50 protein-coding genes and 1 tRNA gene are annotated in these 57,591 nt (G+C 68.1%); 14 read left to right on the forward strand and 37 right to left on the reverse strand.

Annotated elements, in window-relative coordinates; genetic code table 11:
• Positions 1–439 precede the first annotated feature (439 nt).
• From AB0M65_RS15730 to AB0M65_RS15740, 3 genes are all read right to left on the reverse strand, one after another.
• Positions 440–2,620, reverse strand: a complete 2,181-nt coding sequence (locus AB0M65_RS15730; protein WP_364027495.1) for an RICIN domain-containing protein — start codon at positions 2,618–2,620, stop codon at positions 440–442.
• Between the two features lie 191 nt (positions 2,621–2,811).
• Entirely contained in the window at positions 2,812–3,693 is an 882-nt protein-coding gene (locus AB0M65_RS15735; RefSeq protein ID WP_364027497.1) for an AraC family transcriptional regulator, read from the reverse strand.
• A 27-nt stretch (positions 3,694–3,720) separates the two neighbouring features.
• A complete protein-coding gene (locus AB0M65_RS15740; protein WP_364027499.1) occupies positions 3,721–4,638 on the reverse strand; it encodes an NmrA/HSCARG family protein in 918 nt (305 codons plus the stop codon).
• Positions 4,639–4,792: 154 nt separating this feature from the next.
• On the opposite strand from AB0M65_RS15740, the gene AB0M65_RS15745 reads away from it, so the two are divergent.
• Entirely contained in the window at positions 4,793–5,296 is a 504-nt protein-coding gene (locus AB0M65_RS15745) for a TetR/AcrR family transcriptional regulator (protein ID WP_364027501.1), read from the forward strand.
• Between the two features lie 61 nt (positions 5,297–5,357).
• Here the strand turns inward: AB0M65_RS15745 and AB0M65_RS15750 are convergent, their stop codons facing one another.
• The 3 genes from AB0M65_RS15750 to AB0M65_RS15760 form a co-directional block, all read right to left on the reverse strand.
• Positions 5,358–5,738, reverse strand: a complete 381-nt coding sequence (locus AB0M65_RS15750) for a hypothetical protein (RefSeq protein ID WP_364027504.1) — start codon at positions 5,736–5,738, stop codon at positions 5,358–5,360.
• Between the two features lie 3 nt (positions 5,739–5,741).
• Positions 5,742–6,386, reverse strand: coding sequence for a TetR/AcrR family transcriptional regulator (locus AB0M65_RS15755; protein ID WP_364027507.1), 645 nt, complete (start codon positions 6,384–6,386; stop codon positions 5,742–5,744).
• A gap of 84 nt (positions 6,387–6,470) precedes the next feature.
• Positions 6,471–7,052, reverse strand: coding sequence for a hypothetical protein (locus AB0M65_RS15760; RefSeq protein WP_364027509.1), 582 nt, complete (start codon positions 7,050–7,052; stop codon positions 6,471–6,473).
• Between the two features lie 28 nt (positions 7,053–7,080).
• On the opposite strand from AB0M65_RS15760, the gene AB0M65_RS15765 reads away from it, so the two are divergent.
• From AB0M65_RS15765 to AB0M65_RS15775, 3 genes are all read left to right on the forward strand, one after another.
• A complete protein-coding gene (locus tag AB0M65_RS15765; protein WP_364027512.1) occupies positions 7,081–7,500 on the forward strand; it encodes a helix-turn-helix domain-containing protein in 420 nt (139 codons plus the stop codon).
• A gap of 58 nt (positions 7,501–7,558) precedes the next feature.
• Positions 7,559–8,950: an amino acid permease gene (locus AB0M65_RS15770; RefSeq protein ID WP_364027515.1), complete on the forward strand. Its 1,392-nt coding sequence runs from the start codon at positions 7,559–7,561 to the stop codon at positions 8,948–8,950.
• Positions 8,951–9,355: 405 nt separating this feature from the next.
• On the forward strand, positions 9,356–9,976 hold the full coding sequence (locus AB0M65_RS15775) for a response regulator transcription factor (RefSeq protein WP_364027518.1): 621 nt from the start codon (positions 9,356–9,358) through the stop codon (positions 9,974–9,976).
• A gap of 331 nt (positions 9,977–10,307) precedes the next feature.
• Here the strand turns inward: AB0M65_RS15775 and AB0M65_RS15780 are convergent, their stop codons facing one another.
• The 7 genes from AB0M65_RS15780 to AB0M65_RS15810 all read right to left on the reverse strand — a co-directional run bounded on the left by AB0M65_RS15780 (position 10,308) and on the right by AB0M65_RS15810 (position 18,456).
• Positions 10,308–10,703 (reverse strand): beta/gamma crystallin domain-containing protein, encoded by a 396-nt coding sequence (locus AB0M65_RS15780; protein ID WP_364027521.1) that lies wholly within the window; start codon positions 10,701–10,703, stop codon positions 10,308–10,310.
• A 407-nt stretch (positions 10,704–11,110) separates the two neighbouring features.
• Positions 11,111–12,130 carry a methyltransferase gene (locus tag AB0M65_RS15785; protein WP_364027524.1) on the reverse strand — a complete coding sequence of 340 codons (1,020 nt, stop codon included), beginning with the start codon at positions 12,128–12,130 and terminating at the stop codon, positions 11,111–11,113.
• A gap of 33 nt (positions 12,131–12,163) precedes the next feature.
• The gene (locus AB0M65_RS15790) at positions 12,164–13,270 is read right to left on the reverse strand and encodes a cytochrome P450 (RefSeq protein WP_364027527.1); all 1,107 of its coding nucleotides are present in this window, start codon (positions 13,268–13,270) and stop codon (positions 12,164–12,166) included.
• 130 nt (positions 13,271–13,400) lie between these two features.
• Entirely contained in the window at positions 13,401–14,447 is a 1,047-nt protein-coding gene (locus tag AB0M65_RS15795) for a polyprenyl synthetase family protein (RefSeq protein ID WP_364027530.1), read from the reverse strand.
• Positions 14,444–16,417 (reverse strand): KedN5 family methylcobalamin-dependent radical SAM C-methyltransferase, encoded by a 1,974-nt coding sequence (locus AB0M65_RS15800; protein ID WP_364027533.1) that lies wholly within the window; start codon positions 16,415–16,417, stop codon positions 14,444–14,446. Before AB0M65_RS15800 ends, AB0M65_RS15795 begins: the two co-directional genes overlap by 4 nt.
• A gap of 35 nt (positions 16,418–16,452) precedes the next feature.
• Positions 16,453–17,205, reverse strand: a complete 753-nt coding sequence (locus tag AB0M65_RS15805) for a methyltransferase (RefSeq protein ID WP_364027536.1) — start codon at positions 17,203–17,205, stop codon at positions 16,453–16,455.
• Positions 17,206–17,301: 96 nt separating this feature from the next.
• Complete coding sequence (locus AB0M65_RS15810) at positions 17,302–18,456, reverse strand: FAD-dependent oxidoreductase (RefSeq protein WP_364027539.1); 1,155 nt, start codon at positions 18,454–18,456, stop codon at positions 17,302–17,304.
• An 80-nt stretch (positions 18,457–18,536) separates the two neighbouring features.
• Here AB0M65_RS15810 and AB0M65_RS15815 point away from each other — a divergent pair, with 80 nt between their 5' ends.
• The gene (locus tag AB0M65_RS15815) at positions 18,537–19,511 is read left to right on the forward strand and encodes a UbiA family prenyltransferase (protein WP_364027542.1); all 975 of its coding nucleotides are present in this window, start codon (positions 18,537–18,539) and stop codon (positions 19,509–19,511) included.
• Between the two features lie 451 nt (positions 19,512–19,962).
• Here the strand turns inward: AB0M65_RS15815 and AB0M65_RS15820 are convergent, their stop codons facing one another.
• The 9 genes from AB0M65_RS15820 to AB0M65_RS15860 form a co-directional block, all read right to left on the reverse strand.
• Positions 19,963–20,790, reverse strand: coding sequence for a phytanoyl-CoA dioxygenase family protein (locus tag AB0M65_RS15820; RefSeq protein ID WP_364027545.1), 828 nt, complete (start codon positions 20,788–20,790; stop codon positions 19,963–19,965).
• A 43-nt stretch (positions 20,791–20,833) separates the two neighbouring features.
• Positions 20,834–22,015, reverse strand: a complete 1,182-nt coding sequence (locus AB0M65_RS15825) for a cytochrome P450 (RefSeq protein WP_364027548.1) — start codon at positions 22,013–22,015, stop codon at positions 20,834–20,836.
• On the reverse strand, positions 22,012–23,178 hold the full coding sequence (locus AB0M65_RS15830; protein WP_364027551.1) for a macrolide family glycosyltransferase: 1,167 nt from the start codon (positions 23,176–23,178) through the stop codon (positions 22,012–22,014). The genes AB0M65_RS15825 and AB0M65_RS15830 overlap by 4 nt, the downstream gene beginning before the upstream one ends.
• Positions 23,178–24,449 (reverse strand): cytochrome P450, encoded by a 1,272-nt coding sequence (locus tag AB0M65_RS15835; RefSeq protein ID WP_364027554.1) that lies wholly within the window; start codon positions 24,447–24,449, stop codon positions 23,178–23,180. The genes AB0M65_RS15830 and AB0M65_RS15835 overlap by 1 nt, the downstream gene beginning before the upstream one ends.
• 25 nt (positions 24,450–24,474) lie before the next feature.
• Positions 24,475–25,662: a cytochrome P450 gene (locus AB0M65_RS15840; protein ID WP_364027557.1), complete on the reverse strand. Its 1,188-nt coding sequence runs from the start codon at positions 25,660–25,662 to the stop codon at positions 24,475–24,477.
• An 8-nt stretch (positions 25,663–25,670) separates the two neighbouring features.
• Positions 25,671–27,041 (reverse strand): cytochrome P450, encoded by a 1,371-nt coding sequence (locus tag AB0M65_RS15845; RefSeq protein ID WP_364027560.1) that lies wholly within the window; start codon positions 27,039–27,041, stop codon positions 25,671–25,673.
• Positions 27,038–28,744 (reverse strand): prenyltransferase/squalene oxidase repeat-containing protein, encoded by a 1,707-nt coding sequence (locus tag AB0M65_RS15850; protein ID WP_364027563.1) that lies wholly within the window; start codon positions 28,742–28,744, stop codon positions 27,038–27,040. Before AB0M65_RS15850 ends, AB0M65_RS15845 begins: the two co-directional genes overlap by 4 nt.
• Before the next feature lie 105 nt (positions 28,745–28,849).
• A complete protein-coding gene (locus AB0M65_RS15855) occupies positions 28,850–29,848 on the reverse strand; it encodes an NAD(P)-dependent oxidoreductase (protein WP_364027566.1) in 999 nt (332 codons plus the stop codon).
• 6 nt (positions 29,849–29,854) lie between these two features.
• On the reverse strand, positions 29,855–30,901 hold the full coding sequence (locus AB0M65_RS15860) for a streptomycin biosynthesis protein (RefSeq protein WP_364027569.1): 1,047 nt from the start codon (positions 30,899–30,901) through the stop codon (positions 29,855–29,857).
• 398 nt (positions 30,902–31,299) lie between these two features.
• Here AB0M65_RS15860 and AB0M65_RS15865 point away from each other — a divergent pair, with 398 nt between their 5' ends.
• A complete protein-coding gene (locus AB0M65_RS15865) occupies positions 31,300–32,493 on the forward strand; it encodes a cytochrome P450 (RefSeq protein WP_364027572.1) in 1,194 nt (397 codons plus the stop codon).
• 181 nt (positions 32,494–32,674) lie between these two features.
• On the opposite strand, the gene AB0M65_RS15870 is transcribed toward AB0M65_RS15865, so the two are convergent.
• The 3 genes from AB0M65_RS15870 to AB0M65_RS15880 all read right to left on the reverse strand — a co-directional run bounded on the left by AB0M65_RS15870 (position 32,675) and on the right by AB0M65_RS15880 (position 35,455).
• Entirely contained in the window at positions 32,675–33,160 is a 486-nt protein-coding gene (locus tag AB0M65_RS15870) for an EF-hand domain-containing protein (RefSeq protein ID WP_364027575.1), read from the reverse strand.
• Between the two features lie 265 nt (positions 33,161–33,425).
• A complete protein-coding gene (locus tag AB0M65_RS15875) occupies positions 33,426–33,926 on the reverse strand; it encodes a DUF1772 domain-containing protein (RefSeq protein ID WP_364027578.1) in 501 nt (166 codons plus the stop codon).
• Between the two features lie 44 nt (positions 33,927–33,970).
• Complete coding sequence (locus tag AB0M65_RS15880) at positions 33,971–35,455, reverse strand: amidohydrolase family protein (protein WP_364027581.1); 1,485 nt, start codon at positions 35,453–35,455, stop codon at positions 33,971–33,973.
• 234 nt (positions 35,456–35,689) lie between these two features.
• On the opposite strand from AB0M65_RS15880, the gene AB0M65_RS15885 reads away from it, so the two are divergent.
• From AB0M65_RS15885 to AB0M65_RS15900, 4 genes are all read left to right on the forward strand, one after another.
• Complete coding sequence (locus tag AB0M65_RS15885) at positions 35,690–35,953, forward strand: hypothetical protein (RefSeq protein ID WP_364027584.1); 264 nt, start codon at positions 35,690–35,692, stop codon at positions 35,951–35,953.
• A gap of 15 nt (positions 35,954–35,968) precedes the next feature.
• The gene (locus AB0M65_RS15890; RefSeq protein ID WP_364027587.1) at positions 35,969–36,175 is read left to right on the forward strand and encodes a hypothetical protein; all 207 of its coding nucleotides are present in this window, start codon (positions 35,969–35,971) and stop codon (positions 36,173–36,175) included.
• Between the two features lie 316 nt (positions 36,176–36,491).
• Positions 36,492–36,893 (forward strand): nuclear transport factor 2 family protein, encoded by a 402-nt coding sequence (locus AB0M65_RS15895; protein ID WP_364027590.1) that lies wholly within the window; start codon positions 36,492–36,494, stop codon positions 36,891–36,893.
• A gap of 778 nt (positions 36,894–37,671) precedes the next feature.
• A complete protein-coding gene (locus tag AB0M65_RS15900; RefSeq protein WP_364027592.1) occupies positions 37,672–38,031 on the forward strand; it encodes an ankyrin repeat domain-containing protein in 360 nt (119 codons plus the stop codon).
• Between the two features lie 64 nt (positions 38,032–38,095).
• Here AB0M65_RS15900 and AB0M65_RS15905 read toward each other — a convergent pair whose 3' ends face one another.
• The 5 genes from AB0M65_RS15905 to AB0M65_RS15925 all read right to left on the reverse strand — a co-directional run bounded on the left by AB0M65_RS15905 (position 38,096) and on the right by AB0M65_RS15925 (position 43,599).
• Positions 38,096–38,977, reverse strand: a complete 882-nt coding sequence (locus AB0M65_RS15905; protein WP_364027595.1) for a sigma-70 family RNA polymerase sigma factor — start codon at positions 38,975–38,977, stop codon at positions 38,096–38,098.
• A 398-nt stretch (positions 38,978–39,375) separates the two neighbouring features.
• On the reverse strand, positions 39,376–39,819 hold the full coding sequence (locus AB0M65_RS15910) for a helix-turn-helix domain-containing protein (RefSeq protein ID WP_364027598.1): 444 nt from the start codon (positions 39,817–39,819) through the stop codon (positions 39,376–39,378).
• 572 nt (positions 39,820–40,391) lie between these two features.
• Entirely contained in the window at positions 40,392–40,814 is a 423-nt protein-coding gene (locus AB0M65_RS15915) for a VOC family protein (RefSeq protein ID WP_364027601.1), read from the reverse strand.
• Between the two features lie 54 nt (positions 40,815–40,868).
• Positions 40,869–41,621, reverse strand: a complete 753-nt coding sequence (locus AB0M65_RS15920; RefSeq protein ID WP_364027604.1) for a helix-turn-helix domain-containing protein — start codon at positions 41,619–41,621, stop codon at positions 40,869–40,871.
• A 340-nt stretch (positions 41,622–41,961) separates the two neighbouring features.
• Positions 41,962–43,599 carry an FAD-dependent monooxygenase gene (locus AB0M65_RS15925; RefSeq protein WP_364027607.1) on the reverse strand — a complete coding sequence of 546 codons (1,638 nt, stop codon included), beginning with the start codon at positions 43,597–43,599 and terminating at the stop codon, positions 41,962–41,964.
• Between the two features lie 325 nt (positions 43,600–43,924).
• Here AB0M65_RS15925 and AB0M65_RS15930 point away from each other — a divergent pair, with 325 nt between their 5' ends.
• Both AB0M65_RS15930 and AB0M65_RS15935 read left to right on the forward strand, forming a co-directional pair.
• The gene (locus tag AB0M65_RS15930) at positions 43,925–45,469 is read left to right on the forward strand and encodes an NAD(P)/FAD-dependent oxidoreductase (protein ID WP_364027610.1); all 1,545 of its coding nucleotides are present in this window, start codon (positions 43,925–43,927) and stop codon (positions 45,467–45,469) included.
• On the forward strand, positions 45,466–46,650 hold the full coding sequence (locus AB0M65_RS15935; protein ID WP_364027613.1) for a cytochrome P450: 1,185 nt from the start codon (positions 45,466–45,468) through the stop codon (positions 46,648–46,650). The genes AB0M65_RS15930 and AB0M65_RS15935 overlap by 4 nt, the downstream gene beginning before the upstream one ends.
• A 60-nt stretch (positions 46,651–46,710) precedes the next feature.
• Here AB0M65_RS15935 and AB0M65_RS15940 read toward each other — a convergent pair whose 3' ends face one another.
• From AB0M65_RS15940 to AB0M65_RS15950, 3 genes are all read right to left on the reverse strand, one after another.
• A complete protein-coding gene (locus AB0M65_RS15940) occupies positions 46,711–47,865 on the reverse strand; it encodes a cytochrome P450 (protein WP_364027616.1) in 1,155 nt (384 codons plus the stop codon).
• Positions 47,866–47,902: 37 nt separating this feature from the next.
• A complete protein-coding gene (locus AB0M65_RS15945; protein ID WP_364027619.1) occupies positions 47,903–50,833 on the reverse strand; it encodes a ferritin-like domain-containing protein in 2,931 nt (976 codons plus the stop codon).
• A 684-nt stretch (positions 50,834–51,517) separates the two neighbouring features.
• Positions 51,518–51,590: transfer RNA gene (locus tag AB0M65_RS15950), tRNA-Asn, on the reverse strand.
• A gap of 163 nt (positions 51,591–51,753) precedes the next feature.
• Here AB0M65_RS15950 and AB0M65_RS15955 point away from each other — a divergent pair.
• Complete coding sequence (locus AB0M65_RS15955; protein WP_364027636.1) at positions 51,754–51,933, forward strand: hypothetical protein; 180 nt, start codon at positions 51,754–51,756, stop codon at positions 51,931–51,933.
• Between the two features lie 79 nt (positions 51,934–52,012).
• On the opposite strand, the gene AB0M65_RS15960 is transcribed toward AB0M65_RS15955, so the two are convergent.
• Genes AB0M65_RS15960 through dnaG form a run of 3 tightly spaced genes read right to left on the reverse strand, consistent with a single transcriptional unit; the run spans position 52,013 to position 55,235 of the window.
• Positions 52,013–52,777, reverse strand: a complete 765-nt coding sequence (locus AB0M65_RS15960; protein ID WP_364027622.1) for a trans-aconitate 2-methyltransferase — start codon at positions 52,775–52,777, stop codon at positions 52,013–52,015.
• Positions 52,778–52,810: 33 nt separating this feature from the next.
• Positions 52,811–53,332 carry a hypothetical protein gene (locus AB0M65_RS15965; protein WP_364027625.1) on the reverse strand — a complete coding sequence of 174 codons (522 nt, stop codon included), beginning with the start codon at positions 53,330–53,332 and terminating at the stop codon, positions 52,811–52,813.
• Positions 53,333–53,336: 4 nt separating this feature from the next.
• Positions 53,337–55,235, reverse strand: coding sequence for a DNA primase (dnaG, locus tag AB0M65_RS15970; RefSeq protein WP_364027627.1), 1,899 nt, complete (start codon positions 55,233–55,235; stop codon positions 53,337–53,339).
• A 50-nt stretch (positions 55,236–55,285) separates the two neighbouring features.
• On the opposite strand from dnaG, the gene AB0M65_RS15975 reads away from it, so the two are divergent.
• Positions 55,286–56,224: a sigma-70 family RNA polymerase sigma factor gene (locus AB0M65_RS15975; RefSeq protein WP_364027630.1), complete on the forward strand. Its 939-nt coding sequence runs from the start codon at positions 55,286–55,288 to the stop codon at positions 56,222–56,224.
• A 144-nt stretch (positions 56,225–56,368) separates the two neighbouring features.
• Here the strand turns inward: AB0M65_RS15975 and AB0M65_RS15980 are convergent, their stop codons facing one another.
• The gene (locus AB0M65_RS15980; RefSeq protein WP_364027633.1) at positions 56,369–56,935 is read right to left on the reverse strand and encodes a carboxymuconolactone decarboxylase family protein; all 567 of its coding nucleotides are present in this window, start codon (positions 56,933–56,935) and stop codon (positions 56,369–56,371) included.
• Positions 56,936–57,591 lie beyond the last annotated feature (656 nt).

Consider the following 57,591-nt stretch of genomic DNA (forward strand, 5'->3'; position numbering starts at 1 on the left):
TGAGTGTTTTGGGTCGCTAGAACGACCCAAAACACTCACGACCCCCGCACCAGGTACTCACCGCCACCCGGCACTGAAAGGCCGTCGTCGCGTGCAGCGGGGTCGCGAGTGGCGATTCGGGATATAGAGGGGCAGGTCAAATGCGGCGTAGTGCCTGGGCTCGCCGTGACCAGCCTGTTCGCTGGGTTGGTGGCCAGGGCGAAGGCGTGACTCGCGTGCTTGAACACGTAACTCGCGTGCTCAGGGACGTAACTCGCGTGCTCAGAGGCGTAACTCGCGTGCTCAAGGACGGAACTCGCGTGCCTGGAGGCCGAACTCGCGTGTGCGGGCTTTAAGCACGCGAGTGCGGTACGCACCAACCAGCCACCACCCAGTCCGAAGGCGCCACCTTCGCCTTATCCCTCAAGAGAACCCAACACTCACGACCACCGCACCCGGCCTACCCCGCGTTGATCGCCCACCGCTGGAGCGCGGAACCGGTGTCCGGCCGCTGCGTGACGGCCGCACCGTCCGAAGTGGACGTGGTCGTCAGCGAAAGCCCGGATCGGACACTGGCGAGCTTGTAGGTGCCGTCGGCCTGTTTCGCCGCCGTCCAGCGCTGGTTGGTTCCGCCGGTGCATGTCCACTGGACGACCCGCGCGCCCGCGGCGGTGGAGCCGCCCTCGACGTCGGCGCACAGCTTCGAATGCGCGTTGGTCAGGGTGTACGAACCGTCGGTTTGCCGGGCGAACAGCCATTTCTGGTTGCCGCCCTGGTTTGGCGCCCAGGTGACCAGCGGGGTACCGGCGGTGGTGGACGAGTCCGGATCGTCGAGGTTCTTGCCGGACGCGGTGAGGGTATGGACCCCGTCGAGGGTGCCCGCGCCGGCGTCGGTGAACTTCAGCGTCTGCTCGGCCGCGGTCCGGCCGCCGCCGACGGTGCTGCCGCTGGTGTCGGTCCACGACCGCGGTGGCGTGGTCTCGGCCTGGCGCGAGGCGGCACCGGAAAGCCCGAGCACGAGCCCGCTGTAGCGGTTGACCAACCGGAAAGTGCCGTTCTTGCCGGGAATGACGAACCATTGCTGCCCGACGGTGGCCGCGGCGGTCACCGTGGGTTTCGCACCCCACGCCCGGCCCGCCTGGACAGCGTCGACGCCGAGTGACTGACCCGTGGCGGCGTTGGCGATCCGGTACGAGCCGTCACCGTTGGACGAGAACTGCCACGCTTCGCGGTCGGATCCGGTTGTCGCCGCGACCGATGTCGTCGCGTTTCCGGTTCCTTGCGCGAGTACGCGGCCGTCGCCGAGGCCAATGCGGTACTTGCGTGAAGTGTCCACAGGGGACGGTGCGGGCGCGGACGAGGTGATGGTCTGGGTGGTGTACTCCCCACCCGCGTCGTTCGAGCACGCCACCGCACAATAGGACCGGAACTGTTTGCCGATGATGGTGGAGTTCGTCTTGTTCGCGGCGTCGACGAACCAGCGGTACCAGGACTGGTTGGTGTAGCCGCCGGTGTCGCCGATCAGCCGCCACTTTTGCGTCGTCAGGTCGTCGGTCGCGTAGTAACGTTGCGGTACAACACTGTCGACGGCTTCCGGTGCGCCGATGTAGAGCCCGAGGTGGGCGTTGTAGGCGATGTTCATGACGAACAGGTCGGATTTACGCGGCAGTTGACCCGCCGCGATCTGCTGGCTGACGTTGCCGGTGTTGGCGGGGTCGTAATCGTCCGCGACGGGCGTGTAGCCGGTGTCCCCGGCCTTCGACACGGGCACCATGTTGCTTTCACGGCCGCCGACGCCTGCCTCGCTCCAGCCGCCGTTGAACCATTTCTGCCAAGAGCCTGTCGCCATTTTGCCCGAGATCGGCGCGCGGGCGACATGCGCCAGTCCCGTCATCGGGCCGCCCGCGCCCGCCTTCGGCACGATGCGTGAACCGTAGTAGACATAGAAATAGCCGGACGCCGTGTCCACGAACAGGCGCGGATCGCCGTCACCGTAGTCGAAGGTCTGATTGGGGAAGGCCGACGTGTCGCCGCGTTTCGTGCTGTGGTGCGAGGTGATCGCGTGGTCCTTGATGGCCCAGGTCCGGCCCTGGTCCTTCGAGACGGCCCAGTCGATCGCGTCGTAGTGGGAGAATGAGTAGGCGCCGAACGGTTCCGGCGTGAACTCGTTGTGGATCAGGCCATACCAGTCCCCGGTGTCCGGATCCACCCAGACGCCGACGAGATCGCAGAAGTTGCGCTGCGAATAGCCCGATCCGGCAGGCGGGTCAGTGGACTCCTTGCCGGTGGGGCTGTTGTTGCAGCGCCACGTCGTGTCGTTATTGCGGTCGGCGGGATTGGCCGGGTTCACCGCGTCGCTGATCGGATTCTTGGTGAAACTGTCGAAGTCGCGTCCGCTGTAGAACTCCCACTCGCGCGGCTGGTCTGCGCCGTAGAGCGCGGCCGCCTGCTGAAAGTAGAAAGTGCCGTCCTTGTCGAGGTAGGAACTGGCGGGGGTGTCGGTGGTCGGGCTGAAGGACTTCTTCGCGTCGACGGTGACGGTATACGTCGCGTCCGGTGGCGCGGCGCCGGACGACGCCGGTACCACCAGGGTCGCCGCCGTGGCCAGCAACGCGGCGCCGAGAAGAGGCAGGGTCCGCATGACTCTCTCCCAAAGGTGACCCGCACCACAGGTTGGCGGGGCGGTCGCCGATGCTATGAACGTAACTGCACGTAAGTCAACGTGTCCGCTCAACTTCGAGCGTTGTTCATGCACTTATTGCAAGGTAGCGGCCGTGCGTGCCGGATCCCGGCGTACGGAAAGTCCAAGCGCGGCCGTGCGGAAGTCCAACGTCACTCCGGCACGAGGGGCGGGTCGTCGGGAGCGGGGATCCGGGAACTCCAGCCGCCCGGGACGGCTTGGACGCGGGACTCACGGAAGCGGCCGGGCGTGAGGCCCACCCGGCGGGTGAAGAGGCGGCTGAAGTAGGCGGCGTCCTCGTAGCCGACGGCCTGCGCCACGCCGTGGACCGGCATCCGCGTGGTGGCCAGGAGTTCCTTCGCGCGGTTGAGACGAAGAGTCAGCAAATGCTCTTTCAGTCCCGACTCGGTGCTGCGGCGCACCGCGGCACGCAGTTCGGGCAGGGTCATGCCGCGCCGGGCCGCGATCTCCGCGACGCTGATCGGCAGCAGCGCGTCGCGTGCCAGCGCGTCCAGCAGCGAGCCGCCACTGGGCGTGCTGTCGGCACGGGAACGGCGCAACGCCACCAGCAAATGGTGCACCGCCGCCGACGCGTCGACTTGCGCCAACGGGCTGCCACCTCGCGCGCAGCGCACGATCCGGCTCACGATGTCGCGTACGACCGTCACGTCGCCCAACGGCACCACCGGCGAGCCGGGCGTGACGTAGCCGAGCTCCACATAGGCTTCTACCGCGCCGCCGTCGAAGTCGACGAAGCACTCTTCCCAGCCCTGCGCCTGATCGGGTGCGTAATGATGCCCGACGCCGGGAACCAGCCACAGCAGAGCCGGCGCGACGATCTCCTGCCGTTCCCCGCCCGCGACGGCGAACCATCCGCGCCCCTTCGACACCACGACGGCGACGTAGTGATCGAGGACGCGGGGCCCCACGACGGGCAGGATCCCGTGCTGCAGCCCCACCCCCAGACAGACCAAGCCCAGCCGCCGGTGAAGGGCGGACGGCGTGAAGTACCGCATCCAGGTCCGGTAAGCCATGGTCCGCCCAGTGTGCCCGGTCCCGCCTCAGCGGGCCCCTTCGGCGGGCAGGTGCTCCCGCGCCCAGGTGCCGAAGTCGGTGAGCGGGATGCCGAGTTGCCTCGCGTACTCCGGGCGACCCGGCTGACCTGCCACGTTCATGAACTCGTGGGTGGCGCCCATCGGCGGCATCCCGGCGGCGAAAGCCTCCCTTTCGGTCAGTTCCGGCGCGGACAACGGCGTGTCCAAAGCCTGCGAGAGGACCTCGGCGATCTCCGTCATCGACAGGTAGTCGCTCGCGAGTTCCAGTTCGACCCGGTCGAACCGCTCCGGTGCGACGATGGCCGCCGCGGCCGCGCGGCCGATGTCCTCCACCGCGACCAGCGACAGCCGGGTCTCCGGCTTCAGGACGCTCACCAGACCACCCTCGACGCCGCGCGGGAACAGGAATCCCATGGAGGGCAGGAAGTTCTCCATGAAGAACCCCGGCTTCAGCAACGTCCACCGCGGGAAACCCGCCGCGCGGACCGCGTCCTGGATCGCGCTTTTGGCGCCGAAAGGAGCTTCCATCAACGCCCAGCGGCCTTCGGCCCAGCCGGGGATTTCCGTATGCTGCCCGGCGCCGGTGACGGAAGTGTGCACGAACTGCGTGACTCCGGCGGCTTTCGCGGCTTCGACGAGGTTGACGCCCTGAGTCACTTCTCCGGCGAAGTCGAATCCTTCCGCTGTCAAGGCGGGCATCTGGACGGAGAAAACGGCGCGGACGCCCTCGGCGGCGCTGGTCACGGAATCGCGGTCACGCAGATCACCGGTGACCAGCTCGGCGCCGAGTGCCTCGACGGCTCGGGCGCGATCGGTGTCCGGATCACGCACCAGGGCGCGGACGGGAACGCCCGCCGCGAGCAGGGCGCGGGTGGTGGCACCACCCTGCCTGCCGGTGGCACCGGTGACGAGAACTGGGGACATGGCACTCCTCCGTGAACCGCGAGACTAAGTGGCGGGGCCCGCCACTTAGTCTCCGCTACGATACGGCGGGGCCCGCCACTTAGCAAACCCCGGAGGTGAAGCCATCGAGCAGCAACGTGCGGACGCGCGGCGCAACTACGCCCACATCCTCGCCGTGGCCGAGGAAGAGGTCGCGACCCAAGGCGCGGGGGCCTCACTGGAGCAGATCGCGCGCACCGCCGGCGTGGGCTCGGCGACCGTGCGACGGCACTTCCCCACCCGCCGCGCACTACTGGAAGCCGTCTCCCGGAAGCAAATCGAGGCGCTGGCCGCCCGCGCCCACGCACTGACCGGCGAGCAGGACAGCCGGAAGGCACTGCTGGACTGGCTGACCGACGTCGTCGCCTACTGCGTCACCGCCCGCGGGCTGGCGGTCGCACTGGCCTATGACAGCACGGAGTCCGTCTACGAAAACAGTTGCTCGGCCACACTGGAAGAAGCGGGCGAACCTCTGCTGAACCGGGCCGCGCGAGACGGCGCGGTGGCAGGCGACGTCACCGTCGCGGACCTGATCACGCTGGCCGTCGGCGTTGTACTGGCCACGGAACACCACGCCGACCCGGCGGCACGGGCCGATCGGTTGTTCCGGCTCGCCGTCGCGGGACTCAGCCCGTCGTGAGTGATAAAGAGGGTCAGAGCGCGCTGTGCCACTCACGACCCTGGACCGCCCCCCGGGAGAATCAGCGCACCCGAAGGAAGTCCACCGCCTCTCGCCACACGGCGGACAGTTCGGGATCGTCCGCGGTCCAGGTGGTGGCCCGGATCGTGCCCCGCTTTCGGTACGTGCGCATGATGTCGACGTGGACGGGCAGGCCGATGAAAGCCCGCATGGCTCCCGCGTCCCGCCACAGGGAGACCGACCCGGACCGGCTTCCCCGGATGTCCACCCAGAGCCAGTGCCCGACGGCGCCGTCGAGGTCCGGCCAAAGTGCCGCGAGGCGGCGGCCCGCGCGATAGATGCCGGGCAGGTCGAGCCGCCGGTCCGACGCGAAGTCCGTGACGCTGACGAGCACACTCCCGCGCGCCTCGGCCGGGCCGGGTTTCCAGGTGGTTTTGAGCATGGTTCACGCCTCCGGGAGCAGGGTGGGATCGGTCGCGCGGGCACGCAGCCGGTCGAGGACGGCGTGGCGCGCGTAGGTGAAGGCCGTCTCCCGGTCGGACAGCCGGGAATGGATCACCGCGGATTCGCCGAGGGCGTCGATTTCGTAGGCGAGCTGACCGGCGCCGACCTGGTCGGCGAGTTCTCCGAGGGAGATCGCCTCTGCGATCAGTGAGCGGATGAACCGCAGCCAGACCTCGAGGGATTCCGCGGTTTTGGTGCGAACCGGACCGGGCCTGTCGTCGAATTCGGTCTGCGCGGCCAGGAAGAAGCAACCACCGGGCAGGACACCGTCCGCGTAGAACCGCAGCCTCGCCTCGTGGAGCGCGAACACCCGGCGCACACCGGCAGGCGCGTGCGACGCCGGCGCCATGACCTCGCGGGTCCACTGTTCGCGGGCCCGGTCGATCGTGTCGAGTTGCAGCTGCTCCTTGTCCTTCCAGTGGGCGAACAGCCCGGATTTGCTGGTGCCGAGATGTTCGGCGAGCAGCCCGAACGACAATCCGTGCAGGCCGTGCACCGAGGCCAGCGCCACCGCGGCGTCGAGCACCGCTTCCCTCGTGCGCTGCCCACGCATCCGGCGGCCGTCCAGCCGCTCTTCGTTCGTCACCCGGCCGACCATACTATAAACGCGACCGATCGGTTTTAAAGTTCGCGGCAGGACCTTGTGGAGGCTCGGCCCTGCCGCGAGGACTCATCGGCGGATGCGGCGATCCACCGCCGTCCAGTTCGTCTCCCACGTCGTCCCGCCGTCGGCCGAGAACGCCTGCTCGAACCGCGCCTCGTCCGCGCTCGGGCGGAGGATGAAAAAGCGCACCTTGATCGGACGGCCGCCGAGCTGGTCGTCGCCGTAGAACTTGCCCACCCCGTTCTGGAAACCGCCGTACACGGCCGGGCTGAGCAGGCCGTCGCGGATGTTGATGAAGGTCAGGCTCCACCGCTGCGCCCGCGGTTCGTACAGCCGCATGTTGAGGGCGTCGATGCGGCCGTTCGGCCCCGAGACCTCGAACTCGAGGATGTTCGCCCGCCGGTCCAGTAGCGGCCGCACGGTACTGGTGCCCGAGAACTGAAGCCACTGGTCCGCGGTTTCCGAGAGCGGCTCGGCGAGGACCCGCACCGAGGAACGCCAGGTTCCGGCTTCCCAGTCGAAGTCCCGTTGGCCATCGGCGACCGCCGACGACGCGAGACGTGTCGAAGCGTCACCGGATGCCGCCGTCGCGATCAGGAACAGGGCCGAAATGCTTGCGATCAGTATTCGTCTGTATGGCACGGTCATGGTCCGACTATCCGAGCGGAGCCCGGCCATGGACAAGAAGGCACCTGCAGGTAACCCCTCGCGCCCCAACCCGCTGCCCGGTTGCCCGATGGCCGCGGCGTTCGCCGCGATCGGCGGGAAATGGAAGCTGACCCTGATCTACTGGCTCGCCCACGGGGAGTCCCACTTCGCCGGCCTTCGCCGCCGGGGTACGCCGATCACGCCCAAGGTGCTGGCCGAACAGCTGCGTGAGCTGGAGGCCGACGGACTCGTCGAACGCGTGGAGACTGGACCGGTCCCGGCACGTGTCATCTACCGGCTCACGCCCTACGGGACCACCGTGCTGCCCGTCGTCGAAGGAGTCAGGATCTGGGGCGAGGCCCATCTTCAGCTCACGCACAGCGGGGCAGGACCGGACGCGGCGATGAGCTGCGCCACCGCGATCGCACCCGCCGTCCTGTCGTCCTGATCCGGGCCGCGATGAACACCTGTTCTGGGCGCTGAAGGCGGCAGATACGGTCTTCGGCATGACTTTGCGAGCCGCGACGACACGACGGAAACCGGTCGCCGACCTGATCGCCGAAAGTGATCAGGGCACGTTGAAGCGCTCCCTCGGCCTCGGCCAGCTGACCACGCTCAGCATCGGCGCGACCCTGGGCAGCGGGATCTTCGTCGTACTCGGCGAAGCGGTGCCCGTGGCGGGTCCCGCGGTCGTATTGTCGTTCGTGCTCGCCGGTATCACCGCGTTGTTCTCGGCACTCTCCTACGCCGAACTCGCCGGCATGATCCCGCTGTCTGGTTCGTCCTATTCCTATACCTACGCCACACTCGGCGAACTGGTCGCCTGGGTGTGCGGCTGGTGCCTGGTCCTCGAATACGGCGTCTCGGTGGCGTCGGTGGCCGTCGGGTGGGGGCAGTACCTCAACGAACTGCTGCGGCTCGTTTTCGGGTTCGCCATCCCGGACGCGCTGAGCCAGCCGCCGGGTTCGGGCGGGATCGTCAACGTCCCGGCCATCGCCGTCGTGCTGCTCGCCATGTTCCTCCTGTTGTCCGGCGCGAAGGAGAGCGCGCGAGCGAACACGATCATGGTCGTGATCAAGATCGGCACCCTGGTGCTGTTCTGCGCGATCGCGTTCACCGCCGTGCGGGCGGCGAACTTCACGCCGTTCCTGCCGCTCGGCCTGGCCGGTTTGAGTGCGGGTGGCGCCAAACTCTTCTTCTCCTACATCGGCTTCGACGCGGCGTCGACGGCGGGCGAGGAGGCGAAGAACCCGCAGCGGGACCTGCCGCGCGCGATCCTGCTCTCGCTCGCCATCGTCACCGTCCTGTACTGCCTCGTCGCCGTGGCCGCGGTCGGCGCACTGCCGTGGCAGCAGTTCGATGGCCAGGAAGCCGCGCTCTCGCATGTACTCGGTGCCGTGTCCGGCAACCCGCTGTGGGCCGCGCTCCTCGCCGTCGGCGCGATCGTGGCGATCTCCAGCGTCGTGCTTACCGTCCTTTACGGACAGACACGGATCCTGTTCTCGATGTCCCGCGACGGACTGGTACCGGCCTCGCTGTCCAAAGTGGATCCCAAAACCGGCACCCCGCGGATCAACACCATGGTGGTCTCCGGCTTCGTCGCGGCGCTGGCCGCGTTCATCCCGCTCGGGAAGCTGGCCGACGCCACCAGCATCGGCACCCTCTTCGCCTTCGGCCTGGTGAACATCGCCGTCCTGCTGCTGCGGCGACGGCAACCGGAGGCACCGCGCTCGTTCCGCGTGCCGTTCTCCCCTGTCACGCCCATCCTCGGGGTTCTGTGCTGCGGCTACATGATGCTCAGCCTCGACGTCGCCACCTGGGCCGTGTTCGGTGGCTGGATGGCACTCGGTGTGGCGATCTACTTCAGCTACGGTATCCGCCGGTCCCGGCTGGCGTGAGCGACTTTCGCGACACCAGAAGATGGCGCACTTCTTGCCCGATCGTTTGCCCTTGTCTGGCCGAACGGGCAACAACCTTTTCAGCCTCTGACCGCGACCAGCGGTTTCGGCGGAAAAGAGCGGAACGCGCCATGTTGGTGTGTTTCCGGCCATTACCGGCCCGCCTTCCGGTCGACGTAGCCTGACAACGCCCTCCTTCCCCGGACGCGGCATCACCCGCGTCACGACGGCCGCCACCGGCATCACGGAGACATCGTTGACAGCGAAATCGACATACCAGGCCCACGCCACCGATCCCCTCACCCTGAACGGAATCGCGACCGGTCTCCGGCCCCACGCCGCGGCCTGCGCGATGCGCGCCCGCCTCGTCTAGATCGCGTCCTGGAACCGGTGCTGGAGAACGACATGGAGACAGTCCGGGTGAGCGTCCGCGCTCTCGACCCCGTGACCAAGGCCGGAATGGTGACCTGTCTGGAAGAACAGGCGATGAAGGTCGTCGACGGACGTCCCCCCGACAATCCCGATGTGGTCGTCGTGGTCTTCGAACGGCTTTCCGCCGACGCGGTTTCCATGCTACGCGAAGCCGCCGCCGACCTGGGCAAACCAATCGTGGTGGTGACCGACCGGCTCCAGGTGAGCGAACTGGCGGTCGCGGTGGAGTGCCGGGTGGTCGCCATCCTGCCGCGTGCGGCGGTGACCGACATCCGGCTTTCCGAAACCGTCCGGATCGCCGCGGCCGGCGGGGCGAACCTGCCCTCGAACCTGCTCGGCAAGCTGATCGAACATACCGAGCGGCTCTGCCGGGAGGAGCTCGGACCGGGCGGGCTGCCCAGGGCCGGCCTTTCCCCCAGGGAGGTCGAGGTCCTGCGCATGATGGCCGAGGGGCTCGACACCCGCGAGATCGCGACCGAACTGTCCTATTCGGAACGGACGGTGAAGAACATCGTCTACGCCATCACCGATCGCCTGGGGCTGCGGAACCGCTCGCACGCGGTGGCCTACGCGATGCGGGCTGGAGTCATCTGACCGCGAGTCGTGAGTGTTTTGCGTCGTTCTAACGAAGGGTGTTTTAGGTACCTACGGCGGTGAGCCGGGTAGCGGCCGGTCCTTAGGACTCCTCAGACTCCTTGAAGGACTCCTTGAGCACCACCAGTCACCACGGCGGCGCGTGAAGGACCCCTTCCCTCGGCTCAGCCGAAAAAACTCGACCTTCACACCTTCCCCAGTACATGAAGGCCCCCTTCCTGTACCTAGGCGCAAGGAAGGGGGCCTTCATGTACTTCACGCGAGCAACACCACAGATGCCGCGTAAGTGCTCAAGAGCGGGTTCGCCTAACGACCCAAAACACTCACGACTTCACCAGATGCGCACTTCGTACACCCGGACGGTCCCGGAGAAGCCGACACCCTGACAGTATCCGAGGGTCGTCGTGTGGTAGCGGCCGTTTTGTTCCCAGTTGATCGTCGCCTTGTTGTTGCCCGAGAAGACGTTGTAGACGCTGCCGATGTTCGTGCCCGTGACGCCGGAGTTGGCGAAGCACTTGCTGGTGCCCATCCCATTGCCGAACGAGATGTCCAGCTTCACGAAGTCGTCCCGGTTGCCGCAAGCGACCTCACCGATGGCGAAGGCGGGGCTCGCCGGAACGGCGACGAGCAAACCGAGTGCGGACGCGCCGACGACCGCAAGCCTCCTGCTGGCCCAAGCGTTGTTCCACGCCGACCACGTCGATCGCGATCTTCCCGCCGATTCCACCGCACCACACCTGCGGGTTTAGTGAGGGTAAGGCAAAGGTGGCGTGGCGGATTCGGCGGCGGGAGCGGACTCGCCAGTGTCCCGGTGCTCCTGGACCATCCACAAAGGACGCTTGTTGGCTGCGGCCAGAGCGAAGGCGTGACTCGCGTGCTTGAGCACGTAACTCGCGTGCTTAAAGACGTAACTCGCGTGCTTGAAGGCGTAAGTCGCGTGCTTGAGCACGTAAGTGCGGTGTCGGGGCCCTCTGAAGAGTCCGCTCGCGGTGGTGGCGACTTCGCGGAACTGCCCCGGTGGGTCGGGGGCGCGGGGCTGCTGCGCCGACGATACGGAAGCGATCCTGCTCGCCGTACACCTGGTGGGTTATCCGGGCGGGTTGAACTACCGGATCCGGGCACTCGCGGCGAGGCTCAGCTCTTGACGGCACGCAGGATGTTCGTAGGATTTCCGGGCTTCCCTCCGCTGATCTCCACCAGTCGCAGCCCGGCCGCGGCGAACAAGGCGCCGAACTCGTTCTCGGTGCGGATGGCACCGCCGCAGGCGAGCGTGCACAAGTCGCTCATCAGGGCCACTGGATCGGGCGTGGTGTCTCCCTCCGGAAGGACCATGTCGATCACGAACAACGTGCTGTCAGCGCACATCGCCTGACGACAGGCGCGCAAAATACGCAGGACGTCGTCGTCGCCCCAGTCGCAGAGCACGCTCTTGACCACGTAAGCACCGCGCCCGGAAGGCAGCGGATCGGCGAGGAAGTCTCCGGCGATCAGCGTGCAACGATCGGCTACCCCGGCCTCCTTCAATGTGGCCTGAGTGTTCTCCAGGCCCGCCGTCTGATCGAAGATGGTGCCGCTGAGCCCGGGGTTGCCGGACAGCAGTCCGGCCATCAGAACACCGTTGCCGCCGCCTACGTCCACGATGTCCTGGACACCCGCCAGATCCAACGCCCCGACAAGCCCCGACACATCCTGCCGCGCCACCTCCGTACAACTCTGGTAGAACTGCGCCTGACTGGCCGGATCGTCCGTCATCCACCCATAACCCGACTGGCCGAAGACGTGCTGCACAGCCGGTTGACCGGTGCGCACGGTGTGCTCGATGCTCCCGCAGGCACTCCACGTCGGCTCACCGGTCAACTGCATGGCCAGATACTTCACCGAGCCCGGTGCGTCCGCGCGTAGCACCTGTCCGGCCGGGGTGAGCGCGTAAGCGCCCTCCTCGTTCCTGACCAGTAGTCCCACGAAGACGGCGCCACGGAGCAAGCGCCGCAGCGACGGCTCGTGGCAGTCGGTCAGCTTCACCAGTTCTTCCAGTGAGACCGGTCCCACGGCGAGCCGGTCGGCCAGGTCGAGGGTCGCCATGGTGCGCACGATCTGTGCCGGGACGAAACCGAACACCATGTCCAACACCTTGGCCGTATCCTGGTGCGTCATCTTCCGTACCTCTCGAACAGGCCAGGGCATGGGTCACCACGCCACCGGCAGCTCACACAGACCGCCGACAATCGGGTTGTCATGCGGCCGCAACTGGTTCACGGGTATCGCGAGGCGCAACGTCGGGAACCTCTCGAAGAGCTTGCCGAACACCGCCCGCAGCTCGCCGCGGGCCAGGCTCCGGCCGACGCACAGATGCCTGCCGTACCCGAAAGCCAGGTGCGGGTTGGGTTTCCGGGTGATGTCGAACCGGTCCGGCCGGGAGAACACGCGGGGGTCGTGGTTGGCCCCGACGAAGTTGATCACTACGGCGTCCCCGGTCCGGATGGTCACGTCACCGATCTCGATATCCGCGCCGGCGTAGTGCGCGAGCGTGTCCCCACCGGTCATCCGGCGGCGGAGTATCTCTTCGACGGCGGACTCGAGCAGCGAGGGATCCCGTCGCAGGGCCTCGCGTTGATCCGGGTTGGTCAGAAGGTGCAGGGCGCCCCACTGGATGACGTCGACCGTGGTCCCGTTCCCGGCGAACAACAGGCCGCTCGCCATCGTGCTCGCCTCGAACATCGTCAGCGCACCGGACGTACACGCCGCGGCGAGATCCGACAGCACGTCCTGCGCCGGTTCGGTTCGCTTGCGTTCCAGCAACTCCCCCATTCCAGCGAAGAGGTTTTCCATCGCCGCGCGGGAACCCCGCGCGTCAGCCGCGTCGGCACCCCGCACCGACCATTTCCTGAATCGCTCGCGCTCGGCTCGCGGCACGCCGAGCAATTCGAAGATGACCAGTGTCGGCAGCGGACCCGCCAGTGCTTCGATCAGATCCACCGGCGGTCCGTGCTCGGCCATCGCCGTCAACAGCTCGTCCGTCAGTCCTTCGATCCATGGCTTCAGCGCGGCCATGCGCTTGGCCGAGAAGGACTTCGACAACAGCACTCGCATCGCGGCCTCGTTGTGCAATTCGGACTGATAGTCCTCGTACTCCCAGTCCGAACCATCGACAAGGGCGGAGTTGGTGACCTTCGCGGCCTTCTCTGGATCAGGGTGGGACCGAGTCAGCCGCGAGTCGGTGAAGAGCCGCTTCGCCTCGTCGAAGCGGGTGACCATCCACGCCTCGTCACCGACCATGGTTCTGAACCGGGACACCGGGCACCTGTTCTGCATCTCCCGCACCGCAGGGGAGAGGTCGAGGACGTCCGGCTGGGAGAAGGGCCCTGTCGGCAGGTCAGGCGCCTGGCTCGTGACTTCTCCCGGCGAGGAGTGCGTGGCCACGAGTTCACCGGTCTCGGTCGATGGCCGCCTGTGCGAAGCCGCACAACCGGCCGCGGCTGGCGGTGACCGGCAGCCCGTTCAACGTGGTGATGGCGTTCTCCGAATACTCCCTGGCCAGGCCACTGGCGGCGGCCAGTGCGCCGGTACGGTCCAAAAGGGTCACGAGCATGTCCCGTCTGATGGCCGGATCCCCGTCGCCGACGAGCATTTCCGTGATGACCGCGCGGTCGCCAGGCGTGGAAGCCTGATAGGCCAGGATCACCGGCAACGTCAACCGGCCGTTGCGGATGTCGCTGGTATCGGGTTTGCCCATCACGCCGGTTTCCCGCGTGTAGGACATCAGATCGTCGTGGATCTGGAAGGCGCACCCCAGGTTCTCGGCATAGGCGCCCAACGTCCGCACCATCGTCTCGTCCCCACCGGCCAGCAGCGCACCGCACTCGCACGCGCTCTTGAACAGCGTGGCCGTCTTCAGTTTCACCACGGTCAGGTAGGTGTCGAGATCGAAGTCCATCCGTTCACACAGTTCCGCCTCGAGGCTCTGGCCGCGGCACAGGTCGATACCGCACCGGGCGACCACGTCGAGTGCCGCCACGATCCGGTCGGCACGAGCGCCCGTGCCGCGGCATTCGGCCAGCCCGGCGAACAGGTCGAAGATCAGCGCGTCCCCGGCGACGATCGCGTTGTCCGCACCGAACTTGTACTGCACTGAAGGACGGCCGCGGCGCAGGTCGTCGTTGTCGATGATGTCGTCGTGCACCAGGCTCGCCACATGCCCGCATTCCGCGCCGATCGCCGCGGGCAGGACGACTTCGGCGTCACCGCCGACGGCCAGCGCCGATTCCAGCAGCAGGATCGGCCGGAAAAGCTTGCCGGACGGCACGAGCGCGTGTACGCACATCTCGCCAAGCAGACTTGTCTCGGCCTGCCAGCGCTTCGCCAGCCGGTCACTGATCCTTTCGACCAGCACGGCGGGCGTGCCCGCGTCCGGTGACCAGTGAGGCGATTCCGCGCCGCTCGCCGTCGCGTCCACCGTCACATAACCAGTCATGGTTTCCCTCCCTGCTGGGCACGACCGGCCGGCTGTCCGCGTCGCGGCCGTACCAGCTGTGTTTCGAGCCTGCCCATGTAGTAAATGATTTCCTCGTGATTGGTGGATGGGAGGAAACGGTCGGCGCCGACCTTGTAATAGACGGAGCTGACCGTCTCGGTGAGCAGCTGTCCGTAGGGCTCCTCACGGAGCAACGCCAGCGTGAACGCCGGCACGTCGAAGCCGTTCCAGATGTCACGCCACACGTAATAGCCGTCGCCGTCGATCTGGACTTCGGGCAGCGTCTCGTTGGCATAACGGGTTGAGGGGCCGTGGCCCGGAATGGTGTAAGCGGGCAGGGTGAGCAGGTCGAACTCGAAGACGGTGTCCACAATAGACCGTGCGTTCCCTGGCACGAGCGGCATCACCGACTCGTGCCACCAGCGACGCAGCATGTCCTTGGCCTCGTCGCTGCCGTAAAGCCGGGTCATCACGGGAGCCAGCACATCCGCGTCGGTGAACGAGTTGACCATTCCGGCGCGGAACGGTTCCGTGCTCGGCTGCGGATCGTTCTCGAAGAAGTCCATCAGTGACCGGATCAGGTCGGACTGGGTGATCCCGCCAAGGGTGCGCATCGGGCCCCAGAGATAGCGGAAAACCGGGTTCTCGGCGATCAGCCGCGACACGAAGATGAACCGGTGCATGTACTGGTTGTCCCGCGGCGACATCGTGTCGTGCGAAAGCAGGTACTCGAAGTCGTCGGTGTTGCCGCGTACGGTCACCAGCCCGAACCGCTCGCGATCGGTATGGTAGGTGGTGTTCGGCAAGATCAGCATCGGATACACCGCGACCCGCGATACGTGGGTGGCCAGCCGGTCGTAACCCTTCATGAAGGTCTCGACCGTCTCGCCGGGAGCACCCCAGATCAGCTCGGCGTAACAGTCGAGTCCTTCTTTGCCGAGCCATTCCGCCAGGCTCTCCCAGTCGTTGACCTTCATATTGCGCCGAGCCATCAGGTCCAGCGTGTCGTCGTCGAGGGTCTGCAGCGCGAGGGTGAACGAGCTGTGCAAGCCCGCGTCCTTCATCACCTTGACGATCTTGTAGAACGTCGCGGACTTGTTCTTCGCCCAGGAAGCCTCGATGCTCCGGGGATAGCCATACTTCTCCCGCGTCGCGATGACGTCCTCGACGAACTCGAGGTCGAGCGGCATCATCCCGAAGTTCGCGTCGCACAACACCAGCGTGTGCACCTTGTGCTGAGCGAAGAGTTCGATCTCCCGGCGCAACCGCTCACGGGAGAACGCGCGTACCTGCTGGCCCACATAACCGCCCCAGTAACAGAAGGAGCATTTGTACGGACAGCCGCGGTTGGTCTCCAGCAGCGCGACGTCGTAGGGGAACCTGCCCTCCTTGTCTGTCAAGGGGATCGCGCCGGTGAGGAACGGCGACGGGATCTCGTCGAGGTTCTCGATCCTCGGCCGGTCCTTTGTGGTCACCACCTCGCCCGCCTCGTCCTGGAACGAGATGCCGTCGATGCCGTGCAGTGACCGCACCGATTCCTGATCAAGGCGGGCCAGCAGCAAATCCCGGAAAGTGAACTCGCCCTCGCCGTTGACCACGACATCCACCGAGGGATGCATCCGGAACACGCGCCCGGCCTGCTGGGAGACGTGGTTGCCACCGAATACCGCCCAGCCGTCCGGGTTGATCTGCTTGAACGTCTCCGTCAGCGCGGCGAACTCCTGATAGTTCCAGCCGAGCACGGAGAACGCCAGCACGTCCGGCGCGCCGGTGGCGAACAACTCGTTGGCCATACCGAACAACGTGGCGCCGCCGTCGAAGTTGCGGATCTCGATCTCCATGGCGGCCGCGATGCGCTCGTCCCGCAGCGCGGTCGCCTTCAAATAGCCGGAGGCCAGCGGCATCGATTCGAGCGACATCGCCCAGACGCCCTGCTGCACCAGCCAGACCCGAAGCGGCCGATCCCTCATTGGTGATTCCCCTTGTGCTGGTCCATGTTCGGCGGTTACCGGGGGCTCAGCTCCAGCAAGTGCAAGTGCCATGCCGCGTACTGTTCGCCGTCTCCGCCGACCAGGTCCGCGGGGAACGCGTCGGTCAGCGCATCGGGGATCTCCGACATCTCGATCTTCTTGAGGACGTCGAGTTCGTAGCCGGTCTCCTCGGCGAGGTCGCTGATCAGCGTCGGGTTGCCCAGTGCCTCACCGAACCACAGGTAGGCCCGGCCCCGCGCGGTCAGCAGCCCGCGACCTTCGGCGAGGAAGCGGCGTATCTTGGCGTACTCCGGGTCGAACATCGTCTCGTGCCAGATCGAGGTGTCCACCCGGTCATCCGGCGCGTTCAAGAACGGGGGATTCCAGTAGATCCCATCGAATTGCTCGCCCGGCCCGATCGCCGAATACAAGTTGCTTTCCCTGGCGATGACGCGGTCGGCGACACCATGCCGTTCGGCGTTCATCTCGGTATTCCGCACAGCCGCCGGGTTGATGTCCAGACCGATCACCCGCTCGACACCCGCTCGCGCCGCGAGCACCGACATGACCCCGGTTCCGCAGCCCATCTCCAGAAAGGAGGACATGCTCGCGAACGGAATCATATCGGCGAACAGCTCACCACCCGGGGAATAGGACGGCGGCCACACGTCATCGAGCAGATCCCATTCCAGGCCGACCAATTCGAATACATCCGGCCTGCTCGAGTCCGAATGATACTTGTCGATGATGTTCTGGCCGATGAGCAGCTCGAACTCTCGCGTTTCCATACTGTCCCGTCTTCGCATCGGACTTTTCCGACCGGCACGGCGATTCAAACAGCCCCGCGGAAAAGGCGCAATATTCCGGGCGCGAACGCTGACCGGTCAGCCGGCAGGCGGCACCCACCGGACCATGGCGTCCATCGAGCGCCGGGAAACCGCCTCCGGCAAGAACCCACCGAGCCATACGCCGCTGTTACGGGCCGCGATCGCCACCGGTGAGGACAGCTCGGCGAACCGCCCCATCCAGCGCGACATCCGGCTCAGCCGGGACGTGCGCGGCCGCCTGCTCGCGTCGTAGGCGGTGAGACCGGCACGCAGTCCGTCCCACGACCGGGCCGGACCAAGGACGTATGCGAGTTCGACAGCGTCCTCCAACGCGAGATTCGCCGAACCCACGTTGGGTGTCATCGGGTGCGCCGCGTCGCCTGCCAAGACCACGCGGCCGGTGAAGAAGCAGTCCACCGGACACACCAGTTCCTCGATCCGGTCGAAGAACAGCACCTCGCGCGCCGAGCGTTCCAGCAGGTGCGGGATCGGGTCGTGCCAGCCCCCGAAGAGCGGTGCCGGGCCGCCCTCGGCGCCCACCACCCGGCGGCGGCCGGTCATCCTTGCCAGCGCGGAGAAGTGCACACGGCCGCCGGGCAGCGGCAGGATCGAGAACCGCAGGCCCTGGCCCCAGGTCTCCGCCGCCGCCACGGTCAGCCCGTCAGCAGGCACCACGCAACGCCAGCTCACCGATCCGGTGTGGTGCAGCCCGGGGTGCCAGGGGTGCAGGGCGCGCCGGGCCGCCGAACGGATGCCATCGGCGGCGACCACCACGTCCGACTCCAGTTCGGTGCCGTCCACCCGGATCGTGGCCGGGGTACGCGCGTCACCCGCACCGGCAGGCTCGACGCACGCCCCGAACTGGACGGCGCCGGGTGGCAGGGCGTCCGCGAGTGCCTTGACCAGATCCAGCCGGGGCAACGCGCGAATCGGCTCGCCGTACCGCTCTTCCACGAAACGCAGACCGCTGCGCGCGATCCACCGGCCACCGGGGACCCGCACCCCGCCCTCGGACTGGACCACGGCACGGGCCCGCACCGCGTCGCCGACGCCGATCGCGTCGAGCGCGAGCATCCCGTTGGGGGTGATGCCGATGCCGCCACCGGTGGCACGCAGCTCCGGGCCGCGCTCGAAGACACGCACGGCCCAGCCCCTGTCCGCCAGTGCCACCGCGGTGGCCAGCCCCGCTATTCCGGCGCCAATCACATTCACGGAACGAACCATCGGAATTCTCCCTTCGCCTTATGTCCAGTACTGCCGGAACACCAGCGATTCTTGCTACCTTCCTGATCATGCACGGTGCCCAGTCGATTCGGGTTCAACTACTCGCCCACGTCGAAGCATGCCGCCCCGACACCATCTTCTACGCCGGCACGATCGGCTTGAGCGGAGCGATTCTCACCAGGCCGGACGCGGACGCCGGTCTGGTGTTTCTGGCCTGGCTCGTCCCGACGCTCGCATGGATCGCTTCACTGTATGGCGGCGACTATTTCGACCGTGACCTCGACGGCCTCACTAAACCGCACCGGCCGATACCGTCCGGCCGGATCCGGCCGGTCACCGCGCGCAATGCGATGGTTTTCCTCATCGGCTCGGGAATGGTACTCGCGGTACTGGTCAATCCGCTGACCGCACTGCTCGCGATACCGGCGACGGTATTCGGCATCGCATACGCGCGGTGGCTGAAAGGAAAAGGGCTGTGGGGAAACGTCAGCCGCGGCCTGCCCAGCGCGTTGACGGTGCTCTACGGCTCGATGACGGTGCAGCCGCTGCCCGCACCGCAACTCGTCGCCTTGTCGCTGATGTTCTGGGTCCACGACTCCGGGTCGAACCTGCTCGGCGCGCTATGCGACCGGGACGGCGACCGCCGGGGCGGCTACCTCACCTACCCGGTCCGGTACGGCGACGAGGCGACCGTCCGTGGCCTCGTCCGGTTTTACGTGGGCTGGGTGGTACTGGCACTGCTCTGCCCGGTGGTACTCGGTGACCGGGTCGATCCAGTGACCTACTACGTGCCACTGACCGTCGCGATCGTCTTGGGCTGGGTCTCGTTGTACAGCGTGATCCGCGCACCGCGGCCGATCGACCGGGCGGTGAGCCTGCGGGCCCACGAGATCGTGGTGGTCGAGCGGATCATCCTCGGCACGTTCCTGATCGCGGCCGCCGGCCGGATCGAGATGGCCCTGCTGGTCGGCGTGCCGTCGCTGCTGCTGACGATGCTGGCGCGGCGGCTGATGCGCGGTCGGTACGAACCCCGCGAGTCGTGAGTGTTCTGGGGTGGCTCGCGTCAGGCAAGTACGTGAAGGCCCCCTTCATTGCGCTAGACGCAATGAAGGGGGCCTTCACGTACTTGCAGATACGGTCACACCAGATGCAAACGGACATTCCACCTCGATTGGCGTCCTATGTGGACCGTTGGCGAGCCGGGCCACGGTTCGCTGGTGATTGCCGAGACCATCAGGCAGACGTCGATCGAGGTGTTCTTCGCGATGCGGGCGGTCGGGCTCCGCTGACGTGTCATGAAAGGGTCTTTCAGGACAAGAAATGTCTTGAAAGACCCTTTCATGACATCCGGTGCGGGGTCAGCGCTCGGACAAGAGAGTCCCGCCGGAAGCCCAGTGTCCGGCGGGAATCTCGTTGATGGTCACACAGACACGGCCTTCATACGCCGCGGTCCCGGGCGCACCCCCCCGTGGTGCCCAAACACTCACGACCCGTTCAGATCTTCAGCGCGTTCTTCGGGTCCCCGCCCTTGTAGAGGCCAAGGACCAGCTCGTGCGAATAGCCCAGCAGCTCCCGCAGTTCGGGCTGCAACTCCACGACTTTCTCCGGCGGGACGCTCAGCAGGCTGTTCTCCACTTGGCGCAACCAGCCCACCTGGAACCCGAACGAGAGGATATGCCGCTCGTCCGATTCGGTGGTGTTCGCGCCACCGGCGTGGAACAGGTCTTGGCGGAACAGCAGCGCGTCGCCCTTCCTCATCTCGATCTGCACCGCTTCACTCCAGTCCGGCGGGGGTTCGAGCGGCGAGCCGCCGTGCGCGCCGGGGACGACCCAGGTCGCGCCGTTCTCGGCGGTGAAGTCGCTCATCGCGCACATCACCGAGAGCGCGATCGGGTTCTCCCCGTACGGGGCGTGCCGCCACGAGAACGTGTCACGGTGCATCTGCTGGCGGGGCGCGCCCGGTTTGCGGCCCATGTATTCGGCGATGATCAGCAGGATCGTGTCCGACAGCGGGGCGAGCAGCCGACGGGCGGCGGCGACGATGTCCCGGTGCAGCACCATGTCCGGCACGCAGGGGATGGTGCCGATCAGCTGGTGCATTGTCACCGTGGTGTCGCCCTGGAACTGGGCGAGCAACGAGTTCGCCGCGTACTCGGCCTCCTCCGGGTGTTCGGCGAGATAGCTCTGGACTTGCGCGACGTAGGTGTCGCAGTCCTCGCTCGAGTAGGCCGCCGACAGAACGACCGCGCCCTCGTCGCGGAACGCCTCGTCCGCCGCCGCCGTGTCATAGGGCCGCGTCAACCGGGGAATTGCCTTACCCATGTCCACCATCACCTTTCGATTCGATCTGTACCGCCCCCGGCCGTCACCAGGTGACCGGGAGCCGCTCGATGCTCACGTCCAGGCCCTCCACCCGCCACAGCACCTCGTGCGGCGGACCGGCGGACCGGATGTCCGGGATCCGGGTCACCAAGGTGCCCAGCGCGACGGCCAGCTCCATCCGGCCGAGCGCGGCGCCGAGACAATGATGGCTACCGTGGCCGAACGCCAGATGCGGGCTGCGACCGGCGGCCGGGCTGATCGCGTCGGCACTGGCGAACTCGCCGGGGTCGCGGTTGGCGCCGACCCGGGAAGCGATGACGGTCTCACCAACGGTGATCCGCACGCCGCAAATGTCCACATCGGACTGGGCGATCCGATGGATACCCACCTCCTCGTCCTGCAGACGCAGCAATTCCTCGACCACCCCGCCGATCTCCAGCTCACCGGTCCGCAGCCGGTGCAGCACCGCCGGGTTCTCGAACAACCGAAGCAGGCCGTGTGAGATGGCGGACGCGGTGGTGACGTATCCGGCCATCAGCAAACCCATCGCCATCGAGGAGATCTCCAGCCGGTTCAGCCCGTCCGGCTCGCTGGACCGGCGCATCAGGTCGCTGAGCAGATCGTCACCGTCCGGTTTGGACCCGACCAGATCGACGACGAACCTTTGCAGATCCCCGAACGCGGCCCCGGTGTCCGGCGCGGAACCGCTGACCGAACGCAGCACGATATCCGCCCAGCGGCGGAACCGGCCGCGGTCGGCGGAGCGGACGCCCAGCAGCTCGGAGATGATCGCGATCGGCAGCGGGTAGGCGAATTCCTCCTGCAGGTCCACCACTCCACCCTTGGCCAGCATCGTGGTGACGAGGCCGTCGGCGACCTCCAGCGCGCGTTCACGCAGCTCGGCGATCCGGCGGGCGGTGAACGCCCGGGTCACGTTGCGGCGCAACCGGGTGTGCTCGGGCGGGTCTTTGAGGAACAGGAAACCGGCGGCGAGGTTGTCCTCATCCGCGGTGGGGATCACCCCGGGATATCGCGTGCCGAAGGCGGGACTGCTCAGTACTTCGCGCACGTCCCGGTATCGCGTGACAAGCCACGCCTCTCCCCCGCCTGCCATCCGGACCTTCTGGATCGGCGCGGCCTCACGCAGCCGTGCCAGTGCCGGGGCGGGGTCGATGATCGAGTCTCGGGCGAACGGATAGTCCACCGTCTCTCTCGTTTCGGTCATGCCGGGAACGCCACTTCGACGGCGTCGGCGAACTCGTCGCCACCGCACCCACCACGCAGCCGCTGAGCGAACCGGGTCAGCCGTTCGGCCATCTCCGCGTCCTCGGCGACCTGCTTCACCACGTCCGCCAGTTCCTCCGCGGTGAACGGCTCGTCCAACCGCACGCCGAGCCCGAGCGCCTCGATACTGTCCGCGACACCGCGCTGCTCGCCGATCTGCGGTGCGATCAGCACCGGAACCCCCTGCGCCAGCGCCTCCATCGTGCTGGTCAGCCCGCCGTGGGTGATCGCGACCGACGCGTGCCGCAACGAGTCGATCATCGGCAGTTTTGCCCGCAGCAGCACTCGTTCGGAGACCGGGCCGACGTCCGCCGGGGAAACCTTGTCCCCCAGCGCGGCGGCGACGTACCAGCCGAGCCCGTCGACGCCCTCCACGCAGGTGCGGAAGAACCCGATCTTCTCATTGAACACAGTGCCGAGCGAAACCACCGCCAGCGGCGCGGAATTACTCAGCCAAGCCAGTTCCGGCGACTGTTCGGCCGGTCGGATACACGGTGTGATGAACGTGAACCGCGAGTCGAAGGTCTCGCCGCGCGGCTGGACCTCACGCGGGAACAGCACTATGTTGCGCTCGGCCTCGTTGTCGAAGAACTGCTCCGGTGAAACCTCGGCTGCCAGGCCGATCTCGTCCAAGAAGGCCCCCACGTCACCGAAGAACGCCGTCATCGACTCGTCGGTGTCGGTCCGCGATTCGTAATCCTGGTGCAGTGAGAACTCCGCGTTCGACGCGAAGACGGGCCACGTGCGGACCACCGGGATGTCGTAGGCCCGGCCCAGCAGCCATCCTGACATCGCCAGCACGTCCGACACGATCACGTCCGGCCGGCACTCGCGGACGACGCTTTCGAGCGCCGAGTAGGACGCCCGTGTCTCCTGGAGCATCAACGGAAGCACAGTGTCCATATCGGACAGTTCCACCCGCGCGGAGTCCATGGGAGAGTCATAGGTCACCGCACCGGCGACCTTGCCGATTTCGGGCGCGAAGCTCGCGGACGCCAGGCAACTCACCCGGTGACCGCGCCGGGCCAGCTCGGCGAGACCCGCCAGCACCGGGTACACGTGCCCCCAGGCCGGGGTGGACGCGAACAGGACGTGCTTGTTCATCAGCGGGCCCCGTTCGCGACGGTCGCGTGGACGAGCATCCGTTCCGGGAACCGGTCACCGAGCATGTTCACCTTCCATGGCACTGCTTTCCACTTCTCCAGCAGCCGGAAATCGAGTCCGCACCCGGCCAGCGCGTCGGTGACGACCTGCAGTTCCAGCCGGGCGAGGTTGGCGCCGAGGCAGCGGTGAACGCCGAAGCCGAACGCGACATGTCTGACCAGACCGGGCCGCCGGGGGTCGAACGTATCCGGGTCGGCGAACAGTGCGTCGTCCCGGTTCGCCGCCACCAGCGGAGCCACCACCATGTCTCCTTTGTGGATGGTGACGTCGCCGAGCTGAATGTCTTCGGCGGCGAACCGCGGCATCGACTCGCCGTTGTCGCCGGACTGGACGCGCAGCACCTCCTCGACAAACTTCTTACGCAGCTCCGGCCCGTCCGGCGCGGTGCGCAGCCGGTCCAGCCACCCGAACTCCAGCAGGTAACGCACGGCCACGGCGATCGCGTTGGCCGTGCTGACGTAGCCGGCGACCGGCAGGCCGAGCACCATGGTTGCCAGCTCGACGTCGTCCACCGCGCCCTCGTCCTGCTGGGCCCGGATGAGGTGCGCGAGCAGGTCGTCGCCGTCGGAGCCGGTGGTGCGCCGCCGTCGCGCGATCAGGTCACGCACATAGTCGTTGAGCTGCTTCCATCCCTCGAGTGCCACCACTCCCTGTGCCTCGGACAGCGGCACGAGCAACTGGTCGGACAACCGCTGGAACATCGCCCGGTCCGGCTCCGGCACACCGACCACCTCGGAGATGACGTTCATGGTCAGCGGTTTGGCGAAGTCCTCCATCACGTCGACCGGCCCGGCCGTGGCACCCATCAACCTGAGCAGCTGGTCGGCCTTGGCCCGGATGGCATCCCGGTAGCGCCCGACATGGCCGATCGCGAACGGGCCGGCGACCAGGCCACGCAGCCGGGTATGTGCGGGTGGATCCTGGAAGATCGACTCGTTGGCCTCCGCCGTCCCTCCGCCGTGCTCCTGGTCGATCGGCGAGACGCTGAAGGTCTGGCCTGCCAGTACTTTGCGGATGTCCTGGTAGCGGCTGACCAGCCAGACCCGCGAGCCGTCCGGCCCGGTGGCCCGCGACACCGGGCAGGTGGCGCGCAGGCCGCGCCAGTCCCGCTCGTCCAGATCGGCGGGCCGGAACCGTTCCACCGGCGGTGGTTCCCGGGACGTCACGGTCGCGGCGAGTGCCGGTCCGGGTGGAGATCCAGGTGCTGTCATCGCTTTCTCCGCTCCTGCGCCGTGCTCAGGCACTGCCGGTCAGTGTCAGCCGGGACGGGCCGCGTACGAGCATCCCGGTCTTCCAGTCGATGGCGTCTTCTCCGTGCGCCAGCCGTAGTCCCGGTGCCACCGAGGTCAGCACCTCCAGTGCCACCCGCAGTTCCAGCCGTGCCAGCGGCGCGCCGAGGCAGAAATGGGCACCGGCGCCGAAACCGAGGTGCGGGTTGGGATCGCGGCCGAAGTCCAGCCGGTCCGGGTCGGCGAAGACGTCCGGGTCCCGGTTGGCGATCGCGCACGCGGGCACGACGGGCGCCCCGGCCTCGATCAGGACACCGCTGAGCACCACGTCCTCGACCGCGTAGCGCGGGGTCGTACCGTTGGCCTCCAAGGGCACGTAACGCATCAGTTCCTCGACCGCCGGCGGAATCGACAGCGGGTCGCCCGCCAGTGCCCGAAACCGGCCGGGGTCCTCCAGCAGCGTGTACATGAAGTTCGGCAGCTGGGTGGACGTCGTCTCGTAGCCGGCCACGAGGATGGTCATCACGACGATCACCAGCTCGTCGTCGGTCACGCCGCCGGTCCCGGCCTGCACCGCGACCATGGCGGAGATCAGGTCTTCCCGTGGCCGCTGCCGCCGCTCGGCCACCAGAGCCGCGACGTAGTCCCACATCTTCCCGGTCGCGGCCCACCGGTCGTCCTCGGAAATCGAGGTGGTCGCCAGGCCGGCCTCGGCCCAGAACCGGAAGTGCTCACGATCGGCGTAGGGCACACCGAGCATCTCGCAGATCATTTTCAGGGTGAACGGCAAAGCGAACTCCTCGACGCCGTCGAAGGTCTCACCCGCCAGCGCGTCCTTGATCAGTTCCGTCGCGATCACCGTGGCGCGTTCACGCAACCGCGCCACGGTGGGGCGGGTGAACGCGTGACGGCAGATCGATCGGACCCGCGTGTGCTCTGGCGGGTCCATCGCGACGAGGCCGCCGGAGAAGCACTCCTCGGTGACTCGCGGGACGTCGCGCCGCTGTGCGGCGGCGCGGGAGAACCGCGGATCGGCCAGTACCGTGCGGACATCGGCGTGGCGGGTGACCAGCCAGGCTTCCTCGCCATAGGGGAAAGCCACCCGGCTGACCGGCTCCAGTCGTTGCAGTGCCCGGTACTCCGGCTCGATGTCCAGTTCGGACGCACGCGGGAACGGGAAGAGACGGGCGGACATCCGCGGCCTCACTCCCGGACCGGTACGGCTGACGTGGTGCCGGACAGCAAGTGGTTCTCGGTGACGACCACCTCCGCGCCCCGGCGCGGGACGAGCATCGGCCCCTTGGCCATGACCCGCTCCGGTGCGGTGGCGGCGGCCTCCAGCCTGACGTGCCGCAGGATCGTGCTGATGATCGTGCGCATCTCGACCATGGCCAGCGACGCGCCGAGACACCGGTGGCTGCCGCCGCCGAAGGGCATGAAATGCGCGCTCGGCGGCTCAGCGGGGAAGAACCGCTCCATCGAGTAGACCTCGGGGTCGGGGTGCAGGTCGCCGGAGGAGTGCAGCAGGCCCAGCGACACCGCGAACATCGTCCCGGCCGGGAAGAGGTACCCGTCGTACTCCCACGGACGCACCGCGATCCGGCCGATGTCCAAGGTGGTCGGACGGGTCCTGATCGCCTCGTGGATCGCCGCGTCGAGCACCTGCCGATCCTCGCCGTCGACCGCGGCCGTGACCCGCTGGAGCGCACCGGGTGCGCGCAACACGCGTTCGAAGAACCACGCCAGCTGGGTGGCGGTGGTTTCCTGGCCGACGGCCAGCAAGGTGACGAGGTGGTCGCGCAGCTCCGTATCGGTGATGTTCTCGCTGTCCTGGTCGCGGCCCAGCAAAACCGAGAGCACATCGCCGCCCGCACTCGCGGGGTCGGCCCTCAGCCGCGCGCGGCGTTCGGCGATCTCCGCGTAGATGATCCGGTCGACCTCGCGCAGCAGCCGCTGGAAAGCCGCCCACGGCCCGAATCCGCCGAAGTACCGGCGCGCTGAAGGCAGCAGGATGATCAGGGGGTTGAGGTCCAGCAGGCGCGGCACCAGCTCACGCAGCCGGTTCAGCCGCGCCGAGCCGGTGATGCCGAAGACCGCCCGGATCATCACCTCCAGGGTGACCCGCTGGAAGCAGCCGAGCAGCCGGACCGTGCGGCCGGCAGGCCACCGCCGGATCTCTTGTTCCGTGATGGAGACCATCACTTCGACGTAGGCGGCGACATTGTCGCCGTGCAGGGGCCGCGTCAGCACCTTGCGCCTGTTCGTATGCGCGGCACCCTCGGCCATCAGCAGCGAATACTCACCGACCATGAACCTGATCGACTCGTTGGCCCCCGCCGCGTCGAAAGCACCGGCGTCGTCGCGCAAGATCCGGCGGATACCAGCGGGGGCGCAGATGTAGACGACGTCGCCGAACCCGAGGATACGTGCGGTGAACAACGATCCGTAGCGCCGCAGGCATGCCTTGCCGAACTTCACCGGTGCCGCGGCCCACAGCAGGGTCTGCACCACCGCGGGCAGCTTCGGCCCTGGCGGCGTCGCGGCCCGGTTCTGTCGCGAATGGACACTCGTCATCGGAGGTCACCACGGCGGCTGATCATCTTGATCCACCGGCCGAGGCCGCGCAGCGCGAACGTATGCGCTATCAGGTCATCGGTGTAGCAAAGGTCGTCGAAGTACAGCCCGACGTTGCCCGGCCGCCACGTACCCTGGTCGTCCTGGTGGTTCACCAGCCACTCCACGGCCCGCAGGATGGCCGGGCCGCGCGGGTCCTCATCGGCCTTCAGCAACGCGAACAAAGCCCACGCCGTCTCCTCGGCGGTACTGCCCTCCGGCGGGAGTTCGTGCCGCAGCGGCCATCCGCCGTCCCCGGCTTGGTTGGCCAGCAACCACTTCCTGGCCGCCCCGGCCGCGGGTGCCCGGCCGCTCCCGCTGTCCACGAACGCCTCCAGCAGCCTGCTGGTGCCGTGGGTGTTGTCGCGGAACCACACCGACGAGATCGAACCGTCGTTCTCTTGCTTGCCGCGCAAGTACTTCAGCGCACGCGCCAGAGCCGAGCCGGGTGAGTCCGGCAGCCCCCACCGGTGCAGCGCCATGACGACGTGGGCGGTGACACCAGGGCACGGCCGATCATTCATGATGTGGGTGTCCCGCACCCACTCCGACCATGATCCGTCGCGGTTCTGCCTCTTCAGCAGCCACTGGATGCCGAGCTGGACCGCGGGGTGTGTGCGAGGCACGCCGAGGTCGGCCAGCACGCCGAGCACGACCGCGGTGTCCTCGGACTCCGGCCAGCCCGAGGGGTTGGCCCAGCCCCAACCACCCGCCGGGATGCCGAACTGACTGAACGGCTTGTTCCATTGGTTACGCAGCAACCATTCCCGCGTTCCCCGCAGCAGCGGCTCGTTCGCCACGTCCTGGAACTCGCTCAGCGCCATGATCGCGTAGGCGGTGACCGAGATTTCGAGGTCCCGGTCGATGGCCCACGAGCCATCCTCGCGTTGTGTCTGCAGCAGATAGTGCAGGGATGCCAGCTGCAGGTCCATGCCGACACCCGCCTGCCTCAGGCCGAGGTAGACGAAACCGGCGATCATCGGGCATTCCTCGATGCCGCCGTTGGTGCCGGAGATCTCCCGCAGCCAGTCAAGTGCCTTCGGCTCCGCGATCCGGCCGAGAAGACCGCGGAGCGGGCCACGTTTCAGCGTCCGGCTCTGCATGACGCCAAGGCCGAGAATGGCGGGCAACGCGATGGACACCTTGTTGCGCCAGCGGCGCGGCACCAGGATCGTCTCGACCGGCAGGTCCGGCTGCTGTGCGAAGTCACGCAGTCCGGTCAGCCCCCAGATGATCGGCAGCGCGGCGGGCCAGGTCTTCGGCGCCTCACCCGTCAAGCCGGGAATGACGTTCACCGCGTCGTTCTCGTCGAGGAACACCCGCGCGCGCCCGATGGCTCCGTGTGAGGCCTCCGGGTCGATCTCGTGCAACGCCGCCAGTGCGAACGCGGTCATCCCCGGGCTGCTCGGCCACTCGGCGTCGGCCATCGCCCAGCCGCCGTCTTCCCGCTGGTATTCGCGCAGCCACCGGACGGCCGCGTCGACATCGTCCTGATAACCGACCGGATCGGCGCGGTTGAGCGAAAGCGCGCCGAGTGCGGTGGCGATCGCGGAGGAGGACAGCCGGTCCACCCAGGAGCCGTCCTCCCGCTGCCTGCCGTACAGGTGCGTGATCGCCCGTTCGGCGGCCTTCTCGGCTCGTACCTGAAGCTGTTGGACCTCCAACCTGCTCCGCCTTCCCGTAGTACGAAACTCTGCGAAAGCCTTGTGGCGTACCGAACGTAGCCACGACGACACCCGTGTGACAAGCGAACGGCATGTTCGCCGAGGTCACCAGCGCAGGAACGAGACAATGGTGCGGCGCAGCCCTTCGCACATCGAAACCTGATTGGAAAAACCCAGAGCACCGAGTTTCGTCGCGTCGCAGTGCTGCTTTTCCAGCGCACTGGGCATACCCCTTTCGGCGACTACTTCATAACCGTTCTTGCGAATGGCGTCCGCCCAGTCCGCGTCATACGGCTCGCAGGCCTTTCCGGACCGCTCGATCAGTTCCTCCACCAGATCGAGCGTCGTACGGTAGGCGGCCGGCGCCATGTTGAACACCTCGCCGCACGCCCGCGGGTCGAAGGCCACCGTCGTGAGCGCACGGACCACGTCCGTCACATAGACATAGTCGCGGCCATGCGCCATCGATCCTCGGTAGATCACCGGCGGCTGTGGCCCGGCCACGTCGAAGAGCCTGCTCAGCGTCCGCGGCACGATTCGCGACGCGATGTTCGGATCACCTGGGCCGAAGACGTTGCACAGCCGCAAAGTCGTGACCGGCAGGCCGAGTTCGCCGCCGTAGAGCCGCACCAGGTTGTCCGCGGACATCTTGCCCACGTCGTAGACACCACGCGCGTCGAGTGGCGAGGTTTCCAAGTACGCGTCGCCGGTCAGTTCCCCGTAGACCTTGTCCGTCGAGGCCAGGACGAACCTGGTCCGGTCGCCGCGGACGGTCCGCACCGCCTCGAGCATGTTCATCGTCCCGCCGATATTGGTGACCAGCGAGGTGTGCGGATCGCTGAACGCCGAGTCGATCGTCGAAGACGCGGCCAGGTGGAACACGACGTGCGGCTCCACCGCGCGCACGAGCTCGACGCACCCGGCGAAGGACGCCACGTCCATGCGGGCGGACTCGACCAGCTCGTCCGGCCAGGCCAGCCGGTCGGCGACGACCACCCGCTGCCCCTGCCGCGCCAGGCCGGCGGCAAGGTGCGTGCCGACGAAACCGCGGCCACCGGTGATCAGCACCACGCGACCGGTGCGAACGGGGTCAGTGCACCGCATGTCGGGTTACCGGGCCCGTTCGACCCGCCGGCCGTTGTGTTCCAGTTCGTCGGCCTGCTCGCTGAACGCCGCCCAGAACCGGGCGTTGTGCCGGGCCAGATCCGCGATCGTGTGGAGACAGTGCCCCGGGATACCGGCCACCGGTGGCACCGTGGCCTGGCTGGCGACGATATGCGCCTCCAGCCAGCGCAGCAGCGCCCGGCCCGCCTCGCTGAACCGCAGCGACGGATCCCTGCGCAGGGTCTGCATGATCGTCACCGGGTCCAGGTCCGGTACAGCCCCGGCGATCACCTGACGCTGCGCGGAGCCGGTTCCGGTACGCGACGTGCTTTTCCGTTGCGCGGGCACCAAATCCTTGCCAAGACCCAGCCGGTTGCGCACATCGAGTACGGTGGACGGCGCGATACCCGCCGCCTTGGCGATATCGCGCAACGACCTGTTCGGGTCGGCCAGCAGGAGTTCTCCGGCCAGCCGCCTGCCATCCGAGCTGTCCAGCGGGCGCAGCCTGCCATCCCTGCCGATCCGCGTGTTCGACCGCGCGTCCTCGACACTCGAACACTTGCGGATCGAACCGATGGTGGTCGCGGCCAGGCCGGTGACCTGCGCGATCCACCGGTCCGACCGGTTCGGGTGGGTCAGGATGATCCGTGCGGCCGCCATCTTGCGGTCGGTCAGCGAGAGGGGCAGGCCGTTGGCCGTGTTCGCCTCCACCGCGAGCACGAAAGCATCATGCTCGTCACCGTCGAAGAACCGCGCCTCGATGTGCTCGCGAGCGCCGAGTTCGGCGGCCCGTAGCCGGTGGGCACCGTCGATCACCCGCATGGTCGGCCGGTGCACGATGATCGGCGGCAGGCGGATATCCAGTTTCGCCAGCACATCGACGTGTTCGTCGTCCACCCCGCCCACCCGCGGCAACGCACCGAGCCGCAACAAGCTGACCGGTACCAGCCCGGAAGACACCTTGTCCGAGTTGTAGCTATGCCAGATCGATGGTGTGTCGGCGTCGCTGCGGCCGGCGGCGTGCCCAGCTTCTCCACAGCGTTCGCGATCCATCCAAACCCGCCCTTCAGTACACAGTCAGTTGCCGGAGAACATTCGTCGGCCGCCCGGCCCGGCAGCGGGCCGCGACACCATTGATCAACACCTACCTTTATGAGTCAGCGAACAAAACAACAAGCCCTCGCGGGACTTTTCGCAAGATCGGGTGTTCCGGCCGAGGCCGCGGGACAGCACCGTACGTGACGAGATCCGGACCTGTACTCGCACAAAGAGTGGAAACCGAATGTGTTTTTCCCCAACCGCCCCCGCGCGTGTCCGTGACCGGACGCCTTCGTAGGTGCGCGAGCACAGCCGTGCCGTTATCGTCCTCATGCGATCTTGGTGGAAGTCAGTCCTAACCGGAATTGAGCAACCGACTCAGGCCATGGCCGAGTCGATGTCGGGAGTCGTCCATGAGCGAAAACGTGCCCGCCTACCCGTTCCGTCTGCCTGACGCGCTCAGCCCGCCGTCGGAATGGGCAGTGCTGCGGGTGGACGAGCCGGTGGCGCCGGTGCGGTTGCCCAGCGGGGACCAGGCCCTGCTGCTCACCCGGTACGACGACGTCCGGCGGGTGCTCTCCGACTCGCGGTTCACCCGGCACCCCAACGGTGCCGACGCCGCGCGTGTCACCGCGAACGAGGGCGGCGGGGTCTTCGGCGAGAAGCTGACAGAGGACGAACTGCACCAACGCTGGCGGCAAGTCATCAGCAGGGCCTTCGCGCCCAAACGTGTACAGGCGATGCGTCCGCGGATCGAGAAGATGGCCGAGTCGCTCCTCACCGCGATGATCGAGCATGGCGCACCGGCCGACCTACTGGGAGGACTGGGGTTTCCGTTGCCGAGATGGGTGATCTGCGACCAGCTCGGGGTGCCCGAGACCGACCGGGACCGGTTCACGCATTGGTCGGACACCATGCTCACCATGACCCGGTTCACGCAAGCGGAGATCGATGCCGCGCAGGCGGAGTTCAGCGCCTACTTCGCGGCGCATATCGCCGCCAAACGGGCCGCCCCTGGTGACGACCTGATCAGCGAGTTCATCCGGTTCACCGATGAGTTCGACGGGCAGCTCTCCGAGGAGATACTCATCGGCACCAGTCAGGGTCTGCTGGTAGCCGGGTACGAGACGACGGCAGGCATGATCGGCAAGATGGTCGCGCTGCTGCTCGCCGAACCGGGCGGCTGGGCGCGGCTGCACGCCGAACCCGGCCTGGCCCGCACCGCCATCGAGGAAGTGCTGCGCTTCGACGCCAACCCGGGCTTCGGGGTACCGCGCTACCTCTCCGCCGAGGTCCGGGTCGCCGACCGCACATTACCGGGCGGCACCATGGTCGTATGCAGTTTGGGTGCGGCCAACCGGGACGACGGCGCCTTCGCCGACGCCGACCGCATGGACCTGTACCGCACCCCGAACCCGCATCTCGCGTTCGGTATCGGACCGCATGGGTGTGTCGGCCAAGCACTCGCCCGGGTCGAACTGACCGTCGTGCTGCAGGTGCTGCTACGCATGCTTCCCACGCTCGAACTCGCCGAACCGCCCGCCGATCTGGCGATTCGGGACGGACTGGTCGTCGGTGGGCTCGAACGGCTGCTCGTACGGTGGTGACTCCCGCCTGACCAGCCGGAACACACGTCGGCACGTACGTCAACCGTCGCTGAAACACTTCAAGACGGAGGACGTACGTGCCGACACAAGCCATGAATGGCCTAGCGAAGCAGTAATATCAGTTGCATCCGGGATAATTTGTCACACCATTCAGACAGAAACATCACCCGTTCGGCCGCGGTCAGCGGTTCGGGGTCAGTACTTCCTGAATGCCGTTGACGAACTCGGCCCTCGAAATTGTGCCGTCCTTGTCGGTGTCCAGCGCGTCGAAGCCGTATTTCGCGTCGGACTCATCGATCTGCCAGACGCCTTGGAGGTAGCGCGAGAGTTCGTCTTTACTGATTTCGCCATCGCCGTCGGCATCGACGAGATCGAAGATCACGTGGCCGCCGACCTGAGCGACGTTGATCCGGCTCGTGTCGGTCGTGGCGAGACGAGTCGCACCGACGAACTGGTCCTTCGACAAGCGATCCCCCTCGACATCGGCGTGACGCAGCAACTCCATCCAGTGCATTTGGTAAAAGGCCTGGAGTTCCCTGATCCGGCGGTCGTTCTCGCTCACACCCGCCGTCTGCCGGTAGCGGTCGATGAGGGTCTCGTAGTCCGACCATTCGAGGTGGCCGTCGTGGTTGAGGTCCAGTTTGTCGAACTCCGCTTCAATCGTCACGTCAACAGGATCCGCAGTTCTGCTAGACATCTGATATTCCCTCGGGATAGGTGGCGGTCGATGGATTACCAATTAACAGGGTGCGAGTCTCCAGGCACGAGCACAACAGGCGTCAGCCGCCAGCACCCGGCCTCCACTCGATAGTGTGGGCAGCAGGCAGCACACGCGGAACAAAGCGTAAACCTCATTCGCAGACGAGTCCGCTTGTCAGTGATGCCGGGTGACCAGACCACCAAGCGGCCATTGAATGACAAACTTCAAGCTGTCACGCCGGCGCGGGAACCGCCGCCCGGCGGTCGGCTTTCGGGGATCGGGTGCGGTGGACGGCGATCACGATGATCAGCCCGAACGCGACGAGCGCGGTGAGCGTACGAACCACGTTGAAGGTCTCCCACCGCTGCAGGATCGCCGGGTAGTCGGCGGGGGCCGTGGTGACAGCCCAGATCTTGATCTGGCCGTTGATCGGCACGTTGCCGAAGCGGGTGATCAGGAACGAGGCGATCGCCAGCGCACCTGCCGTGCCTGCCAGGTAGCGCGAGGCGCCCCGGCTCAGTACGGCCAGGGCGAGCGAACTCACCGTGGCCGCCGCCATCGCGGTTTGCATGACGACGCCGTTCCTCTGCATCAGGGCGGAGTGGAAGGTCAGGCGCACGTCGAGTGGCACCACGTTGAAGGTGGTCGCGACGTTGACGGCGCCATAACCGAAGGCGCCCGCGAGCAGGCCGGTGGACAGCAGCGCGAGCCCGGTCACCAATCGGATGGGCATGGGGATGTCTCCTACGTTCTCATTGTGGGGCACGGGATCGGTGTTCAGGATGGGGCAGGTTCGGCGGCCGCGGCGGCGATGCCGTCGAGCATCCGGACCCGCTGTTCGGCGGTGATGAGCCGTCCGCGGGTGAGGACGGCGTGGATGCGGCTGGTGTTGCGGATATCCGCCAGCGGATCGGCGTCGAGCACCACCAGGTCGGCGAATTTGCCGGGCGTCACGGTGCCGAGTACGTCGTCGAGGCCGAGCATGCGCGCGGGTTCCAGGGTCGCGGCCCGCAAGGCGCGCAGCGGGGAGAGTCCGGCCCGCACCAGCGTGGCGAGTTCGTCGTGCAGGCTGAATCCGGGAATGACGAACGGCACGTCGCCGCCGTCGGTCCCGGCGACGACTGGCACTCCGGCTCGGGTCAGTTCCCGCACGAAGGCCAGCCGTCGATCGAGCAGGGCGCGCCGCTGGGCGACCTCCTCCGGTGTCCAGCCTGCCTTGATGATGTTCTCGAGGGCCCAGCGCCAGCCGTCGACCATCGCCACCGGCACGTATCGGAGCCGCTCGTCGGCGAGGTCGACCTCGTCCGGCCGGTCCAGCACCCGATACACCGAAAGGGTCGGGACCACCCGGGTTTGGTGGCGGGCCAGCGTGGCGAACACGGTGGCCGCCTTTCGCGCGCTGTAGCTGTTGGCCGCGTCCCATTCGAGCCGGTGAAGTTCACGCATCCAGGTCACGTAGTCGCCCTGGCCGATCTTCAGCGCGGCGATCCGGGCACGCAGTTCGTGTTCCCGCGTGGAGGTGTCGAACCAGGTGGAGTGGAGGTGTTCGATGCTGTACTGGCCGGACTTGCTCGCCGCGCTGAGCGGCACCGCGTCCGGACAGTGCCCGGCGAACGGGATCCGCTGCCTGCGGGCCTCGTCGGCGATCACCCGATGCAGATCGCCGGGGAGCCTGGAGTACACCTTCACGAAGTCCGCGCCGTCCTGTTTGGCCTGCCGGACCGCGTCCCGTGCCTGCGTCTCGGTGGCCACCTCCACGAACGTCGCCGGGTCGCCGACGGTGGGCGCCCCGTCGATGATGCGGCTCGCGATCACCGACCGCGGTCCGAGCAACTCGCCGCGGCTGATCCGGTCACGCCAGTGGTGCAGCAGCGGGGAACCGGACATCTCTCGGACCATGGTGACGCCGTTGGCCAGATAGAGCGGCGGCGAGATCCGCTCCGACGGAATGCTGTGCACGTGGGCGTCACACAACCCGGGGATCACGAACTTGCCGGGCAGCTCGACGATCTCCGCCCCATCCGGGATATCCCCGCGGCTGCCCAGCGCGATGATCCGCTCGCCCCGGATAAGCACGGTCACGTCGCGCCGTGCCGGAGTCCCCGCGGTGTCGATGACCGTGACACCGGTCAACGCGCGTACCCGATCCCGGTTCAGCGGTATCCCCTCGGCCTCACGCGCGGGCACCGCGGCCGCCGCCGCCATGACCACTCCTGCGCGCAACACCTCGCGTCGCCGGACACCCTTAGTTAACTTTGACATGCTGTCAAATATAGAGCATCGAGTTAAAGGTGACAACGTGTCTGACCTAACGAGTACTCGGAGTGCGCCTACGTGGGCGGATCCGCCCGCCCCGAAGGGTGCCCGAAGGCTGTGGCCGCGCGTCGCTGGTCCTGCGATCGTCGGGGTTGAGGCCAGGCAGCAGTCGCCGCCACGCCCATGGGTATGGCGGAGCCGCTCGGCGTCCACTCGACAAGGGCACGGAAGGGGTAATCCATGGCTGTGCAAGTTGATTTCACGCAGTGGGGGGTCATCGCGTTGGCTCCAGGCCAGGAGGAGTGGAGGTGGTTCACCTGGCTCTTCGATGGGGGGCACTGGTCGAGGATGAGCGTCGTCCCCACGGACTGGTCTCCCGCCAATGGCTCCATCCAGATCGTTGAAGAGTGGGCGAAAAACAACACGTTGTGGGTACATCTGCGCAACAACGGGTCCGACTACGTCTACTACCAGCCCACCGCCATCGCGACCCCGAACCGGTAACAGGAGGAACCGACCATGGCCAGAATCGACATCGTCCATGACGCGCAGGGCAACGTGCTCGGGTTCAGCATCCCCTCAGCGGACAAGACCGCACAGACGGGAGTCAGGGCTCAGGACGGCCAGACCGTGACCCCTGTCGAGATTCCCGGAGAACCGTCGAAGGATCCACACGCGTTTGCCGCAGCCGTGCACACTCAGCTGCGCAGTCGCCTGCAGGACTGAGCTATTCCGCCCGCACGACGCCGACCTCGAACGTCCAGCGAGCGTCGATCGGGCCCGAACGCTTGGGAGACGGCTGCCGCCGGCCGTCTCCCAAGGGGGCGAAGTCATCGGCCGCGCTCACCGAAGCGGCCACTCTTCGGCGAGCACTGAGCCGTGACGTACTCTCCTGATCCCCCGATACCGTGTAGCCGACGGCCATGCTCAAGGGCGCGGCACCGGCACAATGGCGCCAGCGAGAGACCACCTCTACGCCTTCTGACCTGGTTGTAGGCGCATGTGTCGCCGACCGGAACCGCACGAGTGAACAGGAGCGGGTATGACCGACGATGTGGCAGGCCAAGTGATCAAGGCCGAGCAGGATCGGATCCGATGTCTCCTCGACGTGGATCTCGGCACCTACGACCGCTTGCACGCCGCGGAGTACCGGTTGTGCAACCCGACCGGCACCGTGTGGACGAAGGCCGAATACCTGGATCTCCTCACCACCGGGCGGGTCGCCTACCGGGAACTCGGGCTGACCGGCGACGTGGACGCCATCGTCGGCACCGACGTCGTCGTCCTCCGCTACCGGTGCGTTATCGAACTCACCGTCGACGGCGCGGACATCCCGCGGCACGAGGCCTGGCACACCGACGTCTACACCCATGCCGGCGGCACGTGGCGTTGTGTCTGGTCGCAAGCCACCGGCATCATGGACTTTCCGTCGGCCGCACCCTGATGCAGCACCGGCCCGATCCTCCTGCGCACGACCATCGAGGGAGCTGCTGTCCCCGAGTGGTACCACCGGCTGGTGACCTTGTCCGTGTCCCTGATCTCCGCGCACGCGGCCGGCCGAGCCAGCGGCCCGACCGAACAAAAGCGGAGACTGGAAACCTTCCGGGTGGCCACGCTGGGCGCCGACCCGACGGACTTTCCCGCGCTGGCTCACTACGGTCGCCGCATCGAACCCGTCGGCTTCACCCGCGAGAGCTTCCTCGCCACCGTGGAGCTGGTGCTGGACGCGGTGCCAGCACGCCAAGAACGAAGCTACGGCCCACCCACGAAAATCAGGCACGTAGGGCTTTACATACCGCCATTCCGGCGACGACTACGCGGGAGCCACACGGCCCGCAAATCAGCCATTATCGTAGTTTCCGGAGGACCATGACCTGTCCCGCACTTAAATGATATGTGCGTGATCTTTTGATCAAATGCCGTGAAAAGTTCTCTCGGTGACCTCGCTACAGTGCGCGCTTCCGTACGCCGTGTAGCGAAGGGTCGTGTCCGTTGTCTGTGTTGCAGTTGAAATCTCCGGAAGTCAGGGAGGGTGGCACTGGAGTCGGTTCGGTCGAGTGATGTGGCGAAACTGTTGCCGTCGGGTTTACGGGTCGCCGGTCGTCGTCTTCGTCGGGCAGGGCGGTTCTCGTCGGGCAGCAGCAGTTCGAGCGCTTCGCCCTGTCACATCGGCTCGCCGTCTGGGCTCATAGGTACGAGTGCAACCACACGAGGAGGACACAATGCAGTTCGTAGAAGCCGCCGAGGCCGCTGACGAAGCGACGATGCGGTCGATGCTGGTCACCGATCCCGGGCTGCGCGATCGGCACGCAGAACTGGTTACACGGATGGCCGAGGCACGCAACTGGTCAACGGTCCGGCTGCTGATCGATCTTGGCTTCGGCGTCCACGGCGTCACCGCCGCCGGCGCCACCGCCCTGCACTATGCGGCGGCAGCGGGCGAGCTGTCGATCGCGCGCCTGCTGGTCGAGCACGGTGCCGACCACACCGCCCGCGAACCCGGGTTCAACGCGCAGCCGGCGGGCTGGGCGCAGTACTTCAAGAAGCCGGAAACCCAGAAATATCTCGAATCCCTGGCCTGATGCCGCGCCGCCCGGTCACGTGGCATCAGCCCCAGCTCGTCGACATAGGGCTCGCAAGGTGGGCTCACTCCGTGCGGTTGAGTACAGCGGACGCGAGGCGGTGGACGCGGTCGGGGTCGCGGATGATGTCGATCCTGACGATCTTGTCGCCCGCGACGGTGAAGGCCATGATGGAGAACGGCCGCCCGTCGCGGGTGATCAACGTTCCGATCGCGCCGTTGATCAGGGCGGGGCGCAGTTCGCCACCGCGTGGGGCTCGGGCCTGCGTGGCCACGGCGGGCGCGCCGCGGACGACGGTGGGCGGCCGGGTGGTGCCGAAGTCGGTGCGCAGGACGACGTCGGGGTCGAGGACCTGGACGAGGGCGTCGAAGTCGCCGGTCCACGCAGCCGCGTAGAAGGCGCGGACGACCTGCCGCTGGCGCGCCAGATCCAGGTCCGGTGATGGGATTTCGGCGCCGTTCACCCGGCGCCGTGCCCGGCTGGCGAGTTGCCGTGCGGCGGCCGGGGTGCGGCCCGCGATGCCGGCGATCTCCTCGAAGGGCAGTTCGAACATGTCGTGCAGCACGAACGACAACCGCTCGGCCGGGGTGAGCTGGTCGAGCACGATGAGCAGGGCCAAGCTCACCGAGTCGGCCAGCAACGCCTCCTGCTCGGGGTCGAGGTCCCCGTCCGGGATGGCGACCAGGTCGGGCGGGTGCGTGGCGAGCGGATCCTCCCGGCGGCGTCGGCGAGAGCGCAGCATATGCAGGCACTCCCGGGCGACGACGGTGGTCAACCATCCGCCGAGGTTGTCGATCTGTTCGGCATCGGACCTGCTCAGCCGCAGCCAGGCATCCTGGACAGCGTCATCCGCGTCGGCCAGCGAGCCGAGCATTCGATAGGCCACCGCCCGCAGCCGGGGCCGGTACTGCTCGAAGCGCTCGGCCAGCCACTCGTTCTCGTCCATCGGTCACACCATCCCATCGCCAGGGCCCACAAGGGTGAACCCCCAGACACGGCGAATGTGACATGCCTGGCCCGGCTCACCGTGTACCGGGGATGTCCTGGCTGGACAGTCGCTTGCCGACGAGCGTCAGGTCCTCCCGCGTGCATGGGGTCAGCGGCTCCGCTCATGAATCACCGTGGCCTTGCGTCAGGAACTGGGCACATTCACCCGTACGCAGCTGTGCACCTTCACGAACACGCCGCCAACCGGGTTCGGTGGCCGGGTCGCAGGCTCGGGCAGTCCCGCAGGGTTCGGGAGTACAGGACGTTCGCGTCGACGAACACTCGCGTTGGGACCACCACCGCACGAGGTTATCGGCCGTCCCGGTCGCGGCCGGAACGGCCGTGCACCCTTATGTTTCAGTCGTCTTCGAGTGCACGAAGTTCGTCGAACGCGGCGATCTGCCGCTGCCGGCGGGCTCGTTGCTCTTCGAGCACGTCAACGGTCCGCAGGCGCGTGTGCGAGCCGACCTTGCGGGCCGGTATGTCACCGGCGTTGACCATGCGCATCAGCGTGGGCCGGGAGATACCGAGGAGCTTGGCCGCCGCGGTGGTGCTGAGTTCCTCGGGCATCGAGCTGACCGTGACGGTCTGCCCGAGGGCCACGGCTTGAACGACCTGGGTGATGATCTGGGATAGCTCCACCGGCACCGGGATGGTCTCGTCTCCCCCGCCGGTGTCCGCGGTAAATCTGGCACCGCGGCGTGGGAGGAGGTTCGCCAGTTCCTGGGCTTGCCGCTGGTCGCGCTTGTCGGCCAGCACAACATCACGATCCGTCGTACCCACCAGCGTCGACACGGTCATCACTTCCCTACTACGATCTACAGTTACATCCGATCAGGCTTGCACCTGTATCTGTAACTCTAAGACAATGGAACCATCAGACCCACGTACGCGCAAGCTCGATCCACGCAGATCACACCCCGGTGGTTCACACCCGAAGCGAGTCCGGTGATGCAGCGTGTATCACCGGCCGCCGCCGATGGCAGCGTCGCGAGTCGAGGCGCACGACGGTCCCCGCGCAGCCTCCGGCGGACCACACCACACCAGCCGCGGCGACCCCGACAACGCCACTTTCGACCAGTCGTCCAGCTCGCCACCTCCTGACCGGCTCGTCGCGGCCGCCGCCGGAGAGGGCCGAGGGGATGTCTGCCGGACAGTCCCCGCGCGACCCTCCCCCTGGATCACACCACCTGGCCGCTGTGGCCGGTTCCGATGCGCACGTACGCCGGGAACCGGCCACTTCCACCCCGCCCACCTCCACACCGGCGTCATCTTCGCCAGCGTGGACCAACACCGTACTGGCCGTGCCCCGGCCGACTACGGTCCTCGCCGCACGACTGGTCGCTGGGCGGGTGGTTCCCCCCTTTCCGGCGTCAATCCTGACCGGCGGTCGTGTCGTCGCCCAGGGCGTGCGCGTTGTAGGCCAGCAGCTCCCAGGAGTGTCCGTCCGGGTCGTCGACGGCCCGGTTGTACAGCCAGCCCATGTCCTGAGCCGCACGTGGCTCGGTGGCACCCGCGGCGAGCGCCGCGTCGACCAGGCGGTCCACTTCTTCGCGCGACCCGGCGGCCAATGCGTTGATCACCTCGATCGGGCCGTCCGCTGTGGTGCGCTTGGTGAACGTCGCGAAGGTCCCGCGTGTCATCAGCTGCACCAGGATCGCGTCGGCGAACACCACTTGGACAGAGGTGTCACCGCTGAACTCCGGATTGACCGTTCCCCCCATCGCCAGGTAGACCTTCGTGCTCGCTTCCAGGTCGGTGACCGGCAGATTGACGTAGATTTGCGAGATTGGCATGAGATGCCCTTCAGGATGTCGGTGTGCCGGGCGCTCCCGGTGTCACCACGAAATCTAGGGGCCTACCGCGACCTCGGTCTTGTACAGAAGCGACAACATCTCGTCGCCGCTGGCCTGCCTCAGCTGGGATGCCGTGCGTCCGGCGAACCGGGTCAGTGAGCGCGCCAGGTGTGGTTGATCGTGGTATCCGACCTGCTGCACGACTTCGATCGCGGCCATCCCCTGGCCCAGCAACATCACGGCCTGCCTGGCTCGCTCGATCTGCCGGATCGCGCCCTGGGTCAACCCGGTCGCCGCGGCCACCCGCCGCTGCACCGACCGCGGTGTGACCAAAGTGGCCGTGTCCCCGCGGAGCACATCGGCGACCAGCGGATCGCGCATCAGCAATCCGGCACGGATCAGGCGGTTCACGAAGACGTCGGCGTTGTCGTAGGTCGGCGTTTCCCATTCCTCGCCTTGCAGAATGAACGAGTGGGCCGTGGTGTGCGGACTCGACACGGCGGTGTCGACCAGCCGGGGCACCGGCATCGGCGACAGGAAGGCGCCGTGCCGGAAGATGATCCCGATCGTATGCCCCTCACCCAAGCTCGGGTCGAGGTCCAGCACAGTGGGACCTGTCTCAGGGCCGCGCACTGTCACCTGCGTCTCGCCCCGGGCCCGCCACACCACGAGCTCCCAATTCGAGTTCGCGAGGGACCGCATCCGCGCCGGCACCACCACGGCACCCTTCCCAGCGCGATAAACCCGCTCCACATACGGAGAATCGGACGGACGCTGCTCGACGCCACCATCGAGATCAAGACTCACGGTCAAGAAGCTAACACCAGCGCCATAGCGCAACCTTCGGCCGTGTTCGCCGAGACCGACGGCGTCGGCATGGTCGCCACCGGCGGCCTGATCCCGGCCGACTCCCCGGTCCCCGGGAATGTCCCGGCTCGCTGACCACGTCCCCAATCCTGCTGCCGCGCTGCGCCCGGCTGTTCATCACCCACGGCGGCTACAACGGCATCCGCGAGTCGATTGCGGCCGGCGTGCCGGACCCTGCTCGCCCTGCCGCCGGTGGAGAGCCTCGTCCCGCGCTTGGCGCGGATCGCCCCGGTGCCGGTGGGCCCGCGGCCTCCCCGGTCTCGTAGCACGGGCTGTGCCGTCAGCCCGACGGCACGGCCGCCAGGACCGAACCGCGGACCGCGTCCACGAGCCCGACCGGGTCCGCGGGCAGCCGCTCATCCCGCCAGGCGACGTGGCCGTCCGGGCGGACCAGCACGAACGGGAACGCGTACAGCCGCGCCAACTCCGGGTCGTCGCACTCGACGACCCGGAGCGGGACGCCCCGCGCGTCGAACACGTCCCGCACCTCCCGAGTGCCCCGCGGGTCGTGCTCAAAGCACAGGAGGACGAATCCCTCGCCGAACACGTCCAGCAGGGACACACCAGGCCGCAGCCAGGCGTGCGCGGCCCGGGAACCGGGGTCGCTGCCCGGTCGCCACTCCGGCGTCAGGTCGACGCCGGAGCCGATGACCAGCGGGGACCGGTAACGGTAGCCGAAGTGGACCTCGGGATTGTCGAACTCCTTGCTGGCACCGCTGACACGCAGCCGTTCGGTCATCTCCGCGCGCCGTCGCTCGCCCTCCGGCGTGTCCGCGCGCAGGTCGCCGGGCAGCGCGCGGGCCAACGTCCGCTGAAGGTGCCGGTTGGCGGCTTCGAGGCTGTCGAGCGCGACGGGCCGCCGCTCGGTCGCATAGCTGTCCAGCAGGTGCTCCCCGCCCCAGCCGCGGAGGTGGGCGGCCAGCTTCCAGCCCAGGTCGGCGGCGTCGGCGATGCCGATGTTCATGCCGAACCCGCCGGACGGGGACACGGTGTGGGCGGCGTCCCCGACCAGGAAGACCCGGCCGTGCCGGTAGCGGTCGGCCACCCAGTGGGTGAGGTGCCACTCGTCGTCGGCCACGGGTTCGACCGGTGTGTCGAACGCGATCGCGTCCCGCAGCAGGGCGGTCGAGTCCGCCGTCAGCGCCGGGCCGGACACGGTGAGGTTGAACAGCTCCCCGCCGTCCATCGAGCGCAGCGGGTAGCGCAGCTCGTTGGAGAGCATCAGAAAGTAGACCATGGCCGGCCGGTGGCCGCCCTCGCGCAGGCGACGGGTCAGCTCCGGCGCGCGGAACAGGATGTTGCGCAGCACCTTGGCCTCGTGCCGCGCCGGCGCGTCGATGCCGCACCAGCGCCTGACCGGGGACGAGGCGCCGTCGCAGGCGACCAGGTACCGGGTCCGGATCACGCTCGTCGTGCCGGTACCGAGGTCGGTGACGTGCGAGGTGACGCCGTCGTCGTCCTGGGCGAACGAGTCCAGCCGGTGCCTCAGCAGCAGCGGGCCGTCCGGGGCCTTGCCCACCGCGCTCACGAGCAGCGGCTGGAGCCAGTGCGCGGGGCAGACCTGGTCCGGTTCCGGCGTGTGCCGGAACTCCGGGCGGGTGGCGACGCTGCCCCGCTCGAAGCGGTGCAGCTCGTGCCCGCCGACCTGGGTGACCCAGGCGATGTCCAGCGGGTGGTCCGGCGGCCAGCCCGCGGCGCGGATGTCGTCGGCCAGTCCCCACCGCCGGAACAGCTCCATGGACCGCGGTCCGATCGTGCTCACCCCGGGTCGGGGTACCCGTCCGTCCCGCCGCTCGACGACCAGGTGGTCGATCCCCCGGTAGCGGAGGTCCAGCGCCATCGCCAGGCCCACCGGGCCGGCTCCGACGACCAGGACGTCCGGTTCGCGGGTCGAGGGTGGTGCACTGCCTGCGGGCACGGGAGCCACCTCCGGGGCATCGTCGTTCTCCGGTGAATTCTGCGGGCCGCACGGGGTGCGCACACCTTCGGCCATCCGATCGGGTAACGATTGAGGGCTCGTTCCTGTGTCCACTGAGGACAGCAGGGCGGTGGGAAGTTTCTCCGGGCCCACTCGGCGCGCGCCGGTTCCACTGTGTGACCGATGTCCTCCGAACCCCCTCTGACGGTGGGAATTTCGGGTGGCACCAAGGGAAAAGGGTTGCTGGGCAAGGGAACTCTGCTCACCGTGGTGGTGCGACGAGGGCAGGACGTGGTCGCTGTGATGCCCTACCTGAGGAGAGTTCATGCTCGGCATGCACGTGGTCGACCGTCGTTCCACCACCGACCATCCCGACGAGGTGGCAGAACCCGATCCGCTGCTCGGTGCACGAGTCGAGAGCCCGGTCGGCTACCCCGTGGCCGACCCGTGTCCGGACGCCCCGCCCATCATGATCCTGGGCGCGGGCATCGCGGGATTGGTGGCCGCCCGCGAGCTGGAGTCGTTGGGGCACCGGGTGGAGGTGCTGGAGGGCAGCGGACGCGTGGGCGGTCGCGTCTTCACCCACCGCTTCGGCGACGGCGGGCCGCTGGTGGAGCTCGGCGCCATGCGGGTGCCCGGCGACCACCGGTGCACTTTGGACTACATCGCCCGGCTGGGCCTGTCCGGGAAGGTCCGGCCGTTCCGGACCCTGTTCTCCGAACCGCGGGCGTACCACGCCACCAGCCGGGGCTTCGTCCGCCTCGGCCAGGCCGCGCGCATCCTGGTCGAGGACTTCCGCGCGGAGCTCGCCGACAACCGGTACCGCGAGGAGACCGTGTTGTTCGGCGCGTGGTTGACCGCGATGGGGAACGCGATCGGTCCGGCCGGTTTCCGCGAGCGCGGTTTCACCGCGGAGCTGCTGGACGCGGCGGACCGGGTCGACCTGGCGCCGTTCGTGGTGGGCGTCGACCGCGATCAGGTCGACCTGCACGCCTTCTTCGCCGCGCACCCCGCGGCCCGTGCCGGCTGCGGTGGCCGGCTGGCACGGTTCATCGACGACGTGCTGTCGGAGACCAGCCCCGAACTGGTGCGGCTCGAAGGAGGGATGGACCAGCTGGCCAAGGCGCTGGTGTCGCGGTTGCGGTCGCCGGTGCGCCTAGGGTGCGAGGTGGTCGGGCTGGAGGCGTGCGGTGAGCGGGTGCTGGTGCAGGTCCGCACCGGCGACCGCGTGGTCACGCGGAGCTGCCCCAAGGTGCTGTGCACGCTCCCGTTCTCGGTCCTGCGCCGGATCCGGTTGCGCAACCTGAGCCGGGCCAAGGTCGAGGTCATCCGCGGCATGACCTACTGGCCTGCCACGAAGGTCGCCTTCCACTGCCGGGAGGCGTTCTGGACCGGGGACGGGATCTCCGGCGGCGCGTCGTTCAGCGGCGGGCGCGTGCGCCAGACCTACTACGTGCCGGCGGAGTGCGACCCGGCGCGGGGGGCCGTGCTGCTGGCCAGCTACACGCTGGGAGAGGAGGCCGAATCCTTCGGCCGGATGCCCGCGGATGCCCGGCATGAGGCGGTGTTGCGGGAGGTGGGCCGGATGCACCCGGAACTGCGGGAGCCCGGCATGGTGATCGGCGCGGCCAGCATGGCCTGGGGCAACCACTGGTGGAGCAGCGGTGCGGCGGTCAGCCAGTGGGAGCTGGACGACGCCGGCCGGGCGGAGGACCGGCTGCGGGCGGCGAGCCCGGAGGACGGGTTGTACTTCGCGGGGGACCACTGCTCGGCGAACCCGGCGTGGATCGACGGCGCCATCCGGTCCGCGGTCGACGCCGCGCAGCAGATCCACCTGGACAGCCGGGCGCGGACGGCGGTGTCGGCGTGAGCGTGCTCGACGTGCCCCGGTCCGAACTGCCGCCGTTCGACCACCGCTCCCTGGGGCAGGAGGAGATCATCCGGCCCTACCCGCTGTACCGGCGGTACCTCGCGGAGGAACCGGTGCACTGGAGTTCCGCGAGCGGTGCCTGGTTCGTGTTCGGCCACCAGCCGACGATGGAGGTGCTGGGGAACCCGGACTTCACCCGCGGCGGGTTGGTCTTCCCGCCCGGCTGCGACGCGCTGACCCGCCTCGTGCGGGACTGGCTCGTGTTCCTCGATCCGCCGCGCCACACGCGGCTGCGGTCGGCGCTCGCCGGCCGGTTCACCCGCGCCGCGGTGCGCTCCCTGCGCCCGCAGGTCCAACGGGTCGCCGACGACCTCGTCGCCGCCCTCGCGGGCCGACCGGAGATCGACCTGGTGGCCGACTTCGCGACCAGGCTGCCGCTGCACGTGATGTGCGACCTGCTCGGCCTGCCCGCGGCGGACCGGGAGTGGCTGCACCGGCGCGCGCTCGTGTTCCAAGAGGCCAGTTCGACCCGTCAGGGCGACTACGCCGCCGCCGAGGAGGCGGCCCGGGACCTGGGCGACTACTTCCGCCAGGCCGCCGCCGACCCGGCCGAGGACGGGCTGCTCGCGCCGCTCGTGCGGGCCGGGTGCACCCCCGACGAGGTCGCCGGCACGGGCGTGCACCTGCTCACCGCGGGCCACGAGACCACCGCCCACCTGATCGGCAAGTCCGTGCTGGCGCTGCTGGACCACCCGGGGGTGCTGCGCTCGCGGCCGGTGTTCACCGCCGACCACGTGGACGAGCTGATCCGCTACGACGGCCCGGTGCAGATGGTGAGCCGCCGGGCCGGGCGGGACGCGATGCTGCTGGGCAGTCGGCGAGTCCGGGCGGGCGACAAGGTGGTGCTGATGCTCGGCGCCGCCAACCGCGACCCCGACCGCTTCGAGCAGCCCGACGAGCTGCGGCTGGACCGGGCGCCCCGCCGTCACTGCGGGTTCGGTTACGGCGCCCACCGCTGTCTGGGCGCCGCCTTGGCCGGTCTGGAGGCGCAGCTCGCCCTGACCACGCTGGTGCGGTCCCTGCCCGCGCCGCACGCCGCCGGGCGACCGGTGCGCTACCACCACGACCTGATCTTCCACGGTCCGCGGGCCCTGCCGCTGCGCACCGGCTGGCCGGGGTGACGCAGCGCCACCCGTGCCCAGTACGGCGCCGCGTCACCCCGGCCAGCCCTGGGCACCGGTTCAGGCCGTGCCGCCGGCGCGGGTGAGGCGAACCGGCAGCGAGGTGAGCTGACGGATGGCGTACCCGCTCACCCAGCGGGTCTCGCCGGTCGTTCGCGCGGCGTCGGGGAACTTCCGGAGGAACTCGGTCAGGGCTATCCGGAGCTCGGCGCGCGCCAGTGCCGCGCCGACGCAGTAGTGGGCGCCGTAGCCGAAGGTGTAGTGCGCCGTGGGCGGCGAGGCGTGGTTGAGGGCGGAGATGTTGAGCAGGACGGGCTTGCCCGCCGGGATCTCGTGCTCCTGGAGCAGCACCGGGGAGGTGGTGAACCGCCAGGTGGCCAGGGGGAACGGCGGGTTGGCGCGCAGGGCGTCCTCGACGCGCGCCTCGACCTGTTCCGCGGTGGCCGGGCGCCTGTCCGGTGGCTCGTCCAGCACTTCGGCCAGCAGCGCGGCCAGCACGCTCGTCGTGGACTCGTGCCCGGGGATGACCAGCCCGGGGGTCCAGGTCGCGATCTCGACGGTGCTGACCGAGCCGTCGGCCTCGTGCAGTGCCAGCAGGTCGGCGATCATGCCGGGGCGCAGCTCGTGCCGTCGTGGGCCGAGGAAGGCCCCGACACCGCCGTAGAGCTGGACGCGCCCCCGTTCGCATTCGGCGTCGTCCGCGCCGTGAGTGACCAGCCGGCAGGCTTCGACGAGCGGTTCGCGCATCTCCGGCGGCAGCCCGAGCACGGCGCTGATCACGGCCACGGGCAGCGGGTAGGCGAGCCGGGGCACCAGGTCGACCTCTCCGTCGAGCGTGCGCAGGAGGTCGTGCACGACCTCGGTGATCAGCTGCTCCCAACGCTCCCGGTGCCGGGCCGAGAAGACCGCGGCGTGCAGTTTGCGCTGCCGGGTGTGCTCGGCGCCCTCGCTGGTGATCAACGCGGCGGCGCGGGAGGTCTGGGCGGAGCCGATCATCCCGGTGGCGTCGTCGAACCAGTCCGGCGCCGCGTCGGCCTCCTTGGTGAGCCGGCGGTCGCGGAACGCCAGGCGGACCAGCTCGGGCTCGTTCACCAGCCACACCTCGCCGCCGGCCCAGGCCACGCGGGCGAGCGGGTGGCGGCGGGCCACGTCGAGCAGACGCTCCTGCACGTCGCCGGGGCTCACGTCGAGTCGGACGTCGACCAGGTTCGTCATGTCGGTTCCCAGGGGTCGGGGGTGGGTGGCGGGTCGGTCAGCAGGGTGGCCCGCCGAACCGCGCCGCGAGGTGGGCGCTGATCCCGGCCACCCGGTCGGGTACCCGGTCGTCCTGGCGGCACCGCGCCGCGAGGTCCGCGAACTCCCGCGCGATCCTGCGGCGGGCCACGTCCGGCCGGGACACCGGGACGGGGGGTTGCGGCAGTTCGAAGGAGGGACCCGCGGTGCGGCCGGGAACGCCGGAGGGCAGCGTCACCAGCAGCTCGGCGAGGGGCCGCATCATCCCGGTCATCACGTCGATCGCGGCGTTCATCAGCTCGGACCGGCGCAGGCTGGTGTCGGGTCGTTCGGCGAAGTGCTGCGCGGTCAGCAGCAGCATCAGGTAGTAGGACCTGTTGAACAGCGCCATGATCCGCGCGGTGTCGGGGTCGGTGACGGGCTGGCCCACCCCGGGACCGGTGCCCGTGGTCGGGTTGCGCAGCACGGGGTGGGCCGGGTGCCACTGCCCGCCTCCCCCGCGCAGGTGCTCGGTCATCAGCAGGTCGGCGATCCGGCGGAAGGTGTCGTGGTGCGACGGGCCGGGATCGCCGACCGACGGCAGCACGCCACCCTCACCCTGCTCGGTCACGAAGTCGACCGCGAACAGGGCGCTGGACAGGTCGTCCACCTCGAACTGGTAGTCGGGGTGAATCGTGTCGATCGACTCGCGCAGGAACAGGTGGTGTTCGCCGCCGCCCCTGCCGCGCTCGACCGCGAACAGGTCGGGCACCCAGGTCAGGCCGTCGCGGATGGCGCGGTACAGCTCGCTCAGCGACCGGTACGGCCCGCCGCTCGGTCGTTCGTCGTGGGGTTCCTCGATGGCGATGAACCGCTGCACGCTGCCGAGGTGCAGTGGTTCGAGCGCGAAGTCCACCGGCAGCGGCAGGCGGGCGTTGATCGTGGTGAAGTCCACCTCGGGCACGTGGAACGGCTCGCCCACGGCCATGAGGATGTTGTTGACCACCAGGTAGTGCGCCATCTCCTCGCGGGCGACCCCGAGCAGGCCACCGCGGATCCCGGTGTGCAGCGTCTGCCCGCCGTCGCCGCAGGCGAGTTCGAGTTGTTCCGCCGTCCACCGGCCCTCGCGCACCCACGCCGCGCCGACGCCGTAGGTCGGCACGGAGTACGCCGCGTAGAGGTACTGCAGCATTACCGCCAGTTCGAGGGTGACGGCCTGGCGCAGCGCGGCGATCAGCGCGGCGCGGGTGGTGAGCGGTGGTGTCCACGATGTCTCCGCCGCGATCGGGCGCGGCGCCCGTTGCTGTTGGCGGCGCAGGTACTTCAGCAGCAGCCGCGCTTTCGGCGCCGACAGGTCCCTGGTGGGCGGCATGTAGTAGGTCTTGCCCTTGTTGCGCGGGTCGCACATCTGCCACATCAGCGTCGCGTAGGTCTCGACCTTGCATCGATCGGCGAGGCTGAACACCTCGGTGCGCATGAACGAGGACACCAGCTCGTAGTAGGCCAGGACCTTCTCGTGCACGAGCTCGAAGGTGACATCCTGTTCGGGGATGTCGTCGAGCTCCCAGTCGTCGGGCAGCACCCGGACCGCGACGACGCCGTGCAGTCCGAGCTCGACCCGGGCGACACCGGCCCGGAGCCCGCGGACGGTGAAGCCGCCGAGACCGGTGCCGTCTACGTCGACCTCGCCGATCGCGAGCAGGTCGTGCCGGCTGCGCACGACGGGGGCAACCGGGTGCGGCCTGCCCCGCAGGAACGCCCGGAACGTCACCCGGGCGTCGTGCTCCGGGGTGCCGTCGGTGTGGTCGAGGACCAGGGCGGCGTCGTCGGATTGGACGTTGAGCTCGACTTCGCGCAGCAGCTCCACCGGGTGGCCGTGCCCGTCGAGGCGGACCACCCGCAGCGCCTGGTCGTTCGCCGCCCGCGCCCCGGACGCCGCGGGCACGGTGACGATCCCGCTGGTCAGCGCGTGCTCGTGCACCTTCTCGGGCACGGTCGCGACCAGCTCGTCGGACTCGACCGTACGGAGCAGCAGGTCGCCACCGCGCCAGGGCCGCGGCACGGCTGTGATCAGGTTGAACGTGACATGCGTCGGCGTCACGTCGACGCTGAGGGTGTGCAAGCCGGTGCGCTCGCCGCACGGCACGAGCAGCCGCCCGGCGGGGTGGGTGCGCAGTTCCGCCGCGCGCCACGGCGCGATGGTTCCCCGCAGCCGCCAGAGGTTCGGCGTGTCCGGCGCGGTGGGCGGGGACATGTGGCTGAGCGCGAACTGGACCACCAGCCCGTCGCCTGCCGCGGCTTTCAGGTGCTCGACCGCGGGGGAGGTCCCGTCCAGCCACCGCGGCTCCTCGACCACGAACTGGTAGACCATCGACCTGCTCAGCTCCGCCGCCAGGAAGTGCTCGCCGACGTCGGGCACGTGGTCCGGGTTCTGCCACCGCGGCGGTGACGTGCCCGCCACCTGCCCGCTGACCGCGTACCCGACGTCGTGCGACCGCCCGGCGCGGCCGAAGCCGAATTGGCCGACCACCAGGGTCATCGTGTCCGCGGCGGTCGGGTCGACGTCGAAGACCCGTGCCCGGTTGACGGTGGTCGCGAGGTACTCGTTGTGGTGGCCCCACACGTCCACGCAGCGGCCCACCAGCGGGTCGTTTGGGTCCAGCCGACCGGTCTCGCGCTCCACCCCGGTGATCGTCGCGTCGATCGCGAAGTGCCCGCTGCCGCCGAAGTTCCAGCCCGCGGTCGCGCTGAACACCCCGTCGGGGCACGGCCGGCCCGCCGCGTCGTACCGGGGGCCCCGGTCCACCAGGTACTCGTGGTACTCGCGGGCCGGCCGCCCCACCGGGAACGGGCCGCTGTCGGTGAGCGCGGTATTGGTGATGATGTCGACCAGGCCGCTGCGCGGTCCGGTGGGCAGGCTGGTCCGCGCCGTGCCGCCGAAGTGCAGCCGGGGCAGGTTGAATACGCTCACGGCCGCTCCAGGACAGCGCCCCGAGCCGGATCCGACCTGCTCATCGGCACCTCCGCAACGCAATCGCGACCCGCACCGGAATCGGCTCCCGGCTCCCACGGTGTGCGGACCCCGGCCCACCCTGCAACTCGGTTCCGCGCCGGTCACCCGAAAATTCCACCATTGGAGCGGCGATCCGAACCGGCGTCACCCAGCGGGATCGCCCTGTGAGCAGACCTGACCGACGAAGCCGCGGTGGTTACCGGTGAACGTCCAGTCGTGCGGCAACCAACTCCGACCGATCCGCCACACCTCGTCCCTCACGAAACCAAACCGCGCCGCCGCCCACGCCATCGTCACCGACCATGCCGGAATGCTCGCCGCCGGATCCCTTCTCAACCGGGCTCGCCGCGAACACGGCCTGTTGAAGACGAGCCTTTGGGCTAATGCGGCAGCCGCAGTGTGGGATGTTTGTCGCGTTGTCGCTGGTAGTGGCTGTGGCGGGCGCGGGTTTGGTGGCGTCGTCGCCAGTGTGACCAGTGATCGGTGTGTGTTTGCGGGTGTGCGGGGTCGGTGCTGGTGGCCCAGAGTCGTCTGATTTCGTTGCAGGACAGTGGGATCAGGCCCGCTGTTCCAAAATCGACACTGAATCGCCCCTAGAGCCCCGGACACGAAAAAGCCCAGGCCACTTGGCCTGGGCTTGTGCTCCCCCGCTTGGACTCGAACCAAGAACCCTCCGGTTAACAGCCGAATGCTCTGCCAGTTGAGCTACAGGGGATTGCTCTTCGCACCGGCTGGATCGCTCCGACCGATGAGAGAACTTTAGCCGATGCCCCCTTGCGCCCGCACACCCACCCCCCGGTTTCGGAGTGACCTCGTCAAAGTCGGTTTTTGAGGGACAATGACAGCCGGACCAAGATCGAACGGAGGCGATGACTCGGATGAAGATGTTCCTGCTGGGCGCGGCCGCGGGCTACGTGTTGGGCGCGAAGGCCGGCCGGGGACGGTACGAGCAGATCGTGCGGACCTACCGCAAGATCGCCGACCACCCCATGGTGCAGGGCGCAGCCGGGGTCGCCCGCGCCAAGGTCGGTGAGAAGTTCGGGCGGGCTCAGCGCTGACCCGGCGCCCTGACGAACCGAAGGGGCCCTAATGCGACGAAGGGCCCCTTCGCCACTTTTGACCGGGGGAAAGTCCCCGTCAAGGCACGACGGCGACCACGAAGACGCGCCGGAACTCGAACCAGGTCGTCCCATCGGAGCGCGGCGGGTAGGCCTCGTTCAGCTTGCGGGCGATCTGTGCCCGGAAGTGGTCCCAGTCCGCGCCCGGCAGGGCCTCCTTGACCGGCCGGAGTGAGGTGCCGGTGATCCATTCGAGTACGGCGTTCTCCCCGGTCAGTCGCTGCGAGTACGTCGTCTCCCAGGCGTCGACGGCGCATCCGGAGTCGGCGAGCAGGTTCCCGTAACCGAGCGGGCTCTCGACGGCCTCGTTCTCCCGCAGCACGACGCCGTCGAGGCGCGAAGCCCACTCCTCGGTGCGCGCGAGCTCCCGGACCAGCGAATGCGAGGGGGCGTCGAAGTTGCCGGGGACCTGGAACGCGAGCGTCGCTCCCGACGGGAGGCGGTCCACCCAGTGGCGAAGCAGGACACGGTGCTCCGGGACCCACTGGAGCACGGCGTTCGAGATGACCACGTCGGTGTCCGGCTCGGGCACCCAGTCGTTGACGTCCAAGACTCGCGCGTCGATACCGCGCGAGCGCGCGGCCTCGACCATTTCGGGTGAACTGTCACTCGCCTCGATGATCGCGTCCGGCCAGCGTTCCGCGAGGACGGCGGTCAGATTGCCTGGTCCACAGCCCAGGTCGGCGACGCGGCGAGGTCTGCCTGCCGGTATCCGCCCGACGAGGTCGTGGAACGGCCGGGCCCGCAGATCGGCGTAGTCGAGATATTTGGCCGGATCCCACATGGCGCCTCCCAGCGATACAGTACGATCGTACTGCTAGCCGCGTGGCTTAGCCAGTTTCTCCGCCGCTTCCTCGGCGATCGCCTTGATCAGGTCGAGGTCGGTGCCCGGGTCGGGCCGCACCTGCAGCACCGTGCCGTCCCGGCCGGGGACCTTGCGCTCGACGAACCACGCTCCCCCGGTCCCGAGGTCCTTGCGATGCCGCTCCCGGACCGAGCCGTCGACCCGCTGACGCACCAGGAACGGGACCTTGCCCGGCCGGGCGAGCTTGAACCGCACCGGGGATTTGTCGGCCAGCAACACGGCCTTCCCCGCGACGGCGGCCTCCTCGGACTCGGTCAGCGTGAACACCCCGGCCGACCACGCCGCCTTGCCGACCAGATGCCAGCCGACCCGGCGAGGACCCCCGTCAGCGGGGACCCACAGGCCGAGCTGCGTCACGAGCAGATACCCGCCGCCCTCGACCGGAGCACTCCCGACGACGTGCTCGCCATCGTCCAGGGTGCCTTCGAAATCCGCCGGAACACGGTCACCCAGCAGGTGGCTCAGCCAGCCCATTGCCTCAGTCCATTCCGCCGATGGCCTGTTCCTTCAATGCCTTCCGGTACTGCTCCAGTGCGACGAGGTCGCCGAACAGCGCGCGGTAGTCGTCCGGTGCCTCGACCGGCGAAAGCCGCTGAAGCTTCGACTTGATCTCGTTGATCTGGCGGCCGACCATGCTCTCCTGCACGGCCGCGAGCTGCGCGGAGATATACCGTGAGTCGACCTCGCCCTTGGCGCGCAACGGTTCCACCGAAAGCTCGCTGAGCACCCTTCGCACCGTCCCTTGTGGACAGTGCGGGGTGGCGGCGTCGATCAGGGCCGGCCCGGTCAGCCCGGAACCCGCTCCTCCGGCGGCCAGCAGTGCCTTGTGGATGGCGACGTAGACCGGATGGAGGAACGCGTCCTCGGGGAGCGCGTCGTACTCGGCCCCGGCGAGCATCGGCTGCTGCAACGCCGCTTTGAGCGCCTCGCGCTGGGCGATGAACCGCGGATCGCCGGGCGCGGGCCTCGGCAGATCCTCTTCCATGGTGGTGGTGGCCGCCTGTGCGGGGCGGCGGACCTCGACGGTGGAGGACCGTTTCGCCGAGGCCCCCGCGCTGCCGCGGACCCGGTTCACCACCTGCGCCGCGTCCTGCCAGCCGACCCACCAGGCGAGTTTCGACGCGTAGCCGTCCCGGCTGGCGCGGTCCTTGATGCCCGCGACCATCGGGACGGTCTTCTGCAGTGCCGCGACCTGTCCGTCGACGGAGTCGAGGTCGAACGCCTTGAGCATGCTTTTGATCGCGAATTCGAACAGCGGGATCCGCCGCGCGACCAGGTCACGCACGGCGGTGTCGCCCTTGGCGAGTCGCAGTTCGCAGGGGTCCATCCCGTCGGGGGCGACAGCGATGTACGTCTGCCCGGCGAAGGTCTGCTCGCCTTCGAAGGCCTTCAGCGCCGCCTTCTGCCCGGCTTCGTCACCGTCGAAGGTGAAGATCACTTCGCCGCGGAAGGCGTCGTCGTCCATCATCAGCCGCCGGAGGACCTTCATGTGGTCCTCGCCGAACGCCGTCCCCGACGACGCGACGGCCGTCGGCACCCCGGCGGCGTGCATCGCCATCACGTCGGTGTAGCCCTCGACCACGACCACCTGGTGCCGTTTCGCGATCTCGCGTTTGGCCAGGTCGAGGCCGAACATCACCTGCGACTTCTTGTAGATCGGCGATTCGGCGGTGTTCAGGTACTTCGCCGAGACGCGGTCGTCGTCGTACAGCCGCCGCGCGCCGAACCCGACGACCTCGTTGCCGACGTCGCGGATGGGCCAGAGCAGCCGCCGGTTGAACCGGTCCATCGGCCCGCGCTGCCCTTCCTTGGCCAGCCCGGCAGTGAGCAGTTCCTTGACCTCGAACCCGCGGTTGAGCAGATGCTTGGTGAGCTTGTCCCAGCCCGCCGGCGCGTAGCCGCAGCCGAACGTCTGCGCCGCGGCCGCGTCGAAGCCACGCTCGGACAGGAAGTCACGGGCCGTGCGCGCGTCCGGCGTCAGCAACTGCTCGGCGTAGAACTCCTGTGCCGCGCGGTGCGCCTCGATCAGCCGGGCCCGGGTGCCGCGATCGCGCTGGACACTCCCGCCGCCGCCTTCGTAGGTCAGCCGGAACCCCGCGCGATCCGCGAGCCGCTCGACGGCCTCCACGAACGAGATCAGGTCCATCTTCTGAATGAACTTGATCACGTCGCCGCCTTCACCACAGCCGAAGCAGTGGAAGGTCCCGTGCGTGGGGCGCACGTTGAACGACGGGGTCTTCTCGTTGTGGAACGGGCAAAGCCCCTTGAGGCTGCCGCCACCGGCGTTACGGAGGGACACGTAGTCGCCGATGACCTCGTCGATCCGGTTGCGCTCGCGCACCTCCGCGATGTCGCTCTCCCGAATCCGTCCTGCCACACCCCTACCTTAGTTCTTCCTTCCGGAGCACCGTGCGGCACACTCGGGGAATGAGCACCGCGCTGGATGAACTCGCCGGGAAGTTCGCCGCACTGCGGCCGCATCTGGTGTCGGTCGCGTACCGGCTCACCGGCGCGCTGTCCGACGCCGAGGACGCCGTCCAGGAGTCGTGGCTGCGGCTGAGCGGACTGGACGAGCGGCGCCGGTCCGCGATCGAAGACCACAAAGGCTGGCTCACGACGGTCGTCAGCCGGATCTGCCTCGACCGGCTGCGGTCGGCCGTGGTGCGCCGCGAGCGGTACGTCGGCGAATGGCTGCCCGAGCCGGTGCTCGGCCCGCTGGGCACGCCGCCGTCGGAGGATCCGCTGACCATCGCCGTCCGCGACGACGGGATGCGGATGGCGGCCATGGTCGTCCTCGACCGGCTGACGCCCGAGCAGCGCGTGGCGTTCGTCCTGCACGACGCGTTCGCGGTGCCCTTCGCCGAGATCGCCGAGATCCTGGGCTGCACCGCGGAGGCCGCGCGTCAGCACGGTTCCCGCGGGCGCCGCGCGCTCGCCGACGCCGACCCGCCGCCCCGGACCGCCTTGGCCGAACAACAGCAGATCATCGAGAAGTTCATGACCGCGATGCTCACCGGCGACATCAAGGCCGTGGCCGAGGTCCTGCATCCGGACGTCATCCTCGTCGGCGACGGCGGCGGCAAGGCGCGCACGGCAGTGCATACGGTCGCCGGTTTCGACAAGGTCTTCCGGCTGTTCCAGGGACTCATGCGGACGTACGACCCGGCCGGGATCGAGCAGGCCCGGCCCGCGCTGGTCAACGGCGACCTCGGGTTCTACATCCCGCCTCAGGCCGCCTCGGCGGAGTACCGGGCGCTCGACGAGCACGTCGACGCGTTCGTCATCCGGGACGGGCGGATCGTCGCGATCTACGACATGGCGAACCCGGACAAGCTCACCACCGCTCGCACCCGCGTCGGCCCCTGACCGCGTCCAGCCCTCTGGTCGCGGTCGTATACGAGCGCCAGGATTGTCGTGCGGGACTGTGTGGATCTTGGATCATCCAACGCGCCGAAATCCACACGCCGTACTCGCGTGCTTGAGCGCGAGTGCGGTGCCGGTCGTGAAGCGTCAGGGAAGCGGGACGCGGCAGGCGTCGCCTGATGTGAAGCCCTGCGCGGCGATGCCGAGTGCGCTGTTCATCCGGGCGCGCGAGTTCTCGAGCGCGATCTGGTAGGTCAGCTCGATGACACCCTTGCGCCCGAACTCGCGTTCCAGTTCGGCGACCTGCCCGTCGGTGACGGTCACCGGGCTGGCGGTCATCGCGTCGGCGTACGCGAGCGCGAGCCGTTCCTGGTCGGTGAACGCGGGCGACTTCGCGTAGTCGTCGATGTTCTTCAGCCGGTCGATGTCGAGCCCGTCGTGCAGTTGCAGCATGGTCCCGAAGTCGATGCACCACGAGCAGCCGAGCTGGGTCGCGACCCGGTAGACGGCCAGCTCGCGCACATTCGACGGCACGCTCTTGCTGGCCTTCTCGACCAGCAGTTCGTGCAGCCCGTTCGCCTTGAACAGGCCGGGGTGGTGCGCGACGACCGCCATCGGCTCGGGCACGGCGCCGAAGCGTTTCCCGGCGAATTTGTAGAACAGCTTCAGCAGGAAGCCGGCGTCGGCGGTCTTGACGGCGGGAATGCGCGGCATGGGGTCCTCCTCGTGCGGTTGCGGTCAGAGGGTGGACGAGGTGGCCCGCGCGGACGTGACACGACCCAGGGTGACGTGAGCCACGCCCACTTCACCGCCGAGTGGGACGAAGAGCGGAACTTAGGAGTCGGTACGCTGTCGAACCCGACTTTGGTGTTCGGCCGCCCGGCCAATATCGATTAGCCTTTTCGCCGGAACACCCATTCGATCATCGAAGGTACGCTTCGATCAGCATTCCGTTCGACACAACCGGTGCCACCACATCGGTCTATTCGGCGATCCCTCCGCACACTCCCCACCGGAGGAAACACATGGACTACCTCGTCATCGGCGCCGGTCCGGCTGGTCTGCAACTCGGACATTTCCTCCAGCGGGCCGGAAGAGAGCATTTCGTCCGGACACCGGCTGGACCGACCCCGAACTGAATCTCCGGATGGACTGGAACTCCCTGCTCTCCGACGACCGGATCTGCGCATCACCCACTACACCGAGGAGTTCGTGGCGGTGACCGCGGGCGCGCTGATCTTCACCGGCGTGTTCACGCTGTTCTACTAGCCGTGGCGGGAGGTTCGGTGTCGTTCGGGTGTCTATGAAGGATTTGGGACACTCAAAGTCCCAAATCCTTCATAGCGCGAACTCCATGATCCGGTGCCCGA

It is taken from the genome of Amycolatopsis sp. NPDC051071, from assembly GCF_040682875.1.
Taxonomy (GTDB): Bacteria; Actinomycetota; Actinomycetes; order Mycobacteriales; family Pseudonocardiaceae; genus Amycolatopsis.

Coding starts and splice junctions, on each gene's coding strand:
- AB0M65_RS15730 (WP_364027495.1), bottom strand. CDS start 2,620: ATGCGGACCCTGCCTCTTCTCGGCGCCGCGTTGCTGGCCACGGCGGCG.
- AB0M65_RS15735 (WP_364027497.1), bottom strand. CDS start 3,693: ATGGCTTACCGGACCTGGATGCGGTACTTCACGCCGTCCGCCCTTCAC.
- AB0M65_RS15740 (WP_364027499.1), bottom strand. CDS start 4,638: ATGTCCCCAGTTCTCGTCACCGGTGCCACCGGCAGGCAGGGTGGTGCC.
- AB0M65_RS15750 (WP_364027504.1), bottom strand. CDS start 5,738: ATGCTCAAAACCACCTGGAAACCCGGCCCGGCCGAGGCGCGCGGGAGT.
- AB0M65_RS15760 (WP_364027509.1), bottom strand. CDS start 7,052: ATGACCGTGCCATACAGACGAATACTGATCGCAAGCATTTCGGCCCTG.
- AB0M65_RS15765 (WP_364027512.1), top strand. CDS start 7,081: ATGGACAAGAAGGCACCTGCAGGTAACCCCTCGCGCCCCAACCCGCTG.
- AB0M65_RS15770 (WP_364027515.1), top strand. CDS start 7,559: ATGACTTTGCGAGCCGCGACGACACGACGGAAACCGGTCGCCGACCTG.
- AB0M65_RS15775 (WP_364027518.1), top strand. CDS start 9,356: ATGGAGACAGTCCGGGTGAGCGTCCGCGCTCTCGACCCCGTGACCAAG.
- AB0M65_RS15785 (WP_364027524.1), bottom strand. CDS start 12,130: ATGACGCACCAGGATACGGCCAAGGTGTTGGACATGGTGTTCGGTTTC.
- AB0M65_RS15795 (WP_364027530.1), bottom strand. CDS start 14,447: ATGACTGGTTATGTGACGGTGGACGCGACGGCGAGCGGCGCGGAATCG.
- AB0M65_RS15800 (WP_364027533.1), bottom strand. CDS start 16,417: ATGAGGGATCGGCCGCTTCGGGTCTGGCTGGTGCAGCAGGGCGTCTGG.
- AB0M65_RS15805 (WP_364027536.1), bottom strand. CDS start 17,205: ATGGAAACGCGAGAGTTCGAGCTGCTCATCGGCCAGAACATCATCGAC.
- AB0M65_RS15815 (WP_364027542.1), top strand. CDS start 18,537: ATGCACGGTGCCCAGTCGATTCGGGTTCAACTACTCGCCCACGTCGAA.
- AB0M65_RS15820 (WP_364027545.1), bottom strand. CDS start 20,790: ATGGGTAAGGCAATTCCCCGGTTGACGCGGCCCTATGACACGGCGGCG.
- AB0M65_RS15825 (WP_364027548.1), bottom strand. CDS start 22,015: ATGACCGAAACGAGAGAGACGGTGGACTATCCGTTCGCCCGAGACTCG.
- AB0M65_RS15830 (WP_364027551.1), bottom strand. CDS start 23,178: ATGAACAAGCACGTCCTGTTCGCGTCCACCCCGGCCTGGGGGCACGTG.
- AB0M65_RS15835 (WP_364027554.1), bottom strand. CDS start 24,449: ATGACAGCACCTGGATCTCCACCCGGACCGGCACTCGCCGCGACCGTG.
- AB0M65_RS15840 (WP_364027557.1), bottom strand. CDS start 25,662: ATGTCCGCCCGTCTCTTCCCGTTCCCGCGTGCGTCCGAACTGGACATC.
- AB0M65_RS15845 (WP_364027560.1), bottom strand. CDS start 27,041: ATGACGAGTGTCCATTCGCGACAGAACCGGGCCGCGACGCCGCCAGGG.
- AB0M65_RS15855 (WP_364027566.1), bottom strand. CDS start 29,848: ATGCGGTGCACTGACCCCGTTCGCACCGGTCGCGTGGTGCTGATCACC.
- AB0M65_RS15860 (WP_364027569.1), bottom strand. CDS start 30,901: ATGGATCGCGAACGCTGTGGAGAAGCTGGGCACGCCGCCGGCCGCAGC.
- AB0M65_RS15865 (WP_364027572.1), top strand. CDS start 31,300: ATGAGCGAAAACGTGCCCGCCTACCCGTTCCGTCTGCCTGACGCGCTC.
- AB0M65_RS15875 (WP_364027578.1), bottom strand. CDS start 33,926: ATGCCCATCCGATTGGTGACCGGGCTCGCGCTGCTGTCCACCGGCCTG.
- AB0M65_RS15880 (WP_364027581.1), bottom strand. CDS start 35,455: ATGTCAAAGTTAACTAAGGGTGTCCGGCGACGCGAGGTGTTGCGCGCA.
- AB0M65_RS15885 (WP_364027584.1), top strand. CDS start 35,690: ATGGCTGTGCAAGTTGATTTCACGCAGTGGGGGGTCATCGCGTTGGCT.
- AB0M65_RS15890 (WP_364027587.1), top strand. CDS start 35,969: ATGGCCAGAATCGACATCGTCCATGACGCGCAGGGCAACGTGCTCGGG.
- AB0M65_RS15895 (WP_364027590.1), top strand. CDS start 36,492: ATGACCGACGATGTGGCAGGCCAAGTGATCAAGGCCGAGCAGGATCGG.
- AB0M65_RS15900 (WP_364027592.1), top strand. CDS start 37,672: ATGCAGTTCGTAGAAGCCGCCGAGGCCGCTGACGAAGCGACGATGCGG.
- AB0M65_RS15905 (WP_364027595.1), bottom strand. CDS start 38,977: ATGGACGAGAACGAGTGGCTGGCCGAGCGCTTCGAGCAGTACCGGCCC.
- AB0M65_RS15910 (WP_364027598.1), bottom strand. CDS start 39,819: ATGACCGTGTCGACGCTGGTGGGTACGACGGATCGTGATGTTGTGCTG.
- AB0M65_RS15915 (WP_364027601.1), bottom strand. CDS start 40,814: ATGCCAATCTCGCAAATCTACGTCAATCTGCCGGTCACCGACCTGGAA.
- AB0M65_RS15930 (WP_364027610.1), top strand. CDS start 43,925: ATGCTCGGCATGCACGTGGTCGACCGTCGTTCCACCACCGACCATCCC.
- AB0M65_RS15940 (WP_364027616.1), bottom strand. CDS start 47,865: ATGACGAACCTGGTCGACGTCCGACTCGACGTGAGCCCCGGCGACGTG.
- AB0M65_RS15955 (WP_364027636.1), top strand. CDS start 51,754: ATGAAGATGTTCCTGCTGGGCGCGGCCGCGGGCTACGTGTTGGGCGCG.
- AB0M65_RS15960 (WP_364027622.1), bottom strand. CDS start 52,777: ATGTGGGATCCGGCCAAATATCTCGACTACGCCGATCTGCGGGCCCGG.
- AB0M65_RS15965 (WP_364027625.1), bottom strand. CDS start 53,332: ATGGGCTGGCTGAGCCACCTGCTGGGTGACCGTGTTCCGGCGGATTTC.
- AB0M65_RS15975 (WP_364027630.1), top strand. CDS start 55,286: ATGAGCACCGCGCTGGATGAACTCGCCGGGAAGTTCGCCGCACTGCGG.
- AB0M65_RS15980 (WP_364027633.1), bottom strand. CDS start 56,935: ATGCCGCGCATTCCCGCCGTCAAGACCGCCGACGCCGGCTTCCTGCTG.